The 55,119-nt window shown below is 61.9% G+C and carries 59 protein-coding genes, 1 tRNA gene and 1 pseudogene (1 of these 61 only partly in view); 15 read left to right on the top strand and 46 right to left on the bottom strand.

Annotated elements, in window-relative coordinates; translation table 11 throughout:
- Positions 1-128: 128 nt before the first annotated feature.
- A pseudogene (locus NKH21_RS11200) lies at positions 129-1,233 on the bottom strand (aldo/keto reductase).
- Positions 1,234-1,287: 54 nt separating this feature from the next.
- The gene (locus tag NKH21_RS11205) at positions 1,288-1,716 is read right to left on the bottom strand and encodes a nuclear transport factor 2 family protein (RefSeq protein ID WP_352666607.1); all 429 of its coding nucleotides are present in this window, start codon (positions 1,714-1,716) and stop codon (positions 1,288-1,290) included.
- Between the two features lie 114 nt (positions 1,717-1,830).
- Here NKH21_RS11205 and NKH21_RS11210 point away from each other — a divergent pair, with 114 nt between their 5' ends.
- Complete coding sequence (locus NKH21_RS11210; RefSeq protein WP_352666605.1) at positions 1,831-2,769, top strand: LysR family transcriptional regulator; 939 nt, start codon at positions 1,831-1,833, stop codon at positions 2,767-2,769.
- 1 nt (position 2,770) lies between these two features.
- On the opposite strand, the gene tsf is transcribed toward NKH21_RS11210, so the two are convergent.
- The 5 genes from tsf to NKH21_RS11235 all read right to left on the bottom strand — a co-directional run bounded on the left by tsf (position 2,771) and on the right by NKH21_RS11235 (position 7,398).
- Positions 2,771-3,694, bottom strand: a complete 924-nt coding sequence (gene tsf, locus NKH21_RS11215) for a translation elongation factor Ts (RefSeq protein WP_352864960.1) — start codon at positions 3,692-3,694, stop codon at positions 2,771-2,773.
- A 118-nt stretch (positions 3,695-3,812) separates the two neighbouring features.
- Positions 3,813-4,610 (bottom strand): 30S ribosomal protein S2, encoded by a 798-nt coding sequence (gene rpsB, locus NKH21_RS11220; RefSeq protein WP_031211288.1) that lies wholly within the window; start codon positions 4,608-4,610, stop codon positions 3,813-3,815.
- A gap of 204 nt (positions 4,611-4,814) precedes the next feature.
- Positions 4,815-5,093: a DUF4031 domain-containing protein gene (locus NKH21_RS11225; protein WP_352666601.1), complete on the bottom strand. Its 279-nt coding sequence runs from the start codon at positions 5,091-5,093 to the stop codon at positions 4,815-4,817.
- A 43-nt stretch (positions 5,094-5,136) separates the two neighbouring features.
- Positions 5,137-6,435 (bottom strand): lysophospholipid acyltransferase family protein, encoded by a 1,299-nt coding sequence (locus tag NKH21_RS11230; RefSeq protein WP_352666599.1) that lies wholly within the window; start codon positions 6,433-6,435, stop codon positions 5,137-5,139.
- Between the two features lie 135 nt (positions 6,436-6,570).
- A complete protein-coding gene (locus tag NKH21_RS11235) occupies positions 6,571-7,398 on the bottom strand; it encodes a cell envelope integrity EipB family protein (protein WP_352666597.1) in 828 nt (275 codons plus the stop codon).
- Positions 7,399-7,536: 138 nt separating this feature from the next.
- Here NKH21_RS11235 and NKH21_RS11240 point away from each other — a divergent pair, with 138 nt between their 5' ends.
- The 4 genes from NKH21_RS11240 to NKH21_RS11255 all read left to right on the top strand — a co-directional run bounded on the left by NKH21_RS11240 (position 7,537) and on the right by NKH21_RS11255 (position 10,549).
- Positions 7,537-8,001, top strand: a complete 465-nt coding sequence (locus tag NKH21_RS11240; protein WP_352448812.1) for a RidA family protein — start codon at positions 7,537-7,539, stop codon at positions 7,999-8,001.
- A 14-nt stretch (positions 8,002-8,015) separates the two neighbouring features.
- Positions 8,016-8,744 carry a glycerophosphodiester phosphodiesterase gene (locus tag NKH21_RS11245; RefSeq protein ID WP_352666596.1) on the top strand — a complete coding sequence of 243 codons (729 nt, stop codon included), beginning with the start codon at positions 8,016-8,018 and terminating at the stop codon, positions 8,742-8,744.
- Between the two features lie 40 nt (positions 8,745-8,784).
- Entirely contained in the window at positions 8,785-9,999 is a 1,215-nt protein-coding gene (locus NKH21_RS11250; RefSeq protein WP_352666594.1) for a GNAT family N-acetyltransferase, read from the top strand.
- 118 nt (positions 10,000-10,117) lie between these two features.
- A complete protein-coding gene (locus NKH21_RS11255) occupies positions 10,118-10,549 on the top strand; it encodes an HIT family protein (RefSeq protein ID WP_352666592.1) in 432 nt (143 codons plus the stop codon).
- Between the two features lie 95 nt (positions 10,550-10,644).
- Here the strand turns inward: NKH21_RS11255 and clpA are convergent, their stop codons facing one another.
- The 3 genes from clpA to NKH21_RS11270 form a co-directional block, all read right to left on the bottom strand.
- Entirely contained in the window at positions 10,645-13,113 is a 2,469-nt protein-coding gene (clpA, locus tag NKH21_RS11260) for an ATP-dependent Clp protease ATP-binding subunit ClpA (RefSeq protein WP_023674922.1), read from the bottom strand.
- A 6-nt stretch (positions 13,114-13,119) separates the two neighbouring features.
- Positions 13,120-13,446 carry an ATP-dependent Clp protease adapter ClpS gene (gene clpS / locus NKH21_RS11265; protein ID WP_023717744.1) on the bottom strand — a complete coding sequence of 109 codons (327 nt, stop codon included), beginning with the start codon at positions 13,444-13,446 and terminating at the stop codon, positions 13,120-13,122.
- 274 nt (positions 13,447-13,720) lie between these two features.
- Positions 13,721-14,050: a phasin family protein gene (locus NKH21_RS11270; protein WP_352666591.1), complete on the bottom strand. Its 330-nt coding sequence runs from the start codon at positions 14,048-14,050 to the stop codon at positions 13,721-13,723.
- A 299-nt stretch (positions 14,051-14,349) separates the two neighbouring features.
- Here NKH21_RS11270 and NKH21_RS11275 point away from each other — a divergent pair, with 299 nt between their 5' ends.
- Positions 14,350-15,738, top strand: a complete 1,389-nt coding sequence (locus tag NKH21_RS11275; RefSeq protein ID WP_352666590.1) for an SPOR domain-containing protein — start codon at positions 14,350-14,352, stop codon at positions 15,736-15,738.
- A 48-nt stretch (positions 15,739-15,786) separates the two neighbouring features.
- On the opposite strand, the gene NKH21_RS11280 is transcribed toward NKH21_RS11275, so the two are convergent.
- From NKH21_RS11280 to NKH21_RS11295, 4 genes are all read right to left on the bottom strand, one after another.
- A complete protein-coding gene (locus NKH21_RS11280; RefSeq protein ID WP_352491541.1) occupies positions 15,787-16,485 on the bottom strand; it encodes a DnaJ domain-containing protein in 699 nt (232 codons plus the stop codon).
- On the bottom strand, positions 16,485-17,216 hold the full coding sequence (locus tag NKH21_RS11285) for a vWA domain-containing protein (RefSeq protein WP_352666587.1): 732 nt from the start codon (positions 17,214-17,216) through the stop codon (positions 16,485-16,487). Before NKH21_RS11285 ends, NKH21_RS11280 begins: the two co-directional genes overlap by 1 nt.
- A gap of 125 nt (positions 17,217-17,341) precedes the next feature.
- Positions 17,342-17,779 carry a DUF1489 family protein gene (locus tag NKH21_RS11290; RefSeq protein WP_352666586.1) on the bottom strand — a complete coding sequence of 146 codons (438 nt, stop codon included), beginning with the start codon at positions 17,777-17,779 and terminating at the stop codon, positions 17,342-17,344.
- A gap of 84 nt (positions 17,780-17,863) precedes the next feature.
- Complete coding sequence (locus tag NKH21_RS11295; protein ID WP_352666584.1) at positions 17,864-19,267, bottom strand: L-serine ammonia-lyase; 1,404 nt, start codon at positions 19,265-19,267, stop codon at positions 17,864-17,866.
- 170 nt (positions 19,268-19,437) lie between these two features.
- Between NKH21_RS11295 and NKH21_RS11300 the strand changes: the two genes are divergently transcribed.
- Positions 19,438-20,181, top strand: a complete 744-nt coding sequence (locus NKH21_RS11300; protein WP_352666582.1) for a DUF599 domain-containing protein — start codon at positions 19,438-19,440, stop codon at positions 20,179-20,181.
- Here the strand turns inward: NKH21_RS11300 and NKH21_RS11305 are convergent.
- From NKH21_RS11305 to NKH21_RS11330, 6 genes are all read right to left on the bottom strand, one after another.
- Positions 20,130-20,924, bottom strand: coding sequence for a YdcF family protein (locus NKH21_RS11305; RefSeq protein WP_352666580.1), 795 nt, complete (start codon positions 20,922-20,924; stop codon positions 20,130-20,132). The two genes, NKH21_RS11300 and NKH21_RS11305, sit on opposite strands and share 52 nt — an antisense overlap.
- A 28-nt stretch (positions 20,925-20,952) precedes the next feature.
- On the bottom strand, positions 20,953-22,518 hold the full coding sequence (locus NKH21_RS11310) for an amidase (RefSeq protein WP_352666578.1): 1,566 nt from the start codon (positions 22,516-22,518) through the stop codon (positions 20,953-20,955).
- Positions 22,518-22,976, bottom strand: coding sequence for a GNAT family N-acetyltransferase (locus tag NKH21_RS11315; RefSeq protein ID WP_352666576.1), 459 nt, complete (start codon positions 22,974-22,976; stop codon positions 22,518-22,520). Before NKH21_RS11315 ends, NKH21_RS11310 begins: the two co-directional genes overlap by 1 nt.
- Before the next feature lie 7 nt (positions 22,977-22,983).
- Positions 22,984-23,271 carry an Asp-tRNA(Asn)/Glu-tRNA(Gln) amidotransferase subunit GatC gene (gene gatC, locus NKH21_RS11320; RefSeq protein WP_352666613.1) on the bottom strand — a complete coding sequence of 96 codons (288 nt, stop codon included), beginning with the start codon at positions 23,269-23,271 and terminating at the stop codon, positions 22,984-22,986.
- 76 nt (positions 23,272-23,347) lie between these two features.
- Positions 23,348-23,764 carry a hypothetical protein gene (locus NKH21_RS11325; RefSeq protein ID WP_352666575.1) on the bottom strand — a complete coding sequence of 139 codons (417 nt, stop codon included), beginning with the start codon at positions 23,762-23,764 and terminating at the stop codon, positions 23,348-23,350.
- A gap of 24 nt (positions 23,765-23,788) precedes the next feature.
- Positions 23,789-24,496, bottom strand: a complete 708-nt coding sequence (locus NKH21_RS11330; RefSeq protein WP_352666573.1) for a metal-dependent hydrolase — start codon at positions 24,494-24,496, stop codon at positions 23,789-23,791.
- Between the two features lie 116 nt (positions 24,497-24,612).
- On the opposite strand from NKH21_RS11330, the gene ruvX reads away from it, so the two are divergent.
- A complete protein-coding gene (ruvX, locus tag NKH21_RS11335; RefSeq protein ID WP_352624902.1) occupies positions 24,613-25,098 on the top strand; it encodes a Holliday junction resolvase RuvX in 486 nt (161 codons plus the stop codon).
- Here the strand turns inward: ruvX and NKH21_RS11340 are convergent.
- The 3 genes from NKH21_RS11340 to NKH21_RS11350 form a co-directional block, all read right to left on the bottom strand.
- Complete coding sequence (locus tag NKH21_RS11340) at positions 25,065-25,376, bottom strand: DUF6105 family protein (protein ID WP_352491551.1); 312 nt, start codon at positions 25,374-25,376, stop codon at positions 25,065-25,067. The two genes, ruvX and NKH21_RS11340, sit on opposite strands and share 34 nt — an antisense overlap.
- Positions 25,376-25,930 carry a hypothetical protein gene (locus NKH21_RS11345; RefSeq protein WP_352666571.1) on the bottom strand — a complete coding sequence of 185 codons (555 nt, stop codon included), beginning with the start codon at positions 25,928-25,930 and terminating at the stop codon, positions 25,376-25,378. The genes NKH21_RS11340 and NKH21_RS11345 overlap by 1 nt, the downstream gene beginning before the upstream one ends.
- Positions 25,931-26,089: 159 nt before the next feature.
- Positions 26,090-27,718, bottom strand: coding sequence for a DNA alkylation response protein (locus tag NKH21_RS11350; RefSeq protein WP_352666570.1), 1,629 nt, complete (start codon positions 27,716-27,718; stop codon positions 26,090-26,092).
- Positions 27,719-27,873: 155 nt separating this feature from the next.
- Here NKH21_RS11350 and NKH21_RS11355 point away from each other — a divergent pair, with 155 nt between their 5' ends.
- The 5 genes from NKH21_RS11355 to NKH21_RS11375 all read left to right on the top strand — a co-directional run bounded on the left by NKH21_RS11355 (position 27,874) and on the right by NKH21_RS11375 (position 32,330).
- Positions 27,874-28,836: an aspartate carbamoyltransferase catalytic subunit gene (locus NKH21_RS11355; RefSeq protein ID WP_352666568.1), complete on the top strand. Its 963-nt coding sequence runs from the start codon at positions 27,874-27,876 to the stop codon at positions 28,834-28,836.
- Entirely contained in the window at positions 28,836-30,122 is a 1,287-nt protein-coding gene (locus NKH21_RS11360) for a dihydroorotase (protein ID WP_352666566.1), read from the top strand. Before NKH21_RS11355 ends, NKH21_RS11360 begins: the two co-directional genes overlap by 1 nt.
- Positions 30,123-30,180: 58 nt before the next feature.
- Complete coding sequence (gene plsY / locus NKH21_RS11365) at positions 30,181-30,768, top strand: glycerol-3-phosphate 1-O-acyltransferase PlsY (protein WP_352666564.1); 588 nt, start codon at positions 30,181-30,183, stop codon at positions 30,766-30,768.
- Positions 30,765-31,889: a DNA-processing protein DprA gene (gene dprA / locus NKH21_RS11370; protein ID WP_352864977.1), complete on the top strand. Its 1,125-nt coding sequence runs from the start codon at positions 30,765-30,767 to the stop codon at positions 31,887-31,889. The genes plsY and dprA overlap by 4 nt, the downstream gene beginning before the upstream one ends.
- 138 nt (positions 31,890-32,027) lie before the next feature.
- On the top strand, positions 32,028-32,330 hold the full coding sequence (locus tag NKH21_RS11375) for a hypothetical protein (protein WP_352666562.1): 303 nt from the start codon (positions 32,028-32,030) through the stop codon (positions 32,328-32,330).
- A 75-nt stretch (positions 32,331-32,405) separates the two neighbouring features.
- Here the strand turns inward: NKH21_RS11375 and NKH21_RS11380 are convergent.
- Positions 32,406-32,481: transfer RNA gene (locus NKH21_RS11380), tRNA-Lys, on the bottom strand.
- 308 nt (positions 32,482-32,789) lie between these two features.
- Between NKH21_RS11380 and NKH21_RS11385 the strand changes: the two genes are divergently transcribed.
- Positions 32,790-33,263, top strand: coding sequence for a BA14K family protein (locus tag NKH21_RS11385; RefSeq protein WP_352666561.1), 474 nt, complete (start codon positions 32,790-32,792; stop codon positions 33,261-33,263).
- 78 nt (positions 33,264-33,341) lie between these two features.
- Here the strand turns inward: NKH21_RS11385 and glpK are convergent, their stop codons facing one another.
- From glpK to NKH21_RS11460, 15 genes are all read right to left on the bottom strand, one after another.
- Entirely contained in the window at positions 33,342-34,835 is a 1,494-nt protein-coding gene (gene glpK / locus NKH21_RS11390) for a glycerol kinase GlpK (protein ID WP_352864981.1), read from the bottom strand.
- 145 nt (positions 34,836-34,980) lie between these two features.
- Positions 34,981-36,708: an ABC transporter substrate-binding protein gene (locus NKH21_RS11395; RefSeq protein ID WP_352471681.1), complete on the bottom strand. Its 1,728-nt coding sequence runs from the start codon at positions 36,706-36,708 to the stop codon at positions 34,981-34,983.
- Positions 36,709-36,786: 78 nt separating this feature from the next.
- Positions 36,787-37,053 carry a DUF2160 domain-containing protein gene (locus tag NKH21_RS11400; protein ID WP_031193610.1) on the bottom strand — a complete coding sequence of 89 codons (267 nt, stop codon included), beginning with the start codon at positions 37,051-37,053 and terminating at the stop codon, positions 36,787-36,789.
- Positions 37,054-37,226: 173 nt separating this feature from the next.
- On the bottom strand, positions 37,227-38,141 hold the full coding sequence (locus tag NKH21_RS11405) for a carbohydrate ABC transporter permease (RefSeq protein WP_352666557.1): 915 nt from the start codon (positions 38,139-38,141) through the stop codon (positions 37,227-37,229).
- A gap of 1 nt (position 38,142) precedes the next feature.
- Positions 38,143-39,009 (bottom strand): carbohydrate ABC transporter permease, encoded by an 867-nt coding sequence (locus NKH21_RS11410; RefSeq protein WP_023674893.1) that lies wholly within the window; start codon positions 39,007-39,009, stop codon positions 38,143-38,145.
- 1 nt (position 39,010) lies between these two features.
- A complete protein-coding gene (locus tag NKH21_RS11415) occupies positions 39,011-40,078 on the bottom strand; it encodes an ABC transporter ATP-binding protein (RefSeq protein WP_352455722.1) in 1,068 nt (355 codons plus the stop codon).
- A gap of 9 nt (positions 40,079-40,087) precedes the next feature.
- Positions 40,088-41,167, bottom strand: a complete 1,080-nt coding sequence (locus NKH21_RS11420; protein ID WP_352666556.1) for an ABC transporter ATP-binding protein — start codon at positions 41,165-41,167, stop codon at positions 40,088-40,090.
- Positions 41,168-41,206: 39 nt separating this feature from the next.
- A complete protein-coding gene (gene glpD, locus NKH21_RS11425; RefSeq protein ID WP_352666554.1) occupies positions 41,207-42,733 on the bottom strand; it encodes a glycerol-3-phosphate dehydrogenase in 1,527 nt (508 codons plus the stop codon).
- Positions 42,734-42,858: 125 nt separating this feature from the next.
- Entirely contained in the window at positions 42,859-43,626 is a 768-nt protein-coding gene (locus NKH21_RS11430) for a DeoR/GlpR family DNA-binding transcription regulator (RefSeq protein WP_023674889.1), read from the bottom strand.
- A gap of 128 nt (positions 43,627-43,754) precedes the next feature.
- Entirely contained in the window at positions 43,755-45,167 is a 1,413-nt protein-coding gene (locus NKH21_RS11435; RefSeq protein WP_352666552.1) for a pyridoxal phosphate-dependent decarboxylase family protein, read from the bottom strand.
- A gap of 58 nt (positions 45,168-45,225) precedes the next feature.
- Positions 45,226-45,957: a proteasome-type protease gene (locus tag NKH21_RS11440; RefSeq protein ID WP_352448780.1), complete on the bottom strand. Its 732-nt coding sequence runs from the start codon at positions 45,955-45,957 to the stop codon at positions 45,226-45,228.
- 31 nt (positions 45,958-45,988) lie between these two features.
- Positions 45,989-46,783, bottom strand: a complete 795-nt coding sequence (locus tag NKH21_RS11445; protein ID WP_352666549.1) for a transglutaminase family protein — start codon at positions 46,781-46,783, stop codon at positions 45,989-45,991.
- A gap of 61 nt (positions 46,784-46,844) precedes the next feature.
- A complete protein-coding gene (locus NKH21_RS11450; protein WP_352666548.1) occupies positions 46,845-47,786 on the bottom strand; it encodes an alpha-E domain-containing protein in 942 nt (313 codons plus the stop codon).
- Between the two features lie 145 nt (positions 47,787-47,931).
- Positions 47,932-49,344: a circularly permuted type 2 ATP-grasp protein gene (locus tag NKH21_RS11455; protein ID WP_352666547.1), complete on the bottom strand. Its 1,413-nt coding sequence runs from the start codon at positions 49,342-49,344 to the stop codon at positions 47,932-47,934.
- A gap of 172 nt (positions 49,345-49,516) precedes the next feature.
- Complete coding sequence (locus NKH21_RS11460; RefSeq protein WP_023674883.1) at positions 49,517-49,753, bottom strand: Lrp/AsnC ligand binding domain-containing protein; 237 nt, start codon at positions 49,751-49,753, stop codon at positions 49,517-49,519.
- Positions 49,754-49,994: 241 nt separating this feature from the next.
- Here NKH21_RS11460 and NKH21_RS11465 point away from each other — a divergent pair, with 241 nt between their 5' ends.
- Positions 49,995-50,414, top strand: a complete 420-nt coding sequence (locus tag NKH21_RS11465; protein WP_352666546.1) for a DUF4864 domain-containing protein — start codon at positions 49,995-49,997, stop codon at positions 50,412-50,414.
- Between the two features lie 12 nt (positions 50,415-50,426).
- Here the strand turns inward: NKH21_RS11465 and NKH21_RS11470 are convergent, their stop codons facing one another.
- From NKH21_RS11470 to NKH21_RS11500, 7 genes are all read right to left on the bottom strand, one after another.
- Positions 50,427-51,152, bottom strand: a complete 726-nt coding sequence (locus NKH21_RS11470; protein ID WP_352666544.1) for an SDR family NAD(P)-dependent oxidoreductase — start codon at positions 51,150-51,152, stop codon at positions 50,427-50,429.
- Between the two features lie 66 nt (positions 51,153-51,218).
- Positions 51,219-52,349 (bottom strand): tRNA guanosine(34) transglycosylase Tgt, encoded by a 1,131-nt coding sequence (tgt, locus tag NKH21_RS11475; protein WP_352666542.1) that lies wholly within the window; start codon positions 52,347-52,349, stop codon positions 51,219-51,221.
- An 8-nt stretch (positions 52,350-52,357) separates the two neighbouring features.
- The gene (locus NKH21_RS11480; RefSeq protein WP_352448773.1) at positions 52,358-52,627 is read right to left on the bottom strand and encodes a hypothetical protein; all 270 of its coding nucleotides are present in this window, start codon (positions 52,625-52,627) and stop codon (positions 52,358-52,360) included.
- Positions 52,617-53,702 (bottom strand): tRNA preQ1(34) S-adenosylmethionine ribosyltransferase-isomerase QueA, encoded by a 1,086-nt coding sequence (gene queA / locus NKH21_RS11485; RefSeq protein ID WP_352666541.1) that lies wholly within the window; start codon positions 53,700-53,702, stop codon positions 52,617-52,619. The genes NKH21_RS11480 and queA overlap by 11 nt, the downstream gene beginning before the upstream one ends.
- 12 nt (positions 53,703-53,714) lie before the next feature.
- Complete coding sequence (locus NKH21_RS11490) at positions 53,715-54,113, bottom strand: hypothetical protein (protein WP_352666539.1); 399 nt, start codon at positions 54,111-54,113, stop codon at positions 53,715-53,717.
- Positions 54,110-54,622 (bottom strand): peptidylprolyl isomerase, encoded by a 513-nt coding sequence (locus tag NKH21_RS11495; protein WP_254817363.1) that lies wholly within the window; start codon positions 54,620-54,622, stop codon positions 54,110-54,112. Before NKH21_RS11495 ends, NKH21_RS11490 begins: the two co-directional genes overlap by 4 nt.
- 29 nt (positions 54,623-54,651) lie before the next feature.
- Positions 54,652-55,119, bottom strand: the 3' portion of a protein-coding gene (locus NKH21_RS11500; protein WP_352491575.1) for a peptidylprolyl isomerase. The gene runs 123 nt beyond the window's last position; 468 of the gene's 591 nt are visible here — the last part of the coding sequence; its start codon lies off the right edge, out of view; its stop codon occupies positions 54,652-54,654.

Raw genomic sequence — 55,119 nt, forward strand, 5'->3', positions numbered from 1 at the left:
CCCCCCCCCCCCCCCCCCCCCCCCCCCCCCCCCCCCCCCCCCCCCCCCCGCCCCCCCCCCCCCCCGGCCCCCCCCGCCCCCCCCCCCCCCCCGAGCCGGAAAGTTGAGATCGTCGACCGGGATAGCCGTCAGCTCACGCCGGCAAAAGTGCCTTGCATGAACAGGTCCGGCAGATAACTTGCCGGCTTACCGCCCACCGCCTGTCCACCGGTCAGGCCGCCTTGTTTCAGGGCCGAAGAACGAATACGGAAAGGGCGTGACCGGCCGGCTCACCTCATCGAGCCGTGCCCGAAGATCTTCGGGAATGTCGAAATCAAGCGCGCTGAGATTGTCCTTGAGCTGGTCAAGCCTGGTGGCGCCGACGATGACGGACGCAATGCCTGGCCTGTTTGCCGTCCAGTTCAGGGCGACCTGGGCCATGCTGCGGCCGAGCTGGCCGGCAACCGTCTCCAGTTCGGCCACGATTTGCCAGTTGCGATCGGTGAATTTCTGGAAACCGGGATTGGTCGAACCACGCATTGTCTCCAGCCGGCCACCATCCTTGACGATTGTATCGAAACGGTATTTTCCGCTGAGCAGGCCGCTGGCCAATGGACTCCAGACCATGATTCCGGCGCCATAGCGCGTGCCGAACGGCACGAACTCGTGCTCGATGTTGCGCTCGGCCAGCGAATATTCGAGCTGAAGCGCCGAAACCGGTTCATAGCCGCGCTGCTCGGCGACCGCCTGCGCCCGGCTTGCGTACCAGGCCGGCACGTCGGACAGACCGACATGCCGGATCTTTCCGGCGCGCACCAGATCGTCCAGCGTCCGCATCACCTCCTCCGGTGGTGTCAGCCTGTCCCAGGTATGGAGGATGTAGAGGTCGATGTAGTCGGTGCCGAGCCGCTTTAGCGAACCGTCTACCGCTCGCAGGATGTTCTTGCGGCCGTTGCCGCCGGCGTTCGGATTGCCCGGTTCGGCGTTGTAGGTGAATTTGGTACTGATCACCGCCTTGTCGCGCAGCCCACGCTCGGCGATGAATTCGCCGAGCCACGTTTCGGCCGTGCCACCGGTATAGAGATCGGCGGTGTCGAAGAAATTGCCACCGGCTTCGACATAGGCATCAACCAAGGCGCGCGCGGTTTCCTTCTCCGCGCCCCAGCCCCATTCCGTGCCGAACGTCATGGTGCCGAGCGCCAGGCGGGTGACACGCAGCCCGCTGTTGCCGAGCGTGTAGTAGGACATGGTCATGGATTTCTCCTGAAGTTTGAAAAGCGGGATTGAGGTCTTGCCTGGGATACGCAGTCAGGCCTTGGCCAGCGCATCGACCACCACCTGGAACCGGCGCGGATCGAAATAATCGTGGTAGGCGCTGATCAGACCGCTCTTGAAGCGGAAAATCGCGATATTGCTGTTGGTGTATTCAGTGCCGCCGATCAGCACCGCGCGGTTCTTGTACTCAACGACGATCGCGTCCGAATCTACTGCCGGATAGATGGCTGTCAGCTGCGAATCGAAAGATTCGAAATTGCCGAAGAGGCCTCGGAAGGCCGCCAGGATCGCGGCCTTGCCATCGATGCTGTTTCCAAATCCTGCCGGCGGGTAGAAGATAAGGATTCGGCCGTCTTCAGCCCAAAGGTTGCCCCATGCCTCAATGTCCTTGCGGTGCATCAGATCAAAGAATTTACGCACGGTCTCGAGATTACGGGTTCGTTCGGAATCGGGGTCGGTCATTGGACATCTCCTTGGCTGCTCGGCGATTGCCGTGTGATGCAGCCAAAGATGCGCCCTCCTTTCCCCACCGATAAGATTGCATTATCCGCATGCACTATGCGATATCATGCATGAATGGATCGCGATCTGCTTAGCCACCTACCTATAATCGTTGCCGTCGCGCGGCGTGCCGGCTTCGCGCCGGCAGCCGCCGAGCTCGGCATGAGCCCGTCAGCGGTCAGCCATGCGGTTCGGCTGGTGGAGGAGCGGATCGGCCAGCCGTTGTTTGCCCGCACCACGCGCAGCGTCTCGCTGACCGAGGCTGGCACCGCGCTTGTCGCTGCGGCGGAGCCGGCACTGGAGGACATTGCCGACCGGATCGAACGTATCCGCTCTGTCAAAGGCCGGGCAAGCGGACTGCTCAGGATCAACGCGCCGCGTTTGGCGCTGCCTCTGGCGCTGACGCCCATCCTGACGGTGATGGCGGAACGTTACCCTGACGTGACGGTGGAGATCGTCACCGACGAACGTCTGAGCGATATCGTCGGCGAGGGTTTCGACGCTGGCATCCGGCTGGGCGAGATGATCGCCGAGGATATGGTGACGGTGCGGCTGACTCAGCCGTTCCGGACGACCATTGTCGCCTCTCCGGCTTATGTCGGCCGCCACGGAAAGCCGCGAACAATTGCGGATCTGTCCACCTGCAACTGCATCGGCTATCGGCTGTTGCGATCACGTGCGCTCTATCGCTGGGATCTGTCCGATCAGGGCAAGGATATCAGCGTCGAGACACGCGGCAGCGTGGTCGTCAGCGATCCACTGTCGGCAAGGGAAATGGCGCTTGCCGGCATCGGCCTCGCCTATCTGTTCGAGCCGCTTGTCAAGCCCGACATCGAGGCAGGCCGGCTGGTCGAAGTCCTTGGCGAGGCATCGATCGAGGAGCCGGGACTGTTCCTCTATTTCCCGCGCCGCGCCGCGATGGCCCCGAAACTCCGCGCCTTTATCGACACCGCGCAAGAAATCGGCCGGGCATCCTCGCGGACACCCGGCCGAAAAAACCTTTTAAAGGAATAGTTTACTTCTTGACCGCTGCCGCGACTTCCGCCGCGAAATCGGTCTCTTCCTTCTCGATGCCCTCACCGAGCGCGAAGCGCAGATAGGCAGCGATTTTGGCTGGCGCGCCGATCTCGCTTTCGGCATCCTTCAGCGCCTTCTCGACGGTAATGTCGGGATTGAGCACGAAAGCCTGCTTGAGCAGCACGACCTCTTCGTAGAACTTGCGCAAACGGCCCTCGACCATCTTCTCGATGATCGCTTCCGGCTTGCCGGACTGGCGCGCCTGGTCGGCGAAGATCGCCTTCTCGCGTTCCACCGCGGCCGGATCGAGCTGTTCGGTGGTCAAGGCCATCGGATTGGTGGCAGCGACATGCATGGCAACCTGACGGGCGAAGGCGTTGGCGGCATGCGCGTTGCCTGTCGTCTCGATGGCCACCAGCACGCCGAGCTTGCCAAGGCCGTCGGCGACCGCATTGTGAACGTAGGTTGCGACAGCGCCGTGCTCGACGGTGAGCTTGGCCGAGCGGCGGAAGCCCAGATTCTCGCCGATGGTGCCGACAGCGTCCTTGATGGTCTCGTCGACCGACTTGCCCGAGCCCGGATAGGGAGCGGCGGCAACGGCCTCGGTCTTGCCGCCATAGGCAAGCGCGACCTTCGCGACATTGGCGACGATCTCCTGGAACGCAGCATTGCGCGCAACGAAGTCCGTCTCGGAATTGACCTCGACGATCGCTGCCTCGCGGACGCCGGAATCGACGCCGATCAGGCCTTCGGCAGCGGTACGGCCAGCCTTCTTGTCGGCCTTGGAAATGCCCTTCTTGCGCAGCCAGTCGATGGCTTCTTCCATGTTGCCGTTGGTTTCGTTCAACGCCGCCTTGCAGTCCATCATGCCCGCGCCGGTCAAGTCGCGGAGTTCTTTGACCTGTGCAGCCGAAATGCTCATTGTTGCCTCTTTGTCTAAATGCACCGACGCACCATCGATTTTCGATGATGCGCCTGGTGCGGTAGCGCTTACCGCGCCAACATATTGGAAAGATGAAGGCCGCAGCCGGCCTTCGCTACTATGCTTCCGGCGTCTGGGCTGCCGGGCTCTCGGCGGCCGGGGTCTGATCGAGCGCCGGCTCGACCGGAGCCTCGACCGATGCGCCGATATCGACACCGAGCGCGCCCTGCTGACGGGCGATGCCGTCGATAGCTGCCTTCGCGATCAGATCGCAATACAGCTGGATGGCGCGGGCCGCGTCGTCGTTGCCGGGGATCGGGAAGTCGATCTTGTCCGGGTCGCAGTTGGAATCGATGATGGCAACGACCGGGATGCCGAGACGCTTGGCCTCGAGAATCGCGATCGCTTCCTTGTTGGTGTCGATCACGAACATCAAATCGGGCGTCGAACCCATATCCTTGATGCCGCCCAGCGCCTTGTCGAGCTTCTCACGCTCGCGGTCGAGGTTGAGGCGCTCCTTCTTGGTCAGGCCCTGAGCCTCGCCGGCCAGCATTTCGTCGAGCTTGCGCAGGCGCTGGATGGAATTCGAGATCGTCTTCCAGTTTGTCAGCATACCGCCGAGCCAGCGCGAGTTGACATAGTACTGGGCCGAGCGCTGCGCGGCATCGGCGACGATGTCGGAGGCCTGGCGCTTGGTGCCGACGAACAGCACGCGGCCGCCCTTGGCAACAGTGTCGGAAACCTGCTTCAGCGCCTGGTGCAGCAAAGGCACCGTCTGCGAGAGGTCGATGATGTGGATGTTGTTGCGGGCGCCGTAGATATAGGGCGCCATTTTCGGGTTCCAGCGGTGGGTCTGGTGGCCGAAGTGAATGCCAGCTTCCAATAGCTGGCGCATGCTGAAATCAGGCAGAGCCATTCTTATTTCCTTTCCGGTTAGCCTCCACGGACACAGGCATTTTTGGACTTTGTCCTCGAACGCCACCGGAGGTTTCAGCCGGATTTCTCCCGGGCAGACACCAAAGTCCGTGTGTGGAATGAGCGCGCATATAGAGGGGAAGCGCGACAAACGCAAGCGTTGTGGCGTGTTGCGGCTCAGCGTGCGGCGATCAGCGCACCGGTGTCATCGCCGCATCTTCGCCTTCGGCACGCGCACACGCCGGAAAACGGCGACGATCTCCTCGCGGCTGCATTCGATGGCGCCTAACCGCACTGCGCGGTCGCGCTCGAGCCCGGTTATGTCATAATGCGGTGCCGATGTCTTCGGCGGCCCTTGGTAGGACGAGCGCTTGATGCCGAGCTGCCCAGCAAAGCGATGCAGCTCGTCGGTGTCGTCTGCCAGCAGATGACACCAGCGGTGGCCGACCCATTTCCAGATCGCCGCATCGACATAGACCGCCATGAGGCTTGCCGCACTCCTTCATCTTGCGCCGACCAACACACCGCTAACGATGATAGAAGGGATTGGCATAGAAAATGAACCCGCCGCCGGCCTCGAGTTGCGTCATCGTCCTGGTGACGGTCTCCTGCATCCGATCGTGCAGTTCGGCGAGTGCCTCCTCGACGGAGCCTTGATAGGCGTGCAAGCCTAGCGGCTCCGGTACACGGATATGAGCGCGGCGCGGGCCTGCCGGCTGCGGCACGAAACGGTTGATCGTATCGCGCAGCGTACCCTTGCAATAATCGTTGCGGATTCGCTTCAAATGTTCGGCGATCTCCTCCTGCGTGATGCGCGGATTGGCTGAAGCCCACGACCCGACACGCTGCAGGCGCTGGATTGTATCCGCCAGCATTCGGACCTGCTTCTGCCGTCCGGTGCCGTCTGTGTTTTCTCGCAGCCAGCGCCGCGAACGGCGCAAAAGGTCGGCATTGTCGAGCGTGCCGGCGTCGAGCGAAACAAGTTCGGCAAGGCGACGGCCTAGTTCGGTCAGCAGGTCCTTCTGACGTGCGTCATACGAAGCCCGCTCATCTGATCGCAGGCCATTTGCAGCCTCTTCGCGCGATAGCAGCGTCGCGTAGATATGATGGACGCGCTCCGGCAGCGTATTGGCGGCACGGCGTTCGATCTTCAGGCTGTGCTCGACATAGGCACATTCCTTTGCCAGCGCCGCCTCGACATTCCCCGTGAAAGCGAGCTTCCAGATCACGGGCGCGATCCAAACCTTGAAATCCGGATCCGTCAGGCGGCCGCGCTTCAGCGCCTCGAACCCCATCTCGACCGCGCCTGGCAGCAGCGGGGCAATGATGTTGGCATGCCAGCCGACACCGCCTTCGGGATGCAGCAGCACGCCGTGCCCTTTCAGCGCCCAGGCCACCGAATGTTCCTTGGCGGCCGCGCTGTTGCCGGGGATTTGCGCGATCAGATTGTTGGCCAACCAGAATTTCTGCATCAGCCGGCCAAGCCCATTGACGACGCCGTGCGTGGCCCAGGATGCCGCCAGTGGGCTTACCCGCGACACGACCTCCTTGTCGATCATCCAGTCGGTAAAGAATTCGGGATGGTTGGGTGTGATGAACGTCGCCTTGCCCGCACCGCAACAAGCCTTCAGCCTTTGCCGGTCATCCTCCGGAAAATCGATGTGACGGACATTGGCGACGCCGCGCAAACCGGCCAGGCGGTTGAATGGCAACAGGTCGCGAAGCCCCGGAATGCCGTGCAGCATGACAATCCGGTTGACGAATGTCATGGCCTTGATCAGCGTCGCATTGGGCCGCGGCGCCACAAAAACGTCGATCCTGCTCAACCTGCTCCCCCGCGGCGCTTACCGTCGTAAAACGTTGATTGGCAATTGCGGCATGCTCAAGTCGATGCGACATGCCCCACAAGATCAAGCGCTACTATCCCGGATAGCGGCCGGCGGCTTGTCGGTGGTTCGAGCCTATTTCGACGGGCAGGTCTTTGGCTGATCGAATAGTGACAGATTGACCAGTTTGCCGGTCATCGAGAACTCGCCATAGTCCATGACGAGATCGCGCGTGATGCCGTTCTTGTGCAGCTTGAAGCTGATCCGGTATTCCGGCACCTCCTCGCCGCCTTTGTCGGCATCATCGAAGTAGGCGATGTCGACCGGCCAGTATTTGTCGGTGGCGAGCTTGGCCAGCGCCGGCGCTTCCGGATCGGTGTTGTCGGCATCGGCTTGCTTGCCGACGACAACGGTGGTGGTTACCACCTTGTTGGCATCCTCAGAGCCGTCGAACAGGTTGGTTTCGTAGAAACGCTCGCCCTTTTCCGCCTTGCCGATCATTTCGACCATTTGCTGGGTCGGGAACTGGGTCGGCGCAAGTTCCAGGCTGCTCTTCTCGGGCTTGTCGATATCGACCTTGAGACCGTTGGCTTCCTTCGTCGCGGTACCCTTGACCTCCTTGTCGAGGTTCTGGTCGACAAAGGATTTGTTCACGAAGGAGAAGGTCTTGCCCTCGGCATCCTCGAAGGTGGTCATCTGCTGGTCGGTCAGCCTGGTGTTGTCGCTGGTTACGATCTGGGTCACCAAACGGAACTTTACCGTATAGCCCTCGCAAGGCGAGCCGTTGAACTCGTAGACCATCCGGCCGGTGATGCCGGTAATGCCGGAACGGTCTGAGGCCTTGTCGAGTGAAATGTCGTAAACAGCACGATGCGCCTGCAGCGCAGGCACCGCAAAAGCGGGAGCCGCCCAGGAAGCCGCTGTCAAGAGAACGGCGTTGAATGCGAGGCGCGTTGCGCGCATGGGGTGCTCCGATCATCGCGGCTAATGGCAGGCCGCATGGAAAGATGGTCCAGCTTAAAAAAAGTCGTGGCGGAAGCGAGGCAAAAATAGCAATTTCGGCCCGGCCTGCGCGGCACCTTCAAGCAATAGGGAAATAGCATGAGCGAAACAATCGAAAAGCGGCTAAGCGATCTCGGCGTGACGCTGCCGGCCGCCGCCGCGCCCGCCGCCAATTACGTGCCCTATTGCCGGACCGGCAATCTGCTGTTCACCGCCGGGCAGTTGCCGCTCAAGGAGGGCAAGCTCCAGGCGAGCGGACTGCTTGGCCGCGATGTCGACACCGCGACCGGCAAGGAAGCCGCAAAATACTGTGCGATCAACATATTGGCGCAGGCCCAGGCGGCACTTGGCGATCTCGAGAAAATCCGTCGCTTGGTGAAGATCACCGTCTTCGTCGCCTCGGCACCGGATTTTGTCGAACAGCATCTGGTTGCCAACGGCGCCTCGGATTTTCTCGCCGCCGTGCTCGGCGATCGCGGCAAGCACGCACGCTCCGCCGTCGGCACCGCCTCCCTGCCGCTTAATGCCGCAGTGGAAATCGAAGCGATCTTCGAAGTCGAATGACCGGGACTGAGACCATGACCGATCTTTCCTGGCTGACTGCCCGGCCCGTCGCCCATCGCGGCCTCCACGACATGAACAAGACGCGCTGGGAGAACACGCTTTCCGCCTTCGCCGCGGCGGCCGAGCGCGGCTATGCGATCGAGTGCGACGTGCACCTGTCATCCGACGGCGTCCCCGTCATTATCCACGATGGCGATCTGCGGCGGCTGACCGGCAAGGACGGCTTCGTCTGGCAGCGTACCGCTGCCGAGATCACGGCGCTGACGGTCGGCGGCACCGCTGACCATTTGCCGACGCTACAGCAGGCGCTTGATCTGGTCGACGGCCGTGTGCCGATGGTTATCGAGCTGAAAGGCGCTGCCGGGCACGACGAAGGCCTGGTCGAAAGCGTCGGCAAGATGCTCAAACATTACAAGGGCAGGACCGCGATCATGTCGTTCGACCATTGGCTGATCCGCGAGTTCGCGAAACATGCACCCGGCATACCCGGCGGGTTGACCGCCTACGGCAACGACAACCACCTGATCGAGGCGCATTTCGCCATGCTGGCGCATGACATCGCCTTTACCTCCTACGCCGCCGGCGACCTGCCGAACCGGTTCGTCTCCTTCGTGCGAGAAAGACTCGGCATGCCGGTGATCACCTGGACCGTGCACGACCAGCCTGCCGTCGATCTGACCTTCAAATATGCCGACCAGATGACGTTCGAAGGATTCGAGCCCGATCTGGTACGGCTTGCCTGAGCGGGCTTGTATGGGTCCGCAGCGAGCTTAAGTAAGCCTCATGGATCAAGGGGACGACTGCGAAAGACAAACGGCGAATGCGGAACTGTCGATCCGCATCGCCGCGGGTATCGGCGCCTTTACCAGCGCTGAATGGGACAGCCTCGGCGGCACTACACGCGGTGATGCAGAAAACGGCTACAATCCGCTTGTTTCATTCGCTTTTTTGAGCGCGCTGGAAGATTCGGGCTGCGCTGTTCGGCGCACCGGCTGGCAAGGCCATCACCTCAGGCTGGAAACCGCCCGAGGCAAGCTGCTCGGGGCGGTCCCCTGCTATCTGAAGTCGCACAGCCAGGGCGAATATGTATTCGACCATGGCTGGTCGGACGCATTCGAGCGCGCCGGCGGGCGCTACTACCCGAAGCTGCAATGCGCGGTGCCGTTCACACCCGTCACCGGCCCTCGCCTGCTCGTCGGCAAGGGCGAGGACAGCCCTACCGTCAAGGCCGGGCTTGCGGCCGGCCTGAAGGCGGTGACGGATAAGCTGGGCGTGTCTTCCGCGCATGTTACTTTCGCGCCGGAAGACGACGTCCGGATATTGGCAGCGTCCGGCTTCCTGCATCGTACCGACCAGCAGTTTCACTTCTTCAACGAAGGCTTTTCGAGCTACGACGATTTTCTCGCGACGTTAGCCTCGCGCAAGCGCAAGGCAATGAAGAAAGAGCGGCGCGAGGCGCTCGCCGACGGCATCTCGATCGACTGGCTGACCGGCAAGGATCTGACCGAAAAGGCCTGGGACGACTTTTTCGCGTTCTACATGGATACCGGCAGCAGGAAATGGGGCCGGCCCTACCTCAACCGCGCTTTCTTCTCGCTGATCGGCGAGCGCATGGCCGACGACATCCTGCTGGTCATGGCCAAACGCAACGGGCGCTACATTGCCGGCGCCATCAACTTCATCGGCTCAGACGCGCTCTACGGCCGCAACTGGGGCTGCATCGAAGACCACCCATTCCTGCATTTCGAAGTCTGCTACCATCAGGCAATCGATTTCGCCATCTCGCGCAAGCTGAAGGTGGTTGAAGCCGGTGCGCAGGGCGAGCACAAGCTGGCGCGCGGCTACCGGCCCGTGACAATGCATTCGGCGCACTACATCGCCCATCCAGGTCTGCGCAATGCAGTGGCCGACTACCTCCAGCGCGAGCGGCGCGAAGTCGAGCGGATGAGCGAATATCTGGAAGAGCACACTCCGTTCCGCAAGGACATGGCGGAGTAGAGTAGCGAGCCCCAATCGCTCAGCCGAGCGGGCCGGCACGGCCGATGTCGACCGATCGTCTTGCCCGCCCGGAACAGCTTCGCTACACGAGACAGCGAGCCAAGAACCGGAGCGCGCCATGGCCGAAGCAACCTACGACAGCAGCAACATCTTCGCAAAAATCCTGCGCGGAGAAATTCCTTCGCACCGCGTCTACGAGGATGACGCGGTCATGGTCTTCATGGATGTGATGCCGCAAGGACAGGGTCACACGCTGGTGGTGCCGAAAGCCCCGTCACGCAACCTGCTCGACGCGGATCCGGCGGTGCTTGGCCCGCTCTTCGCTCACGTCCAGAAAGTTGCGCGGGCCGTAAAGAAGGCCTTCGATGCCGATGGCGTCACGGTTATGCAGTTCAATGAACCAGCCTCGGGGCAGACCGTTTTCCACCTCCATGTCCATGTCATTCCGCGCTTCGAGGGCATTCCCTTGAAGCCGCACAGCGGACAGATGGAAAAGCCTGAAGTCCTGGCCGAGAACGCCGGCAAGATACGGATGGCGCTGGCAAGCTGAACCGGCGCAAACCGCTCCGGCGGGCGCCGGGTGCATAACCGGAAGGTGTCATAAAAAAAAGCCCCGTTTCCGGGGCTTTTTTACTGGCTGGTTCGTCAGTTCTTGCGCGGCAGTTGCGGCACAAGGCTGCGCTTGCCGCCATCCTTGCCTTTCGGCTCCGGCTTCTGCGCCACCGCCTTTTTCGCGGCGGGCTTCTTCGCCACGGCCTTCTTGGCCTTCGGCACGTCGTCCGGCTCTTCCTTCTTCGGCTTCACCGGCGCCTCGTCGGCGAGCGATTCGAGCTTCAGGCCGGTCTCGCCGGTTTCCTTCTTCTCGACGGTGACACGCACCGTGCCGCCCTTCTTGAGCTTGCCGAACAGGACCTCGTCGGCCAGCGGCTTCTTGATGTGCTCCTGGATGACACGGCCAAGCGGCCTGGCGCCCATGCGCTCGTCGTAGCCTTTGTCGGCCAGCCATGCGATTGCATCCTGCGACAAGTCGAAGGTCACGCCACGCTCGGAAAGCTGCGCTTCCAGCTGCATGACGAACTTCTGCACCACCTGATGGATGACCGGCACCGGCAGCGAGCCGAACGGAATAATCGCATCGAGACGGTTGCGGAACTCCGGCGTGAACAGCCGGTTGATCGCCTCGACATCGTCGCCTTCGCGCTTGGTCGAACCGAACCCAATGGCTGCGCGCTGCGCATCGGATGCGCCCGCATTGGTGGTCATGATCAGGATGACATTGCGGAAGTCGATCTGCTTGCCGTTATGGTCGGTCAGCTTGCCGTGGTCCATGACCTGCAACAGGATGTTGAACAGGTCCGGATGCGCCTTCTCGACTTCGTCCAGCAACAGCACGCAATGCGGATGCTGGTCGACGCCGTCGGTCAGAAGCCCGCCCTGGTCGAAGCCGACATAGCCGGGAGGCGCGCCGATCAGCCGCGAAACGGTGTGGCGTTCCATATATTCCGACATGTCGAAGCGGATCAGTTCCACGCCGAGCGAGGCGGCGAGCTGCTTGGCCACTTCCGTCTTGCCGACACCGGTCGGGCCCGAGAACAGGTACGAGCCGATCGGCTTTTCCGGTTCGCGCAGGCCGGCCCGCGCCAGCTTGATGGCCGAGGTCAGCGCTGTGATCGCGGTGTCCTGGCCGTAAACGACGCGCTTCAACTCGATGTCGAGGCCTTGCAGCACCTTCTCGTCGTCGGCGGAAACCGTCTTCGGGGGGATGCGTGCCATGGTGGCGATCGTCGCTTCGATCTCCTTGATGCCGATGGTCTTCTTGCGCTTGGCTTCCGGCACCAGCATCTGCGAGGCGCCGGTCTCGTCGATCACGTCGATCGCCTTGTCCGGCAGCTTGCGGTCGTTGATGTAACGTGCCGAGAGCTCGACCGAAGCCTTGATCGCCTCGCTCGTGTAGCGGACCTTGTGGAACTCCTCGAAATAGGGTTTTAGGCCCTTCATGATCTCGATGGCGTCCTCGACCGTCGGCTCGTTGACGTCGATCTTCTGGAAGCGCCGCACCAGCGCGCGGTCCTTCTCGAAGAACTGGCGGAACTCCTTGTAGGTGGTAGAGCCGATGCAGCGGATGGCGCCTGACGACAGTGCGGGTTTCAACAGATTCGATGCATCCATGGCGCCGCCGGAGGTGGCCCCTGCCCCGATCACGGTGTGGATTTCGTCGATGAACAGCACGGCGCCGGGATAATCCTCGAGCTCCTTGACGACCTGCTTGAGCCGCTCCTCGAAATCGCCGCGATAACGGGTGCCGGCCAGCAGCGTGCCCATGTCGAGCGCGAAGATGGTGGCATTGTGCAGCACTTCGGGAACGTCGCCCTCGACGATGCGCTTGGCGAGGCCCTCGGCGATCGCCGTCTTGCCGACGCCGGGATCACCGACATAGAGCGGGTTGTTCTTGGAGCGGCGGCACAGCACCTGGATGGTCCGGTTGATCTCGCTCTCGCGACCGATCAATGGATCGATCTTGCCGGCCTTGGCCTTGTTGTTCAGGTTGACGCAATAGGCAGTCAGCGCGTCCTGCTGCTGCTTCTTCTTGCCGCCTTCCTCTTGCGGCTCGGCCCCGCTCTGGCTGCCTTGCTCATCGTCGGCGCCGCGCGGCGTCCGCGTCTCGGAAGCGCCGGGGCGCTTGGCAATGCCATGCGAGATATAGTTGACCGCGTCGTAGCGGGTCATCTGCTGTTCCTGCAGGAAGTACGCGGCGTGGCTCTCACGCTCAGCGAAGATGGCGACGAGCACGTTGGCGCCGGACACCTCCTCGCGGCCTGACGACTGCACATGGATCACCGCGCGCTGGATGACGCGCTGGAAACCGGCGGTCGGCTTGGAATCTTCATCGTAGCCGGTGACGAGGTTGTCGAGTTCGGTGTCGATATAGGTGAGGACCGTATGCTTCAACTCGTCGAGATCGACGTTGCAGGCACGCATGACGGCGGCCGCCTCGGTGTCATCGATCAGGGCGAGCAGCAAATGTTCAAGGGTTGCATATTCATGGTGCCGCTCATTGGCGAGCGTCAGCGCTTGGTGAAGCGCCTTTTCCAGGCCTTGGGAGAAAGCCGGCATGTTACCTCACTTCTTCTCCATCACGCATTGCAGCGGATGCTGATTCTGTCGGGCGAAATCCATGACCTGAGACACTTTGGTCTCGGCCACCTCGAATGTATAGACCCCGCACTCGCCCACCCCATGATTGTGAACATGAAGCATTATGCGTGTGGCGGCTTCGCGGTCCTTCTGGAAAAAGCGCTCCAGCACGTGGACCACGAATTCCATGGGTGTGTAGTCGTCGTTAAGAATGAGGACCCGGTACAGACTGGGCTTCTTGGTCTTGGTTTTTGTGCGCGTGATGACGGCCGTGCCGCGACCGGCCTCATTGCCGTTGCTGCCGTTCTGCATTCGCACCACGTAGCTCGTGGCAGTCAAACCTGTAGTCACGTAGTCCTGCCTCTTTCGAATCCTCATGCATGCTCGACATGTAGGTGTTCGATGGACGATTTTAAGCCCTTCTGTTTAGCTGACAATATGGCTAGGTGGCCAAACTTGACCGATTTTTCAAATCGTGAAGACCGCAGGCCCTCAATTTCGAGCTGGCATGAAAAAACCCGGCCGCGCGTTCGCGACCGGGTCTGTCTTCGCAAGCCCAAGGGCCGGCTCGGAACGTTCGTCGAATTTACTTCGCCTTGGCGACGATCGATTCGAACGGCTTGTAGGCTTCCTTGGCGAGTTCGGCATAGAGATCGCTAAGCTTGGTGGCCTCGCTGACGAAGCTCTCATAGGACTGCTTGGCATAGTCGGACTGGATCTCGATCGCCTTGTCCAGCGACTTGGCGGAAAAGAGCTTCTCGACAGCGGCGCTACCGGCTTCGAAGCTTTTCTTGGTGTACTCGCCCGCCTCGGCGGCGATAGCCTGCGCACCCTTGGACAGCGAGGCGAAGCTCTTCAATCCGGTGTCCGCAAATTCCTTGCCGTATTTGCTGAAATCTTCATAGGTCTGGGTCATTTCACGCATTCCCTTGAACGGTTGCCTTTGGACGATAGACGCGCCTTGTCCGGGCCGCGTTGTGCAATGCGTGTAAATATATTGTGCAGTGCACAAAAGTCAAGATTCCCGCGGCAATACGCATCGTGAGCTGCCGGTAATCGCTAAGATTCGAATAAAGAGAAGCTCAATCCCGCAGAAAATGGTGAACGCGGCGGTTACCATAAACGGATTGGTAACGCTGCCCGCGTTAGCGTGGCCGGAGGTGAGGCAGGACCCTTTGCCGCCTCCAAGGCAACGGAAATTCAAAGGAACTATCAGTGCGTAAGGCGTTGTCGGGCTTCGTTTCCAAATCCGCGTCCCCCCTCAAAACGATCATGATCCTCGCTATGGCGATGAGCTTCGTCGTCGCGGATGCGGCTTCATCCATGGCGGCCAAGTCGGCAGCCATCGTCATCGATGCCAAGACCGGCAAGGTGCTTTATTCGTCGGACGCCGATGGCCGGCGCTATCCGGCATCGCTTACCAAGATGATGACGCTCTATCTGACGTTCGAGGCGTTGGCGAAGGGCAGGATCAGCAAGAATTCCCCGGTCGTGTTCTCGGCCAATGCCGCTGCCGAACCGCCGACGAAGCTCGGCGTCAAGCGGGGCGGCTCGGTCACGGTCGAGACCGCGATCCTGTCGATGGTGACCAAATCGGCAAACGATTCTGCAACGGCGCTTGGCGAGATGCTCGGCGGCAATGAAGCCAATTTCGCCCGCATGATGACCGCCAAGGCGCGCGCTCTGGGCATGAGGGGAACCGTTTTTCGCAACGCCAACGGCTTGCCTGATCCCGGCCAGTTCACGACCGCGCGCGACATGGCGATGCTCGGCATCGCCCTGAGAGAGCATTTTCCGCAATATTACGGCTATTTCTCGCAGCGCTCCTTTCTTTACGGGCGGCAGCGCATCAACGGCCACAACCGGCTGCTCGGACGCATCAAGGGCGTCGACGGCATCAAGACCGGATACACCCGCGCCTCCGGTTACAATCTGGTCTCCTCGGTCTCAGATGGCGATCGGCGCATCGTAGCGGTGGTCATGGGCGGCAGGTCCGGCGGCAGCCGCGACAGCCAGATGGCCGGGTTGATCAATGACTACATGCCGAAGGCGTCGTCGCGCGGCGGCGGCGTGCTGATTGCCAAGGCTAGCGGGGGCAATCCGATTTCAGCCTTGGCCAAGGTGCTTTTACCGAAGCATGACGCTCCGACACCGGACAGTAAGCCGGACGACGATGCCGTTGCCTCCCTTGTCGAGGAAAATGCGCCCGTCGTTGAAGAAACCACTCCGGTCGTTCAGGCCAAGAGGGTCAAGACGACGGCCGTGGCGACAGTGGACGATGTGGCGACAGCCCGGGTCGCCGCAGCCTATGCCGAACCGGCGCCAGAGGTCGATCCGGTCAGCACGGCATCGGTGCCATCCGGCTGGGCAATACAGGTCGCCTCTTCGCCAAAACAGGCCGAAGCGAAGGCTTTCCTCGACAAGGCGACGAAGCAGGCGCCCTCCGTTCTGGCCGATGCCTCCGGTTTCACCGTCGCCTTCGACAAGGACGGCGTCACCTACTACCGCGCCCGGTTCGGTGGTTTCGGTTCGAAGACCGCTGCCTGGAAGGCCTGCAACGCTTTGAAAAAGAAGAAGATCGAGTGTTACGCCGTCCAGCAGTAAGCGGCGCCCGAAACGATATCTTTCCCGAAAGTTCTGCGTCGAAGGAGACTAGTTGTGATTGGAGAGCAAGACGTCCTTGGCTTCATTGATCCGCGCCGCCAGGAAAGACGTGCCACCGATATCGGGGTGCAGGCGCTGCATCAGGCGGCGGTGCGCCTTGCGGACATCCGCCGCGGCAGCCCCCGCTTCAAGACCAAGGATCTTGTAGGCCTCCTCCTTAGTCATGGCGCCAGAACCTGGCGCAACACCCAGCCCTTCGCCACCATTCGCATCAGCGTCTTTGCGCCAGATGGGAAATCTGCCGTCAAGATACGTCTCTAGCAATTGGCGGCTCTCCGGATCGCCGGAGAGTTCGCGATAGAGTTGCTGCAATTCGGCAAGCCCCATCGAGCCAAGCATCTTGCCCTCATGGCGCCCGGCCAGCACAAGGCCTTCGAGGCCGCCGGTATCGTGATCGAGTTCCATCTCAAGCGCCGCGGTACGAACTGTCGAACGCTTGCCTGGTGCCAGTTTGGCTGCCGGCCGATTCATGCGCATGGAGCCGTACCAGGCGAGCGCAGCCGACAGGATCAAGCCGCCGATGCCCTCGCGCCCGACCAGCAGCACGGCGACGCCGACCAGCCCGAGCAGCACAGGTCCAAGCGTTCTCATGCCGCCTGCAAGCTTCGCCGGATCGGCGCGCAGGAAGATGGTGAGCGTGCCGAGAAGCACTAGAAGCAATGCTACAAAAGCGATAATTGCGCCCATCAGTTTCCGCCGCCCCGCATATGCTCGATCATCAGCCGGTCCTCCGGCCTGCCCCGGGCCTCCAGTGCTTTCAGCCCGCCGGTCGCAAACACGGCGACGGACGACAGCAGGCCGGCCAAGGTTGCGGCAGCCCGTCGATCGAACCGGAACCAGGCCCCTTTCGACAGCCGCGCAATTTCCTTGAACGCCTTTTCCGCAGCGGCATCATGACCTTCCTGAAAGACGAAGACAGGAACTCCGTGCAGACCGAGGCTGCCGGCCTTTTCGGCCAGATCATCTATGTTTTCTTCCATCGCGTCGCCGATATAGACCAGCGCGTTGACCTTGGCCGCCGCCGTCTGTTTCAGCGCATGGGCGAGCACCTTGCCGATCTGGGTATGGCCGCTGCGGCAGTCGATGCGCGTCATCAGCTGTTTCAGAGCTTCGGTATCGGTGACGAATGCGGAGGAGCGGCACTCGCCAAGGCCGCGAAAATAGACAAGTTGAACCTTGAGCGCCCCGGCCTTGCCGACGGCGTCGAACATCTCGGCCTGCAGCGCACAGGCGAGATCCCAGGTCGGCTGGCGGCTCATCGTCGCGTCAAGGGACAGGATCAGCCTGCCTGAACCGGTGGCGGATGCAGCGAGCGTCCTTGCCTGACGGAGAAACGCGTCGATTTCGCCGGTGCTCGATTGAGACTCGACCGGCGCAGGATTGGCCTTTGCAGGCACGGACTGCTTCTTGTCGCTCATGACATTCAAGATGTGGCGTTGTTCCCCGGCTTGCAAGCCCAGATGAGGCGACCTGGAGGACCGGTGATGATGGCAACTGCGGACAAGCGCTTCGGCTGGTGGTCTTGGCGCTGCGTTTCTTGGCGTCAGAGTAGGCCGAGATCGGCAAGCTCACGCCTGAGCTTCGGCGGCATCTCGATCAGCCCGGCTTTGCCCTTGCCGAGATCGGCCGGCGCGTCCGCCTGCTTCAGGTAGCGCCACCCCTGGAATGCACGGCGCGGTTGCCAGTCAGTTCGCACGACCTCGGGATCGAGGATCAGATGGCAACGGCCGATGCCCTTGTCATCGGTGAAGGGCCGGATTTCGGTGATCAGCTGGCGGCATTGGACATTGCCCTTGATCACCCAGTAGAGCGAGCCGCCGTCGGTAATCTCGGCGCCGCGTGTCGGCACCATGCGGGTGGTGTGATAGTGCTCGGCCGGTTCGCCGGCGCGGCGCCGCTCGTCGAGACGGAAGGCGATCCACTCCTCCAGATCCTCGACGCTGTCACAGCCGACGCAAAGCTTTATGAGATTGAGAGACATCGTTTAAGGTTTAGTCCAGCACGCGAACGCGTCAACGGCCTGATCGACTTCTCCACAGTGGTGGTCCGGCCCCCAGAATGGCGCTCAGCACTCCACGACATTGACGGCCAATCCGCCAAGGCTGGTTTCCTTGTACTTTTCGTTCATGTCGAGGCCGGTCTGGCGCATCGTCTCGATCGCGGCATCGAGCGGCACGAAATGAACGCCGTCGCCCTTGATGGCCAGCGAAGCGGCGGTCACCGCCTTGACGGCGCCAAGCGCGTTGCGCTCGATACACGGCACCTGCACCAGGCCGCCGACCGGATCGCAGGTCATGCCGAGATGATGTTCCAGCGCGATCTCGGCAGCGTTCTCGACCTGCTCGGGCGTGCCGCCCATGACGGCGCACAATCCCGCCGCAGCCATTGCCGAAGCCGAACCGACCTCGCCCTGGCAGCCGACTTCCGCCCCCGAGATCGAAGCATTGGTTTTGATGATGCCGCCCACGGCCGCCGCCGTCAGCAGGAAATCGCGGATGCTGGGCTGGTCGGCTTCGGGATGAAAATGCAACCAGTAGCGCAGCACTGCGGGCAGGGTGCCGGCCGCCCCATTGGTTGGCGCGGTGACGACACGTCCGCCGGCGGCATTCTCCTCATTGACCGCCATCGCATAGATCGACAGCCAGTCGTTGGCGAGCAGCGGGTTGGGCCGGTTCTGCTGCCATTGCTCCTGCAGCTTGTCGTGCAGCATCCGGGCGCGGCGGCGCACCTTCAGTCCGCCCGGCATGATGCCGTCTTGCGACAGGCCGCGCTCGATGCAGCCCTTCATGGCGCTCCAGATGCCGTCGAGGCCGGCGTCGAGCTCCCCGCGCGACATCTGCGTCTCCTCGTTGACGCGCTTCATCTCGGCAATGGAAAGCCCGCTTTTTGCTGCCATCGATAGCATTTCGACGGCATTCTTGAACGGATACGGAACCTTCTTGCCTTCGGTTGTCGCCGAGCCCCTTGCTTTCATCCGCTGCAGTTCTTCCTCGGACACTACGAAGCCGCCGCCGATCGAATAATAGACGCGCCTCAGCAGCAACCGGTCACCGGCATCATAGGCAGAGAAGGCCATGCCGTTGGCGTGACCCGGCAGCGGCGTCTTGCGATCCAGCACAAGATCCGTTGCCGGGTCGAAACGATAGGACGGATGGCCGGGCGGCGAAATCCGCTTCTCGGCGGCGATGCGAGCGACGATGCCGTCCGCCTGGTCGGGATCCACCGTCTGCGGCGTCTGGCCGGCGAGGCCGAGCACCACGGCACGATCGGAGCCATGGCCGATGCCGGTATAGGCGAGCGAGCCATGCAGGCTGGCCGCGATCCGGTCGACCTTGGCGCCGGCCGGGCGCGGCCAGTCGTCTCCCGCAATCTCGTCGAGAAACCGCCGCGCAGCCGTCATCGGCCCCATCGTGTGCGAACTCGATGGGCCAATGCCGATCTTGAACAAGTCGAAAACCGAAAGGAACACGTGGGCGTTTTCTCCTGGGACCCTGTTGAGGTCTACATATAGGAATTCCCATGATGTTTTCCGCTGTTTTAAGGACCGCGGCGCTGCGCCTGCCGACCTTGTTTGCTCCGGCAGCGACATTCCAGCTTAGGCCATCGAAGCGTTAGCGCCGCCTGTGGTAAAAGCAATGCATGAGCGATTCCTTTCATCTATCGACGGCCGATCTTGCCGCGCTGGGGTTCTTCCTTGCCGCGTGGGTGCTGCATACGCTCGCCGCCGACGGAATGCTGGTCAGCCGCATGTCGCTGACGAGGGCGATGAACGCGCAGCGCGAGGCCTGGATGCGGACCATGGCCGAACGCGAGATCCGCATCGTCGACACCGCTATCATGAGCGGCCTGCAACAGGGGACCGCCTTCTTTGCCTCCAGTTCGCTGATTGCGATCGGCGGCTGTTTTGCCCTGCTCGGCGCCTCGGATCAGGTTCTGACCGTACTGAGCGACCTGCCGTTTGGCGCCACGTCCTCACGCGCGGCCTTCCAGACGAAGGTGTTCGGGCTGGTGCTGATCCTGGCCTTTTCCTTCTTCAAGTTCGGCTGGGCTTACCGGCTGTTCAACTATTGCTCGATCCTGATCGGCGCCGTGCCGATTCCACATGGCGAGGCGTCGCGCAATCCGGTCACCGAAACGGCGGTGTGGCGTGCCGCGCGCATGAACATGCTGGCCGGAAAGCACTTCAATTCGGGCCTGCGCGGCGTGTTCTTCTCGATCGGCTATCTCGGTTGGTTCGTCGATCCCACAGTCTTCGTGCTATCGACGCTGCTGCTTCTGGCGGTACTGGTGCGCCGCCAGTTTTTCTCGGCGGCGCGGCAGGCGGTGCTCGGTCAGCCGCCCGGTCCGGGAAAAGGCCGATCGATGCGGCCCGACAGCCAATAGGCGGTGAGCCCAATCCATTCGCGGATCGCAACAGTGGTGACCTCCAGCCAGTCGCCGGGATAAGGCAAGGTGCCGATGCTTTCCCTGCCGGAGGTGCGATAGTCGACCGGCCACGGAACGGTCGAAAAGCCAGCTTTGTCGAACAGCGCCTTGGCGCGTGGCATGTGGAAGGCCGAGGTCACCAGCAGCCATGTCTCCCCCGGTTTCGGCGTCACCAGTTCCCTGGTGAAGACAGCATTCTCGTAGGTGCTGCGGGATTTGTTCTCGAGGATCAGCCGATCGGCCGCCACGCCGAAAGCGGCAAAAAGACGCGGCGCAGTATCTGCATCGCCTTCGCCGCCGCGGAACGTTTCGACGCTGCCACCGGAGATAACGACTTTCGCTGTCGGAAACCGCCGCGCCAGCACGGCAGCCTCGACCATCCGGTCGCCGCTGGCGTTCATTTCATAGCCGCCACGCACCAGATTGACGGCGCCATCCAGACTGCCGCCAAGCACGATGATACCGTCAACCTTTTCCGGCAGCGGCGGCCTGGGGAAGCGCTCCTCCAGCGGATTGAGCATCATGGGTCCGAGCGGGCTCCATGTCGAAACAACAAGGATGAGGAAGGCAAGAGTGCTGCCGGCGGTCGCCAACCGTCGCCGCCCGAGCATCGCCGCGACCATCCCCGCCAGCAGCAGAAAGATCGCGAGATTCAACGGCTCGACGAAGAACCCGATAACCTTGGAGACATAGAAGAACATCCCTCACCCCCTCCGATGAGAAACGATCCTACCACCATTTTTCCGGCTGAAATGTGCCGGCCGCCTGTTCGATGACATGGGCGGTCTGGAACAGCGTTTCCTCGTCGAAGGGCCGGCCGATCAGCTGCAGGCCGAGCGGCAGCCCCTTGGCGTCGAGCCCGGCCGGAACCGCTATGCCGGGCAGGCCGGCCATGTTCACCGTCACCGTAAAGATGTCGTTGAGATACATCTTGACCGGGTCGGCGGCCATGTCCTCGTCGGCGATGCCGAAGGCGGCGGACGGCGTTGCCGGCGTCAGGATGACGTCGACGCCTGCGGCAAACACGTTTTCGAAGTCACGCTTGATCAGGGTTCGAACTTTCTGCGCCTGCAGATAGTAGGCATCGTAGTAGCCGGCGGAAAGCACATAGGTGCCGATCATGATGCGGCGCTTGACCTCGCGCCCGAAGCCGGCGGCGCGGGTCTTTTCATACATGTCGACAATGTCCTTGCCGGGCACCCGCAAGCCATAGCGGACGCCGTCGTAACGGGCGAGGTTGGACGAAGCTTCGGCGGGCGCCACAATGTAATAGGCCGGCAGCGCGTATTTCGTGTGCGGCAGCGAGATATCGACGATCTCGGCACCGGCATCCCTCAGCCAGGCAATGCCTTTCTGCCACAGCGCCTCGATCTCCGCGGGCATGTCGTCGACACGATATTCCTTTGGAATGCCGACCTTCATGCCTTTGATCGGGCGGCCGATCGCCGCCTCGTAGTCCGGCACTGGCAGGTCGACGGACGTCGTATCCTTCGGGTCGACCGAAGCCATCGACTTCAACAGGATCGCGGCGTCGCGTACGTCGCGCGCGATCGGCCCGGCCTGGTCGAGCGACGAGGCGAAGGCAACGATGCCCCAGCGCGAACAGCGGCCATAGGTCGGCTTGATGCCGACTGTGCCAGTGAAGGCGGCGGGCTGGCGGATCGAGCCGCCGGTGTCGGTGGCGGTGGCGCCTGCGCACAGGAAGGCCGAGACCGCTGATGCAGAGCCACCGGACGAACCGCCCGGCACCAGTTGGGCATTGTCCAACGTGCGCGCGGTCCTGGTGCCGCCCGCCGAAACGAAGCCGCCCTCGCCCTGATGTGTCGTCGGCATCACCACCGTGTCGAGGCGCGAACGCCGCCACGGGTTGATGACGGGCCCGTAATACGAGGTCTCGTTGGACGAGCCCATCGCGAACTCGTCCATGTTGAGCTTGCCGAGCATGACGGCGCCATCCGCCCACAGATTGGCGGTGATAGTCGATTCATAGCGCGGCTTGAAGCCATCCAGCACATGGCTGCAGGCTTGGGTGTGGACACCTTCGGTGCCGAACAAATCCTTGATGCCGAGCGGGATACCCTCGAGCGACCCGCCCTCGCCCTTGGCCAGTTTCGCGTCGGAGGCCTTGGCCATGTCGCGCGCCTTGTCGTCGGTAACCACGACATAGGCATTGAGCGCCGGATTGGCTCGCTCGATCGCCGATAGATAGGCTTCGGTGATTTCGGTGGCGGTGATCTCCCTGGAACGCAATTTGGCGCGGGCCTGCGAAATCGTCAGCTGGGTCAGGTCGCTCATCAGGCAAGGCTCTTTTCGTAAAACACCGACCACTCGGAATCGGGATAATCCAGTACCGGGCCGCAGCGCGAAAAACCGGCGCGTTCGTAGACGGTCCAGGCGGCGGGATGACGGTCCCCCGTCTCCAGCACCAGACGCTTAAGCCCGTCTTGGCGCGCCGCCGCCTCGATACGCTCGACAATCTTTGCGCCGATCTTGCGGCCGCGATGCGAAGGTCGCGTATACATACGCTTGACCTCGCCCACCGTGGCATCGTGGCGCTTCAGTGCGCCGCAACCGATGGCAAGACCGTTATCGCGGGCGATGAAGACGGTCGTGTCGCGGTCCGCCATCTGCTCGACCGTCAAATGGTAGCAATGCTCCGGCGGCGTCAGCTCCAGCAATGTGGCATTGAGCTCCTCGACCAGCCCGCGCACGTCGTCCTGCAGCGGCGTCTCCGCGGCGATCTCGATTGCCATCGGCCTGCTACTCCACGACCTTCGGCACAAGGAAGAAATTCTCTTCGGTCGCCGGTGCATTAGCGACGATGTCGGCTGCCTTGCCGCCGTCGGTGACGATGTCCTGGCGCTTTTTCATTGCCATCGGCGTGACCGAGGTCATCGGCTCGACGCCGGAAACATCGACCTCGTTCAACTGCTCGACAAAGCCCAAAATAGCGTTCAGTTCGCCGGTCATGCGCTCTGCATCCTCTTCGCTCACCGCAATGCGGGCAAGATGCGCAACGCGCTTCACGGTTTTAATATCAACGGACATGTTCGTGCCTCGGGGAAAACCAGCGCTATAGCGACGTAGCGCGTGCCGCGCAACATGCATCGTGCCGACAACTGCCCTATGGCATCGCCACGCCGTCGCAGAGGAAATAACTGCCGCCGTTGCCGCTCTGCTCGCCTTCGTCGGTGGCAGGCCGAACCGATACCAGGTCGATCTGCTTCGGGCTCATCTGTGTCAGTGAGAGCACATCCGGAAAGACGTAGCCCGGCTCCTGGCATATGGCGGTCACCGCCCAGCTTGGTGAACGTGTCGCTTTGGTGATTTGCAGGAATTCACAATTATATTCGATGCTTTCCAGGCCATTTGCCGACAGCACGATATTGCCGCCCTCGATCACCGTCTGCAGCGTATCCTTTTTGGCCTGCGCGCAGAGGTCCTCCGATTGCAGATAGATGCCCTCGATGAAATCCTCCGCCGCCAGCGCCGGCGACGCGGCAACCAGCATGGAAATGCAAAGAGAATTTCTCAAGCGCATCGTATCGTTCCGGATCAGCTTTCTTTACAGCGTAATCGTCTCGCCGATCTTCGGCAACGCCACTTTCACGCCCGATCCGTCCAGCCCGGCCACGAATTTGTCGGCGGTCTGGTCGATCATCGGAAACGTGCCGAAGTGGGCGGGAACGACGGTCTCGAACTTGAAGAAACGCTGGCAGGCAAGGGCTGCTACCGCCCCACCCATGGTGAAGCGGTCGCCGATCGGCACGATGCCGATCTTCGGTTCATGCAATTCGTTGATCAGCGCCATGTCGGAAAAAATGTCGGTGTCGCCCATATGATAAAGCGTCTGGTCCTCGGGGAAGTGCAGGACGAGCCCACCCGGATTGCCGAGATAGGTATTCTGGCCGCCCTCGCCCGAAAAGGACGATGAGTGCAGGGCCTGAACGAAGGTGGTGGTGAAGCCGCCGCAATCGACCGTACCGCCGATATTGCCGGGATTGATCTGCTTGTCACCGACGCCCTTGCCGACCAGGTACATGCAAATCTCGAAATTGGCGACCAGCATCGCGCCGGTCTTCTTGAGCACTTCGATGGCGCCGCTGATGTGGTCGCTGTGGCCATGGGTGAGCAACACGTGCGTGACCCCTTCGGCCGGCCCTTCCCAGCCGCCTGTCCATGACGGATTGCCGACCAGATAGGGGTCGATGAGGATTTTCGCGCCTTCGATTTCAATTCGGAATGCCGAATGTCCGTACCAGGTCAGTTTCATCAATGCTTTCCTCGATTTTTGCTTCGGTAGAGGATAGAACGCCGACGGCGAAATTAAAGCGCCACGCACGCTTTGCGCGTATAGGACGTGCGGCGTCGCGGTCAAAGGAAAAGCCGTTGGGCATCATCACCATCGAAGAGTTGCCGGCCCGGCTCGGCGGCGGCAAGACCCTGGCTGGTCTCGACCTCGGCGACAAGACGATCGGCGTGGCGGTTTCCGACCGCGGCTTGTCCTTCGCGCACCCGCGCCCTGTCATCATGCGCAGAAAATTCTCGCTCGATGCCGCAGTGCTGCTCGCTCTGCTACAGAAGGAAAATGCCGGCGCCGTGGTGATCGGCCTCCCCATCAACATGGACGGCTCGGAAGGCCCGCGCGCCCAAAAATCCCGCGCTTTCGTCCGCAACATGGCTGGATTGACCGATCTGCCGTTCGTCTTTTGGGACGAAAGGCTGTCGACGGTGGCGGCCGAGCGGACGCTGATCGAGATGGATTTTTCCCGCAAGAAACGCGCCGGCAAGATCGATTCAGCGGCGGCCGCCTTCATCCTCCAGGGCGTTCTCGACCGGCTTCAGGCGCTCGGCGTCGATGCCTGGTCGAAATAGCGGTTGCGCATCGCCGTGATCCAGCCGCCAATTGCCTTGCGGCGGCGAAATGCCCAGAACGCCATCAGCAGCAGCCCGTCGAATACGCAAGCTTTCGCCACCATGCCCGGAATAAGCGCCGGATCGACGCCCAGCATCTGTCCATAGAGCTGGAAGACGAGATCGTGCAATTGGCGGCTCAGCATGACATAGCCGAAATTGATGTCGTTGAGCGACAGGAAGAACCAGCCCCAAAACAAGAGGAGCGGAGCCGCCCACAGCGCGAACAAGGTGCGCATCAGCGGTCATCCCTCGAATCCAGCCGGCCGGAAATGCGGGCAAGCGAGGAATTATGCGCCGCTGCCTTGGCCATGACATGCGCGGCCGCTCGGATTTCGCCGGTTCCGGGAACTGCCGCGGCAACGGCCGACCGCCGCTCGGCGAGCATCGCGACATAGGACGCCAGAAGTGCCGCCAATTGCACCGCGACAACCATGAACAGCCCATTGATGCCTTGCGCGGCGCCGCCGATGACTATCAGCGACAGCACGCCCAAGGCGGAGATGAAGGCGATTCGCACGACGCTGTCGGCCGGATCCGGGTTGGTCGTGTCGCTGGTCAGTGCTTCAACAAAGGCCCAGCAGAACAGCACCGCGACGACAAGCAGTGCCACGGCGAGCGGCGCCACGACGACGGCGTTTTCGAGATCGGCAAATCGAGTGTTCTGGACTGGAACGCCCAGCACGCCAAGGGCCGTCGCCACGCCTCGATTCCCGTCGATGCAGATGAACGCCAGCAGGGCGAAAACGGCCGCCCAATGCAATGCCAGAAAAGAGCTCAGAATATGCCGCATGACGCTCCTGCTTCGCAGGGCAAAGCCGCTCAAGCTGAACAATCCTTGCCTTAACCATAACAGTGGGCTTTGCCACCGGCCGCCGCAATGGAAACCATTCGTTAAGGTTAACGGCCATCCACAGGGTCGCGAGAGCGGCAGCGAATAGGGCGACGGCCCTTAGTTGATCGGCGGGTAGAGCGTATCGATGATCATGCGCGCATCATGGCGCGAATCGATCATGCCATAGGTATTGCGCCACTGGCCGGCGAGGCGCGTTTCGACGAAGGCGTCGGCGATCCGCCCTGCCCCCAGCCTGCGAAGCTCTGCCGCCGCCGCCGACAATGCCAATTGCTCGGTCAAGAGCCGCGCCGAGCCCTCGTCGGTTGCTGCGACCTGCATTGCCGCCTTGAGCACGCCGACGGTGCCGCGTCCGCCGGCGCCGAGATCGCGGTCGATGCCGGCCAGCACGTCGTCGAACAGGCCTGGCGCGCGGCCGAGCACGCGCAACACGTCGAGCGCCATGACATTGCCTGAACCTTCCCAGATCGCGTTGACCGGAGCTTCGCGATAGTAGCGGGCGAGCGGTCCCTCCTCGACATAGCCATTGCCGCCGAGGCACTCCATCGCTTCATAGAGCAGCGGCGGCGCAATCTTGCAGACCCAGTATTTGACCACCGGCGTCATGGCGCGGGCGAAGGCCGCCTCGCCGCGGTCGCCGGCCGCCTCGTCGAAGGAGCGCGCCAGCCGGAACGACAGCGCGGTAGCGGCGGCAACGTCGAGCGCCATATCGGCCAGCACACGCTGCATCAGCGGCTGCTCGATCAGATTGGTTCCAAACACCTTGCGGTTGCGCGTGTGGTGGACGGCCTCGGCCAGTCCGGCCCGCATGATCGCCGACGAGGCGACGGCACAGTCGAGCCGCGTCAGGGTTACCATGTCCATGATCGTCTTCACGCCGGCGCCGGGCTCGCCGACCATCTCGCCGATGGCATTGACGAATTCCACCTCCGACGAGGCGTTGGATCGATTGCCGAGCTTGTCCTTCAGCCGTTGAAAACGGAAGCCGTTGCCAGATCCGTCGCCGAGCAAGCGGGGCACGAGAAAGCATGACAGTCCCTCCGGCACCTGTCCGAGCACCAGGAAGGCATCCGACATCGGCGCCGACATGAACCATTTGTGGCCGGTCAGGCGATAAAACCCGCTGCCGGCGCGCTCGGCCCTGGTGACGTTGGCACGGACATCGGTGCCGCCTTGCTTCTCGGTCATGCCCATGCCGAGTGTCAGCCCGGCTTTTTCGACCGGAGGCTTTTGGCTTTGATCGTATTTGCGCGTCGTCACCCGAGGCGCCCACTCGCGAAACAGCTTCGGGCTGGCCATCAGCGCTGCCAGCGAAGCGCTGGTCATGGTGATCGGGCAGAGATGTCCGGTCTCGAGCTCAGCCGTGAGGTAAAAGCGTGCAGCGCGCACCTGGTGGCGTCGGCCGATCTCGGCGTCGCCATTCTCCCAGACCGACGAATGCAGCCCGTTGGCAACAGAGCGGCGCATGAGCGCGTGATAGGCGGGATGGAACTCGACCTGGTCGATGCGCCGGCCCTGGCGGTCGTGGGTCCTGAGCTTCGGCGTCTCGACATTGGCAAGACGGGCCAGTTCCTGCGCCTCATGGGTCAGAACGAAACGGCCAAGCCCGTCGAGGTCCTTGCGCACCGGATCGGAAAAGCGCTCGGCAAGCTGGATCAGCAACGGATCGCCCCGCCAGGCGTTGCCGCCGGCCAGCGGCGGCGGCTGGTTGGTCACGTCGTCAGTCACGCTTCGTCCTTATCACCTGAAGGCTGCGAATCCAAAGCCAAGGCGGTTTATAGCCTATGGCCAGCGGCGCGCGACGAAAATACCGGGGAGAACCAATCCATTCCAAAGCCGGTGCTTGCAGCCGCGGAGCCTCCCCCCTATAGCAGCGACTTGAGATGACCGACGCATCGTCCCTGCCGCTTTATCCCCACCGCCATCTTCTGGGCATCCGCGATCTTTCCCCCGCCGACATCGAGCTTCTGCTCGACCGGGCGGACCGGGCCGTTGCCATCTCGCGGCAATCGGACAAGAAGACATCGACGCTGCGCGGCCGCACCCAGATCAATCTCTTCTACGAAGCCTCGACGCGTACGCAATCGTCATTCGAGCTGGCCGGCAAACGGCTCGGCGCCGACGTCATGAACATGTCGGTGGCGAGCTCTTCGGTGAAGAAGGGCGAGACGCTGATCGATACCGCAATGACGCTGAACGCCATGCGCCCCGACATATTGATCATCCGCCATCAATCGGCCGGCGCGGCAGCACTTCTTGCCCAGAAGGTCGGCTGTTCGGTGGTCAACGCCGGCGACGGCGCCCATGAGCACCCCACCCAGGCGCTGCTCGACGCACTGACCATCCGCCGCGCCAAGGGTCCGCTGTCGAAGCTGATCGTGGCGATCTGCGGCGACATCCTGCATTCGCGCGTGGCCCGCTCCAACATCATTCTGCTCAACGCGCTTGGTGCCCAGGTCAGGGTCGTCGCCCCTTCGACGCTTTTGCCCGCCGGCATCGAGAAGATGGGCGTCATCGTCACCCGCTCGATGGCCGAGGGTCTGAAGGACGCCGACGTGGTGATGATGCTGCGCCTGCAGCGCGAACGCATGGAAGGCGCTTTCGTACCGTCGGTGCGCGAATATTTCCGCTATTTCGGCCTCGACGCCGAGAAGCTGAAAGCAGCCAAGGACGGCGCGCTGGTCATGCATCCCGGGCCGATGAACCGCGGCGTCGAGATCGCCTCGGAGATCGCCGACGGCCCGCAAAGCGTCATCCAGGAACAGGTTGAGATGGGCGTCGCCGTGCGCATGGCGGTGATGGAAGCGCTGCTCGACCCCCGTCGAAACCACGAGGGCCGCGGCTGATGAGCATAACGGTCTTCAGCCGCGCCCGCATCGTCGACCCGTCGCGCGGCATCGATGAGGTCGGCACCGTCATAGTCGAAGGCCGCAAAATCGTTGCGGCCGGCAAGGCGGCCTTGAACCAGGGCACGCCCGAAGGCGCCGCCATCATCGACTGCGCCGGCAAGACTATCATTCCCGGCCTGATCGATGCGCGTGTCTTCATCGGCGAACCGGGCGGCGAACACCGCGAAACCATTGCTTCCGCGAGCATCGCTGCGGCGGCCGGCGGCGTCACCTCAGTCGTTATGATGCCCGATACCGACCCGGTGATCGACAATGTCGCATTGGTCGAGTTCGTGCTGCGCACCGCCAAGGACACCGCAATCGTCAACATCTTTCCGGCGGCAGCGATCACCAAGGGGCTGGAAGGCCGCGAGATGACCGAATTCGGCCTGCTGCGCGAGGCTGGAGCGGTCGCCTTCACCGACGGCCGCCATTCTATTGCCAGCGCGCTGGTGATGCGCCGCGCGCTGACCTATGCGCGCGATTTCGGCGGCGTCATCGCGCATGAAACCCAGGACGCCGACCTCGCTTCGGCCGGCGTCATGAACGAAGGCCTTTACGCAAGCTGGCTTGGCCTTGCCGGCATTCCGCGCGAAGCCGAATCGATCCCCCTGGAGCGCGATCTCGCATTGGCTCGGCTGACCGGCGGCGCCTATCACGCTGCCAAGATCTCGACGGCTATGGCGGCAAGCGCGGTAGCGCGCGCGAAAGCCGATGGCGCCAATGTCACATCAGGCGTGTCGATCCACAATTTGTCACTCAACGAGAACGATGTCGGCGAGTACCGCACCTTCTTCCGGCTGACGCCGCCGCTGCGCGCCGAGGAAGACCGGCTGGCGATGATCGAGGCGGTCAAGGACGGCACCATCGACCTCATCGTCTCCTCGCACGACCCGCAGGACGTCGACACCAAGCGCCTGCCCTTTGCCGATGCCGCGGCCGGCGCCATCGGGCTGGAAACATTATTGGGCGCAGCGCTGCGGCTGTATCACAATGGCGACGTGACGCTGCTCCGGCTGGTCGAGACACTGTCGACCGCGCCGGCAAGATTGTTCGGACTGCCCGGCGGCACGCTGAAACCGGGGGCATTGGCCGACCTTGCGCTCATCGATCTGGACGAACCATGGGTCGTCAGCGAGAGCGGCATCCGCTCACGCTCGAAAAACACCTGTTTCGAAGGCGCGCGACTGCAAGGCAAGGTCTTGCAAACGATGGTGGCGGGCCGCACAGTGTTTTCGGCGTAGGACGAAAACAGGCGTCACGCCTTAGAATCCGCTTAGCCAAGGAAAGTTCGGGGGAACAATGGCTTACAGTCCCGTCTTGGCATTGGTGTTCGGCTATCTTCTCGGCTCGATCCCGTTTGGCCTGCTGATCACCCGTGCCGCCGGCCTCGGCGACGTGCGCAACATAGGCTCCGGCAACATCGGCGCCACCAACGTGCTGCGCACCGGCAACAAGAGCTTGGCCGCGGCCACACTTCTGCTCGATGCGCTGAAGGGCACCGCGGCGGTGTTGATCGCAGGCCGCTTTGCGCCCGAACTCGGACTTTGGGCCGGGTTCGGCGCGTTTTTAGGTCATCTCTTTCCGGTCTGGCTCGGCTTCAAGGGCGGCAAGGGCGTCGCCACTTACCTTGGCGTGCTTATCGGCCTTGCCTGGCAGGTGGCGCTGATCTTCGCCGTCGTCTGGCTGGCGGTGGCCATCCTGTTCCGCTTCTCCTCGCTTGCGGCACTGACGGCAGCGGTCGTCGTGCCCGTAGCCCTGTATTTCCTGAGCACGCAGCAGATTGCCGGGCTTTTTGCGGCGATGAGCCTCATCGTCATCGTAAAGCACCGCGCCAACATTGCGCGGCTGCTTGCCGGCACCGAGGGTAAGATCGGGGCCAAGGAGTGAGCGAGCCCGACGCCGGGCCGCGCCTCAGCGACCGGCAGCGGCTGAGCTGGCTTCGTCTGATCCGCACGCCGAATGTCGGCCCGGCTTCCTTTCGCGACCTGATCAACCGGTTCGGTTCGGCCGAAGCAGCGTTATCGATGCTGCCCGAGCTGATGATTTCGGGTGGCGCCAAAAAAGTCGTCCGCATCCCGTCCATTGCGGAGGCCGAGGCCGAGCTGGAGACGGCCCGGCGGGCCGGCGCCCGTTTCGTCGGCATCGGCGAGGCGGATTATCCGCCGCTGATGAAAAGCATGGATCATCCGCCGCCGCTGCTTGCGGTCAAGGGCAATAGCGCGGTGTTCCGCTTGCCAGCGGTCGCCATCGTCGGCGCGCGCAACGCATCGCTGGCCGGCATCAAGATGGCGCGGATGCTGGCGACGGACCTTGGCCGTGACGGCTATGGCATCGTCTCCGGTTTGGCGCGCGGCATCGATACGGCCGCGCACCAGGGCAGCCTTTCGACCGGCACGATCGGCGTGCTCGCCGGCGGCCTCGATTTGCCCTACCCGCCCGAAAATGCCGGCCTGTGCGACGAGATCGCCGAGCGCGGTGGCGCCATCATCTCCGAAATGCCGTTTGGCTGGCAGCCGCGCGCACAGGATTTTCCGCGCCGCAACCGGCTCGTCGCCGGCGCTGCATTGGGATTGGTGGTGGTCGAGGCCGCACAGCGCTCCGGCTCGCTGATCAGCGCCCGGCTGGCGGGCGAGATGGGCCGCCTGGTCTTCGCCGTTCCCGGTTCGCCGCTCGATCCGCGCGCCGCCGGCACCAATGGCCTGCTCAAGGATGGCGCCACCCTTGTGACCGAGGCCGCCGATGTCACCAGTGCGATCGCGCCGCTGGTCGGCGACTGGGCGCCAAGGACATCGCCGCTTGAAGAGCCGCCCGACTTTTCGGCAACACCGCCGCCGCGCGAGGACGACCGCGACCGCGTCGTTGAGGCGCTCGGCCCGACGCCGGTAGCAGTGGACGAGATCATCCGCCACACCGGCCTGCATCCCGCCCAAGTGTTCATGGTGCTGCTGGAGCTCGACCTAGCCGGCCGGCTCGAACGCCATGCCGGCGGCAACGTCTCGCTGATCTGACCGAGAGCTTGCGCATGCCCCGGCAAGCAATTCCGACGTGATCCCGATGGCCGATCCGAGCAACAAACCAAAGCAGACGCTGTTCGCTCGTACGACGACCCTTGTCTGGTCAGCGCTGAGCCTCATGCTGGCGCTGCAATGGTCGATGGATCTCGGCATGCTGGGTTTCCCGACGGCTACATAACGCCCTTCGCAAGAGCGACCAGCACGCTTCTGGGCATTCTGGCGGCAGCCTGCATGGCCCAGGGTCTCTACTTTTTCCTGGCCGGTGTGTTCGGCAGGAAGGTAAGCGCCGTCGGTCTTTGCCTACAAATCCTTGCCGCAGCGGTTCTTACCGTGGTGCCAGTGCTTATCGTGAAGGATTGTCCGCATTCACAGCTATGCAGCAGAGCTTATGAGGCGCTCACCGGCACGATGATGGACGATGGCGCGGGCGGCTAAGGCCACCGCATGCGTTCGGCACGAGGTTTAAGTACAAACTGTTACCCATGTCTCCGGGCCGTACACAATCTGGATTGGTGAGCGCGATGGGATTCGAACCCATGACCTACTGATTAAAAGTCAGTTGCTCTACCGGCTGAGCTACGCGCTCCCGCGGGCTCAGAAAGGCCGCCCTCGAAATTGCGCGGAACATAGGGAGAGTGCCTCTGCCGGTCAACCGGAAAAAGACGGCTCCCAAACCGGACTTTCCTGCTGTGTCATCATGCCGTGCGGTCCGCTTAGGCATTGACGGAACTGCCTCCCTCTGGCGCAAGGCCGAAGCTCGTGCTTTGCGGGACAAGCGCAAGCAACCAATCGGGAGAACCTTTACAGATCAGCAACTTGGGATTTTTGGCGGAACAATTTGCGCAGCCTGCCCGTTTTTCCGCGACAAGGGACACGCGTTTCAAGGAGAAGATCATGAATAGGATCATGTCGGGCCTGCTGGCGACCACCCTTTCGATCTCATTCGCTGCCGCGGAGATCGTGCCAGTCAACGCTCAGCCCAGCTATGCGCCCCCTGCCCAGGGGCTCACCTCGAATGTCCAGACTATCCAGTACGAGCCGTGGCGGAGGCACCGGAATTTCAATCGCGATTTCTCGCGTCGCGATTTCCGCCGCAATTTTTCGCGTGACGACGGCATGTACTGGCGTGGCCATCGCGGCTATCGCTACTACCGTCCGGGCTACCGCCGCCACGGCGACTTCTGGTTCCCGCTGGCCGCGTTTGCTACCGGAGCGCTGATCACCGGCGCGATTGTCAACCAGAATCGTGTCTATCGTGGCGATGCACACGTGCAGTGGTGCTACGACCATTATCGAAGCTATCGTGCCTCCGACAATACGTATCAGCCCAACTACGGTCCGCGTCGGCAGTGCCGGTCGCCTTACTGAGTGTTTGATTAGAGGCTACAAGCCCGCGCCCGAAACGGCGCGGGTTTTTCATGAGTGCGAAGCCGGTGCCATTCCTGCTTATTGCACGCTTAGCGTCCTGCGCACAGCGTGGCGCCAACCGGCCAGCTTGGCGGCACGTGTCGAAGCATCCATGTCCGGCTTGAACCGGCGCTCGAGCACCCAACTCCTGGCGAATTCCCGCGCCTTCGGCCAGACACCGGCCTTCGAGCCGGCCAGCCATGCCGCACCAAGCGCGGTCGTCTCGAGAATTGTCGGCCGGTCGACAGGCGCATCGAGAATGTCGGCCAGCCGCTGCATGGTCCAGTCCGACGCCACCATGCCGCCATCGACCCTGAGCACGGTCTTGACCGAGGCGCCCTTCCAGTCCTTCCGCATGGCGTCAAGCAGATCGCGCGTTTGGAACGCAACGGATTCCAGTGCCGCGCGGGCAAATTCCGCCGGCCCCGAATTGCGGGTCAGCCCGAAGATGGCGCCGCGCGCCTCGGCATCCCAGTGCGGTGCGCCGAGCCCGACGAAAGCCGGCACCAGATAGACGTTCTGCGTCGGATCGGCGTCCGCCGCCAATTTGCCGCTCTGCTCGGCCTTGCCGATCACCTTGATGCCGTCCCGCAGCCACTGCACGGCGGCGCCGGCGATAAAGATCGAGCCCTCCAGTGCATAGGTGGTCTTGCCGTTCAGCCTGTAGGCGATGGTGGTCAAAAGCCGGTTCTTCGAACGCACTAGATCGCTGCCGGTGTTGAGCAGTGCGAAGCAACCGGTGCCGTAGGTAGATTTCATCATGCCTGGCTCGAAACAGGCCTGGCCGATCGCCGCCGCATGCTGGTCGCCGGCCACACCGAGGATTCTGATCTCTGCACCAAACAGGCTTTTGTCTGTGATTCCAAAATCATCGGCACAATCTTTCACCTGCGGCAGCATTCTTGCAGGTATGCCGAGTATGGCCAGCAGCTCGTCATCCCAGGCGTTTTGTTCGATGTTGTAGACCAGTGTGCGCGAGGCATTGGTGGCGTCAGTGGCGTGGACCTTGCCGCCAGTCAGGCGCCAAATCAGGAAACTGTCGACGGTGCCAGCCAGCAGTTCGCACTTCTCGGCGCGTTTTCTGGCGCCCTTCACCTTGTCCAGCATCCAGGCGATCTTGGTGCCGGAGAAATAGGGATCGAGCAGCAGGCCGGTCTTTTTCGTGAACTTCTTCTCCAGCCCCAGCTGCTTCAGTTTCTGGCATAGCGGCGCGGTGCGGCGGTCCTGCCAGACAATCGCGTTGTGGATCGGCTTGCCGGTCTCCTTGTCCCAGATGACGACGGTTTCGCGCTGGTTGGTGATGCCGATCGCGGCGACTTCCGCCGCGTTGCGGCCGGCTGTCTTCAGTGCGGCCTTCACCGTTTCCACGACACTTGCCCATATCTCTTCGGGATCGTGCTCGACCCAGCCGGAGGCCGGATAATATTGGGTGAATTCCTTTTGCCCGCTGCCGACGACCTTCATCTTGTCGTCGAACAGGATCGCCCGGCTCGATGTCGTCCCCTGGTCGATTGCAAGGATATATCCGGTCATTCTCTCTCCCGTCGAAGCGAATTCAAGGTGCAACGGTGTCTCGACGCCAGATGGCGCGGAGCCGTTCACGCAAACAGGGGAGACGGCAACATGCCGCCTCCCCTGAGTATGGCGATGCGGGCGCGAACGCCCGCATCAAACGGTCCTATTGCTGCCAGCTCTTCACCAGCTCGTCGTAGTTGATGGTGACCGGCTTTTCCTTCTCGTTCTCGATCTTGAGCTGAGGAGCGAGATTGCCCTTCTTGACCGCGTCGGCGTTCCAATAGGCGAGGTCATGCTCTTCGGCCATCTTCGGGCCGATATCGCCCTGGACGCCCGACTTCTCGATGCGGCTCATCACCTTTTCCTGCTCGGCGCAGAGCGAGTCCATTGCTTCCTGCGCGCTCTTGGCACCCGACGAAGCATCGCCGATCGCCTGCCACCAGAGCTGTGCCAGCTTCGGATAGTCCGGCACGTTGGTGCCGGTCGGCGACCACTGGACGCGCGCCGGCGAGCGGTAGAACTCGATCAAGCCGCCGAGCTTTGGCGCACGTTCGGTGAAGCTCTTGTCGTGGATCGTGCTCTCGCGGATGAAGGTCAGGCCGACATGGCTCTTCTTCACGTCGACCGTCTTCGAGGTGACGAACTGCGCGTACAGCCAAGCGGCCTTGGCGCGGTCGGTCGGCGTCGACTTCATCAGCGTCCAGGAACCGACGTCCTGATAGCCGAGCTTCATGCCGTCCTTCCAGTAGACGCCATGCGGCGACGGCGCCATGCGCCACTTCGGCGTGCCGTCGTCGTTCAGCACCGCCTTGGCGCTGGCGTCGACCATGCTGGCGGTGAAGGCGGTATACCAGAAGATCTGCTGGGCAACCGCGCCTTGCGCCGGCACCGGCCCTGACTCGGAGAAGGTCATGCCCTGGGCTTCCGCCGGTGCATAGGCCTTCAGCCAATCGAGGTACTTCTGGATGGCGTAGACGGAAGCCGGACCATTGGTGTCGCCGCCGCGCGCCGTGCAGGAACCGACCGGACGCGAATTCTCATCGACCTTGATGCCCCATTCGTCGACGGGCAGACCGTTTGGAATGCCCTTGTCGCCATTGCCGGCCATCGACAGCCAGGCGTCGGTGAACCGCCAGCCGAGCGACGGGTCCTTCTTGCCATAATCCATATGGCCGTAGACCTTCTTGCCATCGATCTCGCGGCCGGTGAAGAACTCGGCGATGTCCTCATAGGCCGACCAATTGACCGGCACGCCGAGGTCGTAGCCGTATTTGGCCTTGAAGTCCGCCTTGTTCTTCTCGTCGTTGAACCAGTCGTAACGGAACCAGTAGAGATTCGCGAACTGCTGGTCGGGAAGCTGGTAGAGTTTCTTGTCGGGCGCGGTGGTGAACGAGGTGCCGATGAAATCCTTCAGGTCGAGATTCGGGTTGGTGACATCCTTGCCGTCGCCTGCCATCCAGTCGGTCAGGTTGCGCACCTGCTGGTAGCGCCAGTGCGTGCCGATCAGATCCGAATCGTTGACCCAGCCGTCATAGAGGTTCTGGCCGGTCTGCATCTGGGTCTGGATCTTCTCGACGACGTCGCCTTCCTGGATGACGTCATGCGTAACCTTGATGCCGGTGATGGCCGTAAAGGCCGGCGCGAGCACCTGCGATTCATACTGATGCGTGGCGATGGTTTCGGAAACCACCTTGATATCCATGCCGGCGAAAGGTTTCGCGGCATCGATGAACCATTGCATCTCGGCTTCCTGGTCGGCGCGCGAAAGCGTCGAAAGGGGCCCGATTTCCTTATCGAGGAAGGCCTTGGCCTCGTCCATTCCGGCATAGGCATTGCTTGCCCCGAGCAACAGGACAAGCGCAGTTGTTGATGTCAAGAATTGCCGTCGCATGTATTTCCTCCACTGTTAAAGTTCAAAGTGCGATCTGGATCGGCGGCCGGCACGCCGCCGTTCCAACAGTTTCCCCCTCTATACGTAGCGGAACACGCCGACGGCGTAGACCACGGAGAGAGCGAGAGCCCACCACAGATTGGGTCCGACTAGACCCAGCCAAGCGAGATGGATAAAGGCGCTGCCAAGCAGCGACAGGAACAGGCGGTCGCCGCGTGTCGTTTCGAAGCGCAGCACGCCGACGCGCGGATTGCCGCCCGGCGAGACGTATTCCCACACCGCCATGCCGCAAAGCAGCAGAAAGATGGTTCCAAAGAAGGCCGCGGTCGGCCACGTCCAGGCCATCCACGAAAAATCGAGATTGGACGAGAGGTTAAATCCCCACAGGCGGATATTGGCCGGATCGCTGAAGCCTACCGTTATTGCCACGAAATCGATTTGAAGTGCCACCCAGGCCACGACGACCAGGGCGAGAAACAGCACGGCCCACCACCATGGGCTTCTGTCGACCTGCTCCATCATACCCTCCCCAGGGCAAAGCCCTTGGCGATGTAGTTGCGCACAAACCAGATGACGAGCGCGCCCGGGATCAGCGTCAGCACGCCGGCTGCGGCGAGCAGCCCCCAATCCATGCCGGCGGCCGAAACGGTGCGGGTCATGGTCGCGGCGATCGGCTTGGCGTCCGTGGTCGTCAGCGTGCGGGCGATCAGCAGCTCGACCCACGAGAACATGAAGCAGAAGAAGCACGCCACGCCGATGCCGCTCGCAATCAGCGGCATGAAGATCTTGATGAAGAAGCGCGGGAACGAATAGCCGTCGATATAGGCGGTCTCATCGATCTCCTTGGGCACGCCCGACATGAAACCTTCTAGGATCCACACCGCCAGCGGCACGTTGAACAGGCAATGCGCCAGAGCCACGGCGATATGGGTATCGATAAGGCCGAAGGCCGAATAAAGCTGGAAGAATGGCAGCGCGAACACCGCCGGCGGCGCCATGCGGTTGGTCAGCAGCCAGAAGAACAGGTGCTTGTCGCCGAGGAAGCGATAGCGCGAAAAGGCATAGGCAGCAGGCAGTGCCGCAGCCACCGAAATCACCATGTTCATAACCACATAGGTGATCGAGTTGATGTAGCCAGAATACCAGGACGCGTCGGTGAAGATGGTGCGGTAATTCGCCAATGTCGGCGCGTGCGGGTAGAGCGTCAGCGACGAGACGATCTCGCCATTGGTCTTGAAGCTCATATTGATGAGCCAGTAGATCGGCAAAAGCAGAACGACGATGTAGAGCGTCGGCACGATCCACCACCAGCGCGACTCCTCGCCGCGACGGCGCATCAGCCGTGCGATCTCGTCCTGCCGCAGCGCGCTGGCGAGCCCTTCCGAAGCCGTCGTCTCGCTCACCCTATCGGCTCTCTCTTCGGTGCGGCTCATCTCAACGCTCCGCGTCGTAATTGGTCATCACGGTGTAGAACACCCACGACAACAGCAGGACGATAAGGAAGTAGACCAGCGACATCGCCGCCGCCGGGCCGAGGTCGAACTGGCCGAGCGCCGTCTTGACGAGATCGATCGAAAGAAAGGTCGTCGAGTTGCCGGGTCCGCCGCCGGTCACCACGAACGGTTCGGTGTAGATCATGAAGCTATCCATAAAGCGCAGCAGCACGGCGATCAGCAGCACGCGGTTCATCTTCGGCAGCTGGATGTAACGGAACACCGCCCAGCGTGAGGCGCCGTCGATCTTGGCCGCCTGATAAAAGGCATCCGGGATCGAGACCAGGCCGGCGTAGCAGAGCAGAACGACGAGGCTGGTCCAATGCCAGACGTCCATGATGATGACCGTGACCCAGGCGTCATAAGGGTCTTGCACATAATTATAGTCGATGCCGAGCGCGTTGACGTAATAGCCGAGCAGGCCAATGTCGTTGCGCCCGAACACCTGCCAGATGGTGCCGACGACGTTCCATGGGATCAGCAGCGGCAACGCCATCAAAACAAGGCAAACAGGCACGCCCCAACCCTTCTTCGGCATATTGAGCGCAATGAAGATGCCGAGCGGCACTTCGATCGCCAGGATGATGAAGGAGAAGACAAGGTTGCGGATCATCGCCTGCCAGAAGCGACTGGAGGAAAGCAGTTCCTCGAACCACTCGGTGCCGGCCCAGAAGAAGACATTATTGCCGAAAGTGTCCTGCACCGAATAATTGACGACCGTCATCAGCGGTATGACCGCCGAGAACGCCACCAGCAGCAGCACCGGCAGCACCAGGAACCAGGCTCTGTTGTTCCAGGTCTTTTCCACTTCAGGCTCCCATCTCGACGCGCCAGGAATCGGCATAGATGTTGATGCCGGCCGGGTCGAACCGCACCTTCGGATCGGCCGGAACTGTCTCGTCCTCGCCGATGACGGCGGCGATCTCGCGCCCTTCGAGATTGGCACGGACCACCTTGTGGCGGCCGACGTCCTCGACCTTGCTGACCCGGACGGCCATGCCTTGGCTGCCCAGGCGCACATATTCGGGACGGATGCCGAGCTCGATGGCGCCGCCGCCCGCCTTGGGCACGCCCGGCAGTTCGATCTGCTGCGAGCCCAGCTTCGCGGTCTTGCCGTCGATCGCCACCGGCATGACATTCATGCCGGGCGAGCCGATGAAATAGCCGACAAAGGTGTGGCGCGGGCGCTCGAACAGCTCCGCCGGTGTGCCGATCTGCACGATTTCGCCGTCATACATGACGACCACCCTGTCGGCGAAGGTCAACGCCTCGGTCTGGTCGTGCGTGACATAGACCATGGTGTAGCCGAAGCGGCGGTGAAGCTGCTTCAACTGCGAGCGCAGCACCCATTTCATATGCGGGTCGATGACGGTCAAAGGTTCGTCGAACAGGATGGCATTGACGTCGGACCGCACCAGCCCGCGTCCGAGCGAGATTTTCTGCTTCTGGTCGGCGGTCAGTCCGCGCGCCTTTCGTTTGGCCATGTCGGCCAGCCCGGTCATCTCCAGCGTCTCGCGCACCTTGCGGTCGACGTCGGCCTCCGGCACGCCGCGATTGCGCAGCGGGAATGCCAGATTGTCGTAGACGGTCATCGTGTCGTAGATCACCGGGAACTGGAAGACCTGGGCAATGTTGCGCTCTTGGGTCGACAGATTGGTCACGTCCCTGCCGTTGAACAGCAGCTGGCCATGCGAGGGATGCAGCAATCCCGAAATGATGTTGAGCAGCGTGGTCTTGCCGCAGCCGGACGGGCCGAGCAGGGCATAAGCACCGCCATCCTCGAACGTGTGGTGCACTTCCTTCAGCGCGAAATCGGCATCCGTGCGCGGGTTCTGCAGATAGGAGTGGCGGATATGATTGACGTCGATGCGCGCCATCGCTTCCTCCTAAGCCGCCAGCTTCGGCGCGGCCACGGCGCGGCCGTGCTCGTCGAAGACCATGATGTGGCGCGGGTCGATGAACACCTCGACTTCCTCGTCCGGCTCGAAGTCGCGAATGCCGTGGGTCAGCATGACCCAGCGGGCATCGGCAAAATCGAGATGGATGAAGCTTTCCGATCCCGTGATCTCGGTGATCGTCACCTTTGCGCGCACCGGCACTGCGGCGGCGTTGGGCCGATCGAGGGAAAGATGATGGGGCTGGAAGCCGATCGTATAGATCGCATCGGCAATGCCGAAGAGCTCGGCCGGCACCGGCAATTTCACGCCTCCCTCGAGCAGGAAATCCAGGCTCTTCTTGGCAAGCACGATGGTGTTGAGCGGCGGATCGGCGAAGGTTCTCGCCGTCACCAGATCGACCGGCTTGCGGAACACTTCGATGGTCGGCCCGAACTGGGTGATGCTGCCCTCGGAAAGCGTCGCCGTGTTGCCGCCGAGCAGCAAGGCCTCGTGCGGCTCGGTCGTGGCATAAACGAAGATTGTGCCGGCGGCCGCGAAGACTTTCGGCAGTTCCGCGCGTAATTCTTCGCGCAGCTTGTAGTCGAGATTGGCAAGCGGCTCGTCGAGCAGCACGAGGCTGGCATTCTTGACGATGGCGCGGGCCAGCGCGGTGCGCTGCTGCTGGCCGCCCGACAGACTGAGAGGCGTCCGATCGAGATAGGGCGTGAGTTTGAGAAGGGCGGCGGCATTGCGCACCTCCCTGTCGATCGTTGCCTGATCCGTGCCGGCCACCCGCAGCGGCGAGGCGATGTTCTCGTAGACCGTCATCGCCGGATAATTGATGAATTGCTGGTAGACCATGGCGACGTTGCGCTTTTGCACCGGCATGCCGGTGACATCCTTGCCATCGAACCAGACCGAGCCGGAGGTCGGCACGTCGAGGCCCGCCATCAGCCGCATCAGGCTGGTCTTGCCGGAGAGCGTCGGCCCGAGCAGGACGTTGAGCGAGCCGTGCTGAAGCGTCATTGAGACGTCGCGGATATGTTCCGCCGCACCCACCGTCTTCGTCACGTTTCTCAGTTCAAGCATGATGCCTCCTCCCAGGCTTTCTGCATCAGTCGGCCGTCCCTATTCGGCAGCCGCTACGTGCTGCCGGCTTATTCCGCGCATGAACTCGTCGAGCACTGCCGCCTGCTCACGGCTGAGACGCAGGCCGCGCTTGGTCCGGCGCCACAATACATCCTCGGCAGTCATCGCCCATTCGTTTTCGACGAGGTAGCGCACCTCGGCTTCGTAGAGATCGGCGCCGAAGTTGCGGCCAAGATCGACGTTCGACTTAGCGAGGCCCAGCAGCTTCCTTGTGCGGGTGCCGTAGAGCCGGGTCAACCGGCGGGCCAGCCGCGCATCGAGGAACGGGTATGCCGTTTTCAGTTTCGCCACCTCGGCATCGAAGCCGGTGACGGGAAAGTCACCGCCGGGCAGCGGCGCGTTTGCCGTCCATGGCTTCCCGCGCTTGCCGAGAAAACCCTCGATCTTCTCAAGCATTGATTCCGACAATCGGCGGTAGGTCGTGATCTTGCCGCCAAAGGCGTTGACGATCGGGGCGGCACCCTCGCCTCCATCGGCCTTCAGCACATAGTCTCGGGTAGCTTCCTGCGCCTTTGAGGCGCCATCGTCGTAGAGCGGCCGCACCGCGGAATAGGTCCAGACAATATCCGACGGCTTGACCGGCTGCGCGAAATATTCGCTTGCCGCAGCGCAGAGATAGTCGATCTCGGCGTCACTGATCCTGACGTTGTGCGGATCGCCGGGATAGTCCCGATCGGTGGTGCCGATGAGCGTGAATTCGTCCTCGTAAGGGATGGCGAAAATGATGCGCCCGTCCTTGTTCTGAAAGAAATATGCGCGTGGGTCGTCGAATTTCTTGCCAACGACGATGTGGCTGCCTTGTACGAGGCGGACATTGTGCACGTCGTTCAAGCCCACGGTGGCCGACAGCACCTGATCGACCCACGGGCCGGCGGCATTGACCAGCAGCCGCGCCTTGACCTCCTCGGTATCGCCGGTCCGCACATTTTCAAGCCTGACCGTCCAGAGATTGCCTTCGCGGCGTGCGCTGACGACCTTTGTTCGGGTTCGAATGGTTGCGCCGCGCTCGGCAGCGTCACGGGCGTTCAACACAACCAGCCGGGCATCGTTGACCCAACCGTCCGAATATTCGAACGCCTTTCGAAACAGCGGCTTCAGCGGCTTGCCGGCCGGATCCTTGGCCATGTCCAGCGTTTTCGTCGGCGGCAGCAATTTGCGCCCGCCAATATGGTCGTAGAGGAAAAGCCCGAGCCGGATCAGCCAGGCCGGACGCAGCCCCTTGGCGTATGGCAGCACGAAGCGCATCGGCCAGATGATGTGCGGCGCGTTCCTCCACAGGACCTCGCGTTCCATCAGCGCTTCGCGTACCAGGCGGAATTCGTAGAATTCGAGATAGCGCAAGCCGCCATGGATCAGTTTAGTTGAGCCGGAAGAGGTCCCGCTGGCCAGATCGTTCATCTCGGCAAGAAAGACCGAAAAGCCACGTCCAACAGCATCGCGGGCGATGCCGCAGCCATTGATGCCGCCACCGATGACGAAAATGTCATGAATCGGTGATGCGCTCAAAGAATCCTCCCTCGATTTCGCATTGCAGCATTTTTGGGATCTTGCGAAACCGTAGCGGAATTATTTCGAAATGATAACGAATGTCAAACGAAATATATTGGGCGGAAGATGCCGCGACGGCATCTCTAGGAGAGCGACGTTTCGATCAGCTGAACTTCTGCCTCCTGGCAGATCTTACGCACCGACGGGATGTCGCAACGATCGGTGATAAAGGTGTTGACCTGCGACAGATGGCCGATGCGGACGGGCGCGGTTCGCTCGAATTTGGTCTGGTCCGACACCAGGATCACATGCCGGGCGTTGGCGATGATCGCCTGGGCCACCTTCACCTCGCGAAAATCGAAGTCGAGCAGTGCGCCGTCATGGTCGATGGCCGAGGCGCCGATCACCGCAAAATCAACTTTGAACTGCCTGATGAAATCGACCGCCGCCTCGCCGACCACACCGCCGTCGGAACCGCGCACGACACCGCCGGCGATCACCACCTCGATCGAAGGATATATGCGCATCCTGTTGGCGACATTGATGTTATTGGTGATGACCATCAGGCCGCTGTGATCGAGCAGCGACTTGCTGACAGCTTCCGTCGTTGTCCCGATATTGATGAACAGAGACGCGTTGTCAGGGATCAGCCGGGCTGCTGCGCGACCGATCGCCTCCTTCTCCTCGGCGGCGATCTTACGCCGAGCCTCATATTCCATGTTCTCGATGCCGGACGGGAATAACGCCCCGCCATGGATGCGGGACAAAAGCCGCTGGTCGCAGAGATCGTTGAGATCCTTGCGGATCGTTTGCGGCGTCACGTTGAAATGCGTCGCCAACTCCTCGACCAGTACGCGGCCATGGTCCTTGGCCATCTGGATGATTTCGGAATGACGCGGCGACAGATACATCTAGCAACCTCTCATTTTCGTTTTTCTCGTCTATAGCTGAAAACGAAAGCCATGAACAGGTATGAGCCGGCTAATGAAAATCGGGCGACTGCAGAGAGAAAAGCTCCGGCGCTATCTCGACGAGGCTATCAACTCAGGCCCCGCGCGATCTCAGTGATGACCTCGAAAGCAGTGTCGACGTCCGCCGCAGTCGTTTCGAACTGCCCGACCTGAAACCGGATCGCCACCTGCCCGTCCACCCGGGTCTGCGTCAGGTAGATGCGGCCGTCATCGTTGATCGCGCTGACCAGTCGCAAATTGTGCTCGTCAAGGTCGATTCCCGCAGCCGCGAGATGGCGGAATGAGAATAGCGACAGCATCGGTTCCGTGACGATCTCGAAATCCGGTTCCCGAGCCAGCCGCGCGGCGAGGCTCTCGCTCCAGGCGACATGGTTGCGGATCATGTTCCGCAGATTTTCCAAGCCATGCGCACGCAGCAGGAACCAAAGTTTCAGCGCGCGGAATCTTCGGCCGAGCGGCACCGACCATTCGGAGTAGTTGATGACCCCGTCGCGGCCATGCGTCTTGAGGAATTCGGGCTTGATCGCCAGCGTGCGCACGAGGTCTTCCGGCTGGCGGATGAATTGCATCGAGCAATCGAACTGTGCGCCTAGCCATTTGTGCGGATTGAAGACGATCGAATCCGCATGTTCGGCGCCGGCCCAGAAATGCCGGAACTCGGGGCAGATCATGGCGGAGCCGGCCCATGCGGCATCGACATGCAGGTAGAGCCCGTGCCGCTTCGCCACCGCGGCAACAGCCGCGACATCGTCGGTGCCGCCGGTACTGGTGCCGCCGACGCTGGCGATAATGCCGGCCGGCAGCATGCCGTTTTCGCGGTCGGCGACGATCGCCGCTTCCAGAGCCGCCGTCTCCATAGCGCGGAAGCGTCCCGCGACCGGAATGCGCACGAGGTTCGCCTCCCCGATGCCCGACACCCAGATCGCCCGGTCGATGGACGTATGGACTTGGTCGGAAGAATAGACCCGCACCACCGACTGGCCTTGCAGGCCGCTCTTGTTGCCTTGCCAGTCGAGCGCGCGCTCGCGCATGGTCAGCACGGCGGCAAGCGTCGCCGATGAAGCCGAATCCTGCATGACGCCGGAAAATCCCTCCGGCAAACCAAGCGCCTGCCGCATCCAGTCGACGACCCGCGTCTCGAGCTCGGTTGCCGCCGGCGAGGTCTGCCAGAGCATGCATTGCGCAGCCATCGCGGAAACCAGATACTCGGCCACGACGGAGACCGGTGCCGCATTGGCGGGGAAATAGGCGAAGAAACGCGGATGCTGCCAGTGCGTCATGCCTGGCAGGATCTTTTGCTTGAAATCGGCGAAAATTGCCTGCATCGTTTCACCGTCTTCCGGCGGCGCGGCATCGATGCTTTTGAAGATTTCGCCGGGCTCGACAAGCGGCCGCACCGGTCTCTCCCGAAGGCTGTTTCTGTAGTCGACGCCCCATTCAGCCGCTCGCAGCGACCATTCGCGGAATTCGTCGCTATTCATCTTCGCCTCCGTAGCGCCTCATCGAGCCGCCATCAAAGAGCACGAAAAACGTAGGTTTTCATTCGGGAAAATCAGGCAAACTGGCAAAGGCGGTCTTCAGCGCGTTCGACCAGCTATCCGAGATCGTGCGATAATATTGATCGTCCTGGGTTATTCGCTTTTTGAGGCCGACCTTGAAAGTGTCCTTTTCATAGAACAGCAGGTCGAGCGGCAGGCCGACCGACAGGTTCGACTTCAGCGTCGAGTCGAACGACACCAGCAGCAACTTCACCGTCTCGGCGAAACTCATCGTCTTTTCATAAGCGCGGATAATGATCGGCTTGCCGTATTTGGTCTCACCGATCTGGAAGAACGGCGTGTCGTCGGTGGATTCGATGAAATTGCCTTCCGGATAGATCATGAACAGGCGCGGCGCGCTGCCCTTGATCTGACCGCCGAGGATGAAGGAGGCGTTGAAGTAGGAATCCGCCTTTTCGCCAGCCGGCGACGAGCTGGCGATGACCTCCTTGACGGTGTCTCCGACCAACCGCACTGTCTGGTACATGGAAGGCGTTTCGAGCAGCGTGGCACGGCGCTCCGCCACGGCCTTGGTGCGTTCGTCGAGCAGGCTGACCACGGCCTGGGTCGTCGCCAGATTGCCGGCCGACATCAAAACAATGACGCGCTCGCCCGGCTCTTCCCAGACATGCATCTTCCTGAAGGTCGAGATCGAATCCATGCCGGCATTGGTGCGCGTGTCCGACATGAACACGAGCCCGCGATCGATCTTCAGGCCGACGCAATAGGTCATCGAATCTCTTTGGCAACAATCTTGCCGGGGATTACTGCTCCACGGTGACGGTGACCGCAAGCTGTTCTTCCGCCTGTCCCTGCCGAATTCCCGACACCGGCGTGGCGTCGCGATAGTCGCGGCCGGTCGCCACCTTCACATAACGCTCGTCGGGAGAAATGCCGTTGGCGACATCGAAGGCGACCCAGCCGAGGCCCGAGACATGCGCTTCTGCCCAGGCATGGCTTGCCGCTTGCTCGATCGCTGCATCCATCATCAGATAACCGCTGATATAGCGCGCCGGGAAATCCATGGCACGCGCCGCGGCAACGAAGATATGGCTGTGGTCCTGGCAAACGCCGGTCTTGAGCGCCAGGGCCTCTTCGGCCGGCGTCGTCGCGTTGGTGGTGCCGGGTATATAAGCGACACGCTCGCCGATTACGGCCATTAGCCGGTGCAGCCTCTCAATGTCGGTGCCCTTGCCCACCGAGGCAGCAAGCTCACGAATGCCGCTGCCGATCGTCGTCAGCGGCGTTTCCTGGCCGAACAGCCAGAGCGGCGCGAAACCCTGGTGCGGTCCGCAGACGCCGGCAGTGTCGCGCGTCACCACTTCGCCGGCAGCTTCGACGGTGATGAAGTCGCGCTCGCCCTCGACGCTCAACAGCCGGGTATCATTGCCGAAATGGTCGGTGAAACGCACTTCCTCGCGTGCGCCTTCAATCTTCAGCGCCCAGGACAGTACCGTCTGGGTGCGCCCGTTCACCGGGAGCAGCCGCAAACGCTGCAACAAATAATGCACCGGCGCATCGTAGCGGTATTCGGTCCGGTGGGTGATCTTCAGCCGCATCGCACTCGTCCCTGGAGCATGAGCTTTTCCGAAAACCGGTCTCCGCTTTTTGGGGTCATGCTCAATAGAACCTGTAATCCTGCGCGATCTCGTCGCCGAGCCTCGTGTTGTCGCGGATGAAATTGGCCAGGAATTCATGCAGGCCGGCGTCGAAAATATCCTTGATCGACCCGGCCGTCAGCATGGCCTGGGTCTTGGCAGCCGTTGCATGACAGGCGTGGCGCTCCCCATAATCGTCACCGAGGAATTTGAGATGCTCCGTCAGGAAGCGGTAGCAAAAGGTCAGCGAGCGCGGCATGCGGACGTTGAGGATCAGATAATCGGCGATGTTGCTCGGTTTGTAGTCGGCATCATAGACCCAGCGATAGGAACGGTGCGCCGACACCGAGCGCAAGATCGATTCCCACTGGTAGTTGTCGAGCGTCGAGCCGACCCAGGAGATCGACGGCAACAGCACGTAGTATTTCACATCCAGGATGCGCGCGGTGTTGTCGGCGCGTTCGACATACGTGCCGAGCTGCGAAAAATCGAAAATCTCGTTGCGCAGCATCGTACCGTAGAACGATCCGCGAATCAGCGCCGTCTCGCGTTTGATTGCGTCGAGCGCGTTGGGCAGGTCGCGCTCGTCGATCGGCTTGGCCAGCATCCGCTTCAGCGACATCCAGGCTTCGTTGATGCTTTCCCAGGTTTCACGCGTCAGTGCGGTACGCACCATGCGGGCATTGTTACGGGCCGTTTCGATAGACGACATCGTGCTCGACGGGTTCGATGTATCGCGCAGCAGATAATCGGCGACATTGGCGGCGGTGTAGTCAGAATATTTCTGCGTGAAGGTGGTGTCCGAACCGGCGCTGAGCAGCACCGAATTCCACTCCTCCGAAGCGTTCTGAGTTCGAGTCAGCGCCATGCGCAGGCCGGCATCCACCAGCCGCGCCATGTTTTCCGCCCGCTCGATATAGCGGTTCATCCAGTAAAGCCCGTTGGCGGTGCGGCCGAGAAGCATGTCAGGCGGTCCTGCGGTGAATAGTGAATGGTGAATAGTGAATGGTGACTGTCCAGATTCCAGGGCACGATGCCGCGTGCTTCACTTCGGGGTATTTCACCAACATCAACGACACATACCCTTATCTATTCACTATTCACTCACTCTAATCGTCCAACACCCACGTATCCTTCGTGCCGCCGCCTTGCGAGGAATTGACGACTAGCGAGCCTTCCTTGAGCGCTACTCGGGTCAGCCCGCCGGGCACGATCTGAATACGGTCGGAAACCAGAACATAGGGGCGCAGATCGACATGGCGCGGCGCCAGCCCCTTGTCCGTCAGGATCGGGCAGGTCGACAGTGCCAGCGTCGGCTGGGCGATGTAGTTCGACGGTTTTGCCGCGAGCTTTTTGGAAAACTCCTCGCATTCCTTCTTAGTCGCCGCCGGACCGACCAGCATGCCGTAACCGCCGGACCCATGGACTTCCTTGATCACCAATTCGTCGATGTGTTCGAGCACGTATTTCAGGCTGTCCGGCTCCGAGCAGCGCCAGGTCGGGATGTTGCCGAGCATCGCCTTGCGGCCGGTGTAGAATTCGACGATCTCGGGCATGTAGGAATAGATCGCCTTGTCGTCGGCGATGCCGGTTCCCGGCGCATTGGCGATCGTGATATTGCCGGCGCGGTAGACGTCCATAATGCCCGGCACGCCAAGTGCCGAGTCGGGGCGAAAGGTCAGCGGATCGAGAAACGAATCGTCGACACGCCGGTAGAGTACATCGATCTGCTTGTAGCCCTCGGTCGTGCGCATCGCGACATGGCCATCGACGACGCGCAGATCCTGTCCTTCAACAAGCTGCACGCCCATCTGGTCGGCAAGGAAGGCATGTTCGAAATAGGCTGAGTTGAAGCTGCCCGGCGTCAGCACGGCAATGGTCGGCGCGCCCTTGGTGCTTTGCGGCCGCACTGCCGCCAGCGACTGGCGCAAGAGCTGCGGATAATTCTCCACCGGCCGGACCTTGATCTGCTGGAACAGCTCGGGAAAGAGCTGCATCATCGTCTCTCGGTTCTCCAGCATGTAAGAGACGCCGGACGGCGTGCGCGCATTGTCCTCCAGCACGTAGAACTCGTTCTCGCTGATGCGCACGATGTCGACGCCGATGATGTGGGTATAGACGCCGGCCGGCGGCCGCACCCCAATCATCTCGGGCAGGAACGCCTCGTTCCTGGCGATCAACTCCTTCGGCACGCGGCCGGCGCGCAAGATCTCCTGGCGATGGTAGATGTCGTCGAGAAAGGCGTTCAGCGCCTGGACGCGCTGCTCGATGCCTTGCGTTAGCCGTCGCCATTCATTGCCCGAAATGATGCGCGGAACGATATCGAAGGGTATCAGCCGCTCCGATGCTTCCTGCTCGCCATAGACGGCGAAAGTGATGCCTGTCTTGCGAAAGACGCGTTCGGCGTCCTGCATCTTCTCGGTAAGCCTGGCCGGGTCCTGTTCCTTCAGCCAGCGATCGTAAGCCGAATACGGTTTTCTCAGCCCGGAAACTTCCGGAAGCATTTCGTCGAACGCTGCCAATCGCATACTCCCCTGTGGCGCCATTTCACTGGCCTCGCTGGAGAAAATCAAGCGCAATCGGTGATTTGTTGGGCGCCGGCGATCAGTATATCGCTCTTGCCTAAAATTAAGGCAGCACCAATAGGGCCTTGATCAGGCTTTGCCTGGTGTCCGGGCAGATGCCGGATGCGGATCAAAACGCGCGAAAGGTGACGACCGTAAACGTGTCCTTGATGCCGGGAAGAATCTGCACTTTCTCGTTGACGAAGTGGCCGATGTCTTCCTCGTCGTCGACATAGAATTTGGCGAGCAGGTCATAGTTTCCGGCTGTCGAGTAGATTTCCGAAGCAATCTCGGCATCGGCCAAAGCGCTGGCAACGTCGTAGGCCTTGCCCAGATCGCACTTTATTTGCACGAAAAATGCCTTCATTGCCTGGTCCTGCTCACATCGCACGCTCTAGGTATAATCGAGCGGCCCTTGTGGCAGACTGCCGTTCGCCTTTCAAGCATCGGCAATCGCTCCGGCTGTTCTCGCCTCGACAATGCGTCTCGGTCTGGACACGGACTGCCACGCCGAATGTTTGCGCTCGGCTGAAACCCTGAAGCACTGCAAAGCGTATGGTATCATGTACCTTCAGGCAGCGATTTCTCAGGGACAACGGAGAAAGGCCATGCGCGGCGCGTTTTTCGCATTCGCAGTCGTTCCATTCATTTTCGCATCCCAGGCCTTTGCTGGCGACGCCGAAGTCAAAGCGGCGCAGACGGTCATCGATGGGCAGTTGAGGGCCTTCATCGCCAATGACGGAATGACGGCCTACAGCTTTGCCGCACCGAATGTGAAACGCATCTTTCCGACGGTCGATACCTTCATGAACATGGTGACAAAAGGCTATCCGCCGGTGCGCCAACCGCAGACCTACTCCTTCGGCAAGGTTCGCGAGACGAGCCCGACCTCGATCGTCCAGCAGGTGCTGATCGTCGGCCCGGATGGCATGGACTATGAGGCGGTCTACACGCTCGAACTACAGCCTGACGGCAGCTTTCGGATCACCGGCTGCAGCCTGCGAGCGTCCACGTCGCTCAGCACCTGAGACCGGCTGACTTCAATAGCGTGCTCTGCCTCCCGAGATGTCAAACACCGCTCCAGTGTTGAAACTGCTGGCGTCGGAGCAGAGCCACAACACCAACGCCGCTACCTCATGTACCGACCCGAGCCGTTTCAGGGGACTGGCGTCGATCATGTTGCTGACGACTTCATTTCCGAGACGCCTGATAAGATCTGTATCGATTGGGCCGGGCGCGACGCAATTGACGCGGATGTCGGTGTCGCAAACTTCCCGCGAGAGGGCTTTGGTGAAAGCGATGACGCCTGCGCTGGCCGCCGAATAGGCCGCAAGGTTCGGCAATCCTTCCTTGCCCGCGAGCGACCCCATGTTGACGATGCGGCCACTGCCTGCCCTTCGCATGACTGGCAAAACCTGGTGTGTAGACTCGAACATGCCGATGAGATTCACGCGGATAATGCGCTGCCACTCGGCCGGGTCGAAGGCTTCGAAGCCGAGGTAAGGTCCAAGATAGCCCGCATTGTTGACGAGAATGTCGATCCGTCCGGCCTTGGCGACAATCTCGGTCAGGGCCTTTCTTACGTCGCCCGCCTTGGCTACGTCGACCATCTGACTATGAGTCCCGTCTGCCGGTATAGGATCGGTATCCCATATCCACACGTCGGCTCCTGCCTGTGCCAATTTCGTGGCCACGGCCCTGCCGATGCCTCTTGCACCGCCTGTTACGATCGCGGTCTTGCCACCAAAGTCGTATGTCACGGTCATGACACGCCCTCTGCGTGACACTGCGCCCCGCGAACCAGTCGGTCAATCATGCTGGCAAGGCATTGCTCAAAGGGCTGGAATATCGCCTCGCGCCCAGCCCTCAGAAATTTCCGCCGCGCGCGCTTCGAAGGTGCCGGCTTCGATGGCGGCACGAATGTCCTGCATCAGCTTTTGATAGTAGGAAAGATTGTTCCAGGTCAGGAGCATCGCCCCAAGCGCCTCTTGCGAGCGCACCAGATGGTGCAAATAGGCGCGCGAATAGTCGCGTGCGGCCGGGCAGTCGCTTTCCTCATCGAGCGGGCGCAGATCGTCGGCATGGCGGGCGTTGCGCAGATTGACTTTGCCGCGCCGTGTATAAGCAAGGCCATGGCGCCCTGCTCGCGTCGGCATCACGCAGTCGAACATGTCGATACCGCGCGCCACCGACTTCAAGATATCGTCCGGCGTGCCGACGCCCATCAGGTAGCGCGGCCGGTCAGCCGGCAGCTCCGGGCAAGTGATGTCGAGCATCTCCAGCATCACCGCTTGCGGCTCGCCGACAGCCAGCCCGCCGATCGCATAGCCCTTCAGCTCCATTGCCTTCAGCGCCTGCGCCGAGCGCAGCCGCAAATCAGGCACGTCGCCGCCTTGCACAATTCCGAACATCGCCTTGCCGGGCTGCTCGCCGAATGCCGTCTTGCAACGCTCGGCCCAGCGCAGCGACAACTCCATGGCACGCTCGATCTCGTTCTGCTTGGCCGGCAGCGCTGTGCATTCGTCGAGCTGCATCTGGATGTCGGAATCGAGCAACCCCTGGATCTCGATGGAACGCTCCGGCGACATCTCGTAGGCGCCGCCGTCGATATGCGAGCGAAAGGTCACGCCGTTCTCGGTCAGTTTCCGCAGCTTCGACAGCGACATCACCTGGAAGCCGCCGCTGTCGGTCAGGATCGGATACGGCCAGCGGGCGAATTCATGCAGGCCGCCGAGCCGCGCCACGCGCTCTGCGCCGGGTCTCAGCATCAGGTGGTAGGTATTGCCGAGGATGATGTCCGAGCCGACGCCGCGCACCTGATCCATATACATGGCCTTCACCGTGCCGCCCGTGCCGACCGGCATGAAGGCGGGCGTGCGGATTTCCCCGCTCGGCATGGTGATTGCGCCACGCCGCGCCCTGCCGTCGGTCGCCAGCACGTTAAAGGTGAATGCGGCAGTCATTGAATTCCCTAGCCATCGAACTCCTTGTCGAATACCGGCGCATCTGGAGCCTGCTTGTCGAGTGATTGCCGGTAGCGGATGCAGCCGCGCATGAATTTTGGCCACGGCGGCACGGCAATCGCCGGCTCCGTCTTTTCGGGCAAAAGCGACCACAGGTCGGGATGATGCCAGCACAGATCATGGCCGGTGGCGTCGCGGTGTTGGCGGATGCCGGCGCGCAGTTTCCTGACCTCGGCGATCAAGGCTTCGCGGTCGAAGGTTTCCAGGTCATCGTCCATCATTATCCTCCCTGAACAGAAGACTTGCGTCTCCATAGGAATAGAACCTGTAGCGGTTCTCGATGGCATGCGCATAGGCCGCGCGCATCGTCTGCAAACCGCAGAAGGCCGAAACCAGCATGAACAGCGTCGAACGCGGCAGATGGAAATTGGTCATCAGCATATCGGCGGTCTTGAAGCGATAGCCGGGGGTGATGAAGATGTCGGTCGGGCCCGACCACGCGGCCAGCCTGCCGTCATCGCCAGCCGCGCTCTCCAACAAGCGCAACGATGTCGTGCCGACGGCGATAATGCGCCCTCCTTTTGCCTTCGCCGCATTCAGCGACTCGGCGGTCTCGGGGCTGACCGAACCGGTTTCGGCGTGCATCTTGTGGTCGGCGGTGTCGTCCGCCTTCACCGGCAAAAAAGTGCCGGCGCCGACATGCAGCGTGACGAAACGGCGCTCTATGCCCTTGGGGTCGAGCGTCGCAAACAGCTCCGGCGTGAAATGCAGCCCTGCCGTCGGCGCGGCGACGGCACCGTCCTCCCTCGCATAAATGGTCTGGTAATCGCTGCGGTCGCGTTCGTCGTCGTCACGCTTGGAGGCGATGTAGGGCGGCAGCGGAATGTGGCCGACGGCGTGCAGCGCCTCGTCGAGGAACGGACCTGACAGGTCGAAGCCGAGCAGCGCCTCGCCACCTTCTCCCTTCTCGATCACGGTCGCGTCGAGTTGGCCGAGAAAGCAGGAATTGGCGTCATGGCCGAAATGGACGCGATCGCCGGCGGAGATGCGCTTGCCGGGACGCATGAAGGCGAGCCAGCGGTCGGGCGCCATCCGCATATGCAGCGTGGCTTCGACCTGCGCCGCCGCCTCCCCGCGCCGCCTGATGCCCTTCAGTTGCGCCGGAATGACCTTGGTGTCGTTGAAGACCAGCACATCACCGGCCTTGAGCAGGCCCGGCAGGTCGCGCACCGTCCGGTCCTCGAGCCCCTCACCCGGCCTGACCACCAGCATCCTGGCACTGTCGCGCGGCTCGGCTGGGCGAAGCGCGATGCGCTCCTCCGGCAGATCGAAGTCGAAAAGGTCGACGCGCAAGGAATCCCCGCCTCAAGGTTCCGGGCAGTTCACCGCCCAGGCGCCAACACCGTCTATACTCAATGTGCCGCCCATCGCGAAACTGGACTGCTCGCTGGCTTTGACCAGCCGCAACTTGGCGACGATCGAGCTGATGCCTTCGTCGGTGAGGTCGATAAGCATACGCTCGTCGTCTTCGAATGCCTGTCCAACGATGACTTTCGTTGAGCCTGGCTGTCCGTCCGTGGTCCATGTCTTGCCGCCGGCATCCAGCCACACACGCGCCACAGCAATGACGGCCGTGTGTCCCATCAAAACGTCGATCGATGCCGCGCCGCCGTCGGCGCTGCAAACGATCGATTCCGTCGCCAGCGCCGGTGTGGCCGCCGCGACGAGGACAAATGCGATGGCCGCGACAGCCCGGCCGGTCATTTCACGTCGGCCGCGACCTTGAGCGACACGATCTTGTCGGGATCCTGCACCGGTTCGCCGCGCTTGATCTTGTCGACATTGTCCATGCCTTCGATAACCTGGCCCCATACAGTGTACTGGCGGTTGAGGAAGGCGGCGTCGTCGAAGCAGATGAAGAACTGCGAATTGGCCGAGTTCGGGTTCTGCGAGCGCGCCATCGAGCAGGTACCGCGGCCGTGGTTGGCGTTGGAGAACTCCGCCTTCAGATCGGGCTTGTCGGAACCGCCAGTGCCGGCGCGCGACGGCGCGAAAGACGGCTTGTTGGAATTGCCGAACTTGACGTCGCCGGTCTGCGCCATGAAGCCGTCGATGACGCGGTGGAAGACCACGCCGTCATAGGCGCCTTCGCGCGCCAGCTCCTTGATACGGCCGACATGGCCGGGCGCCAGGTCTGGAAACAATTCGATGACGACCTTGCCCTTGGTCGTGTCCATGATAAGCGCGTTCTCGCGGTCCTTGATTTCGGCCATGTCAGAAATATCCTTTTGAACAATTGGGGTTACTTGCCGTCGGCGGCGATACGCACCTTGATCATGCGATCGGGGTCGGTCACCGTCCCGTTCTGCGCCGCTTCGCCTTTCTTGATGTGGTCCACCAGCTCCATGCCGCTGACGACATTGCCAACGATGGTGTACTGGCCATCGAGCGGCGGTGCCGGCGCGAACATGATGAAGAATTGCGAATTGGCGGAATTCGGATCGTCGGAGCGGGCCATGCCGACCACGCCGCGCTGGTAGTGCTCGGTGCTGGAGAATTCGGCCGGCAGGTCGGGAAGATCGGAGCCGCCGGTGCCGACGGCGTCGGCATTGAAGCCGCTCTTCATGTTGCCGAACTTGACATCGCCGGTCTGCGCCATGAAGCCGTCGATGACGCGGTGAAAGGCGACGTTGTCGTAGGCGCCCTGGCGCACCAGCTTTTTGATCTGCGCGACGTGCTTCGGCGCAAGGTCGGGCCTCAGCGCGATGGT

This window comes from Mesorhizobium sp. M1329 (genome assembly GCF_040318035.1).
In the GTDB taxonomy this organism is placed as follows: Bacteria; Pseudomonadota; Alphaproteobacteria; order Rhizobiales; family Rhizobiaceae; genus Mesorhizobium.

Excerpts from the sequence above, each read along its gene's own strand:
- NKH21_RS11400 (WP_031193610.1), bottom strand. The coding sequence starts at position 37,053 with ATGGCCTGGACGTGGCCGACCGCGGCCTTCTTTGGAACCATCTTTCTG.
- NKH21_RS11290 (WP_352666586.1), bottom strand. The coding sequence starts at position 17,779 with ATGTCTCTCAATCTCATAAAGCTTTGCGTCGGCTGTGACAGCGTCGAG.
- NKH21_RS11395 (WP_352471681.1), bottom strand. The coding sequence starts at position 36,708 with ATGCGACGGCAATTCTTGACATCAACAACTGCGCTTGTCCTGTTGCTC.
- gatC (WP_352666613.1), bottom strand. The coding sequence starts at position 23,271 with ATGTCCGTTGATATTAAAACCGTGAAGCGCGTTGCGCATCTTGCCCGC.
- NKH21_RS11315 (WP_352666576.1), bottom strand. The coding sequence starts at position 22,976 with ATGGCAATCGAGATCGCCGCGGAGACGCCGCTGCAGGACGACGTGCGC.
- NKH21_RS11310 (WP_352666578.1), bottom strand. The coding sequence starts at position 22,518 with ATGAGCGACCTGACCCAGCTGACGATTTCGCAGGCCCGCGCCAAATTG.
- NKH21_RS11235 (WP_352666597.1), bottom strand. The coding sequence starts at position 7,398 with ATGCGCGCAACGCGCCTCGCATTCAACGCCGTTCTCTTGACAGCGGCT.
- NKH21_RS11460 (WP_023674883.1), bottom strand. The coding sequence starts at position 49,753 with ATGAAGGCATTTTTCGTGCAAATAAAGTGCGATCTGGGCAAGGCCTAC.
- NKH21_RS11415 (WP_352455722.1), bottom strand. The coding sequence starts at position 40,078 with ATGGCGCGCATCGACGTCAATCATATCCGCCACTCCTATCTGCAGAAC.
- NKH21_RS11355 (WP_352666568.1), top strand. The coding sequence starts at position 27,874 with ATGACCGACGCATCGTCCCTGCCGCTTTATCCCCACCGCCATCTTCTG.
- NKH21_RS11250 (WP_352666594.1), top strand. The coding sequence starts at position 8,785 with ATGGATCAAGGGGACGACTGCGAAAGACAAACGGCGAATGCGGAACTG.
- NKH21_RS11270 (WP_352666591.1), bottom strand. The coding sequence starts at position 14,050 with ATGACCCAGACCTATGAAGATTTCAGCAAATACGGCAAGGAATTTGCG.
- tsf (WP_352864960.1), bottom strand. The coding sequence starts at position 3,694 with ATGAGCATTTCGGCTGCACAGGTCAAAGAACTCCGCGACTTGACCGGC.
- NKH21_RS11495 (WP_254817363.1), bottom strand. The coding sequence starts at position 54,622 with ATGGCCGAAATCAAGGACCGCGAGAACGCGCTTATCATGGACACGACC.
- NKH21_RS11280 (WP_352491541.1), bottom strand. The coding sequence starts at position 16,485 with ATGGGCGCAATTATCGCTTTTGTAGCATTGCTTCTAGTGCTTCTCGGC.
- NKH21_RS11490 (WP_352666539.1), bottom strand. The coding sequence starts at position 54,113 with ATGACCGGCCGGGCTGTCGCGGCCATCGCATTTGTCCTCGTCGCGGCG.
- NKH21_RS11300 (WP_352666582.1), top strand. The coding sequence starts at position 19,438 with ATGAGCGATTCCTTTCATCTATCGACGGCCGATCTTGCCGCGCTGGGG.
- clpA (WP_023674922.1), bottom strand. The coding sequence starts at position 13,113 with ATGCCGGCTTTCTCCCAAGGCCTGGAAAAGGCGCTTCACCAAGCGCTG.
- NKH21_RS11480 (WP_352448773.1), bottom strand. The coding sequence starts at position 52,627 with ATGGACGATGACCTGGAAACCTTCGACCGCGAAGCCTTGATCGCCGAG.
- NKH21_RS11225 (WP_352666601.1), bottom strand. The coding sequence starts at position 5,093 with ATGGCGGTCTATGTCGATGCGGCGATCTGGAAATGGGTCGGCCACCGC.
- NKH21_RS11360 (WP_352666566.1), top strand. The coding sequence starts at position 28,836 with ATGAGCATAACGGTCTTCAGCCGCGCCCGCATCGTCGACCCGTCGCGC.
- clpS (WP_023717744.1), bottom strand. The coding sequence starts at position 13,446 with ATGCAGAACGGCAGCAACGGCAATGAGGCCGGTCGCGGCACGGCCGTC.
- NKH21_RS11340 (WP_352491551.1), bottom strand. The coding sequence starts at position 25,376 with ATGCGCACCTTGTTCGCGCTGTGGGCGGCTCCGCTCCTCTTGTTTTGG.
- NKH21_RS11345 (WP_352666571.1), bottom strand. The coding sequence starts at position 25,930 with ATGCGGCATATTCTGAGCTCTTTTCTGGCATTGCATTGGGCGGCCGTT.
- NKH21_RS11285 (WP_352666587.1), bottom strand. The coding sequence starts at position 17,216 with ATGAGCGACAAGAAGCAGTCCGTGCCTGCAAAGGCCAATCCTGCGCCG.
- NKH21_RS11430 (WP_023674889.1), bottom strand. The coding sequence starts at position 43,626 with ATGTATCTGTCGCCGCGTCATTCCGAAATCATCCAGATGGCCAAGGAC.
- NKH21_RS11305 (WP_352666580.1), bottom strand. The coding sequence starts at position 20,924 with ATGTTCTTCTATGTCTCCAAGGTTATCGGGTTCTTCGTCGAGCCGTTG.
- tgt (WP_352666542.1), bottom strand. The coding sequence starts at position 52,349 with ATGACTGCCGCATTCACCTTTAACGTGCTGGCGACCGACGGCAGGGCG.
- NKH21_RS11330 (WP_352666573.1), bottom strand. The coding sequence starts at position 24,496 with ATGAAACTGACCTGGTACGGACATTCGGCATTCCGAATTGAAATCGAA.
- NKH21_RS11210 (WP_352666605.1), top strand. The coding sequence starts at position 1,831 with ATGGATCGCGATCTGCTTAGCCACCTACCTATAATCGTTGCCGTCGCG.
- plsY (WP_352666564.1), top strand. The coding sequence starts at position 30,181 with ATGGCTTACAGTCCCGTCTTGGCATTGGTGTTCGGCTATCTTCTCGGC.
- NKH21_RS11205 (WP_352666607.1), bottom strand. The coding sequence starts at position 1,716 with ATGACCGACCCCGATTCCGAACGAACCCGTAATCTCGAGACCGTGCGT.
- NKH21_RS11405 (WP_352666557.1), bottom strand. The coding sequence starts at position 38,141 with ATGAGCCGCACCGAAGAGAGAGCCGATAGGGTGAGCGAGACGACGGCT.
- NKH21_RS11255 (WP_352666592.1), top strand. The coding sequence starts at position 10,118 with ATGGCCGAAGCAACCTACGACAGCAGCAACATCTTCGCAAAAATCCTG.
- NKH21_RS11470 (WP_352666544.1), bottom strand. The coding sequence starts at position 51,152 with ATGACCGTGACATACGACTTTGGTGGCAAGACCGCGATCGTAACAGGC.
- NKH21_RS11245 (WP_352666596.1), top strand. The coding sequence starts at position 8,016 with ATGACCGATCTTTCCTGGCTGACTGCCCGGCCCGTCGCCCATCGCGGC.
- NKH21_RS11445 (WP_352666549.1), bottom strand. The coding sequence starts at position 46,783 with ATGCGGCTGAAGATCACCCACCGGACCGAATACCGCTACGATGCGCCG.
- NKH21_RS11325 (WP_352666575.1), bottom strand. The coding sequence starts at position 23,764 with ATGCGCTTGAGAAATTCTCTTTGCATTTCCATGCTGGTTGCCGCGTCG.
- NKH21_RS11465 (WP_352666546.1), top strand. The coding sequence starts at position 49,995 with ATGCGCGGCGCGTTTTTCGCATTCGCAGTCGTTCCATTCATTTTCGCA.
- glpK (WP_352864981.1), bottom strand. The coding sequence starts at position 34,835 with ATGACCGGATATATCCTTGCAATCGACCAGGGGACGACATCGAGCCGG.
- NKH21_RS11420 (WP_352666556.1), bottom strand. The coding sequence starts at position 41,167 with ATGCTTGAACTGAGAAACGTGACGAAGACGGTGGGTGCGGCGGAACAT.
- NKH21_RS11450 (WP_352666548.1), bottom strand. The coding sequence starts at position 47,786 with ATGCTTCTCGGCCGCACCGCCAACGGGCTTTACTGGATGAACCGCTAT.
- NKH21_RS11385 (WP_352666561.1), top strand. The coding sequence starts at position 32,790 with ATGAATAGGATCATGTCGGGCCTGCTGGCGACCACCCTTTCGATCTCA.
- NKH21_RS11240 (WP_352448812.1), top strand. The coding sequence starts at position 7,537 with ATGAGCGAAACAATCGAAAAGCGGCTAAGCGATCTCGGCGTGACGCTG.
- NKH21_RS11435 (WP_352666552.1), bottom strand. The coding sequence starts at position 45,167 with ATGAATAGCGACGAATTCCGCGAATGGTCGCTGCGAGCGGCTGAATGG.
- rpsB (WP_031211288.1), bottom strand. The coding sequence starts at position 4,610 with ATGGCTCTGCCTGATTTCAGCATGCGCCAGCTATTGGAAGCTGGCATT.
- NKH21_RS11375 (WP_352666562.1), top strand. The coding sequence starts at position 32,028 with ATGGTCGATGGATCTCGGCATGCTGGGTTTCCCGACGGCTACATAACG.
- NKH21_RS11440 (WP_352448780.1), bottom strand. The coding sequence starts at position 45,957 with ATGACCTATTGCGTCGGCCTGAAGATCGATCGCGGGCTCGTGTTCATG.